Origin of the sequence: Polyangium mundeleinium (assembly GCF_028369105.1) — a bacterium.
In the GTDB taxonomy this organism is placed as follows: domain Bacteria; phylum Myxococcota_A; class Polyangia; order Polyangiales; family Polyangiaceae; genus Polyangium; species Polyangium mundeleinium.
Genome location: NZ_JAQNDO010000001.1, coordinates 6,232,501 through 6,290,171, shown reverse-complemented (window position 1 = coordinate 6,290,171; position 57,671 = coordinate 6,232,501). Strand labels below are relative to the sequence as shown.

The 57,671-nt window shown below is 69.5% G+C and carries 43 protein-coding genes (1 of these 43 running past the window's edge); 21 read left to right on the top strand and 22 right to left on the bottom strand.

What is annotated here, in order from left to right:
• Nucleotides 1-1,029: the 3' portion of a glutathionylspermidine synthase family protein gene (locus tag POL67_RS25045; RefSeq protein ID WP_271921337.1), read on the top strand. The gene continues 225 nt to the left of window position 1, outside the view; only the last 1,029 of its 1,254 coding nucleotides appear in the window; its start codon lies beyond the left edge, outside the window; it ends in the stop codon at nucleotides 1,027-1,029.
• Nucleotides 1,026-1,823 carry a hypothetical protein gene (locus POL67_RS25040; RefSeq protein WP_271921335.1) on the top strand — a complete coding sequence of 266 codons (798 nt, stop codon included), beginning with the start codon at nucleotides 1,026-1,028 and terminating at the stop codon, nucleotides 1,821-1,823. Before POL67_RS25045 ends, POL67_RS25040 begins: the two co-directional genes overlap by 4 nt.
• On the opposite strand, the gene POL67_RS25035 is transcribed toward POL67_RS25040, so the two are convergent.
• Nucleotides 1,820-3,340: an RCC1 domain-containing protein gene (locus POL67_RS25035; protein WP_271921333.1), complete on the bottom strand. Its 1,521-nt coding sequence runs from the start codon at nucleotides 3,338-3,340 to the stop codon at nucleotides 1,820-1,822. The genes POL67_RS25040 and POL67_RS25035 overlap by 4 nt on opposite strands.
• Before the next feature lie 255 nt (nucleotides 3,341-3,595).
• On the opposite strand from POL67_RS25035, the gene POL67_RS25030 reads away from it, so the two are divergent.
• The 6 genes from POL67_RS25030 to POL67_RS25005 all read left to right on the top strand — a co-directional run bounded on the left by POL67_RS25030 (nucleotide 3,596) and on the right by POL67_RS25005 (nucleotide 9,974).
• The gene (locus tag POL67_RS25030) at nucleotides 3,596-4,366 is read left to right on the top strand and encodes a sigma factor-like helix-turn-helix DNA-binding protein (RefSeq protein WP_271921331.1); all 771 of its coding nucleotides are present in this window, start codon (nucleotides 3,596-3,598) and stop codon (nucleotides 4,364-4,366) included.
• Between the two features lie 20 nt (nucleotides 4,367-4,386).
• On the top strand, nucleotides 4,387-5,832 hold the full coding sequence (locus tag POL67_RS25025; RefSeq protein ID WP_271921329.1) for a serine/threonine-protein kinase: 1,446 nt from the start codon (nucleotides 4,387-4,389) through the stop codon (nucleotides 5,830-5,832).
• 116 nt (nucleotides 5,833-5,948) lie between these two features.
• On the top strand, nucleotides 5,949-6,131 hold the full coding sequence (locus POL67_RS25020) for a hypothetical protein (protein WP_271921327.1): 183 nt from the start codon (nucleotides 5,949-5,951) through the stop codon (nucleotides 6,129-6,131).
• Nucleotides 6,132-6,232: 101 nt separating this feature from the next.
• Nucleotides 6,233-7,003 carry a hypothetical protein gene (locus tag POL67_RS25015; RefSeq protein WP_271921325.1) on the top strand — a complete coding sequence of 257 codons (771 nt, stop codon included), beginning with the start codon at nucleotides 6,233-6,235 and terminating at the stop codon, nucleotides 7,001-7,003.
• A 402-nt stretch (nucleotides 7,004-7,405) separates the two neighbouring features.
• A complete protein-coding gene (locus POL67_RS25010) occupies nucleotides 7,406-8,446 on the top strand; it encodes an STAS domain-containing protein (RefSeq protein ID WP_271921323.1) in 1,041 nt (346 codons plus the stop codon).
• A gap of 100 nt (nucleotides 8,447-8,546) precedes the next feature.
• Complete coding sequence (locus POL67_RS25005) at nucleotides 8,547-9,974, top strand: IS4 family transposase (protein ID WP_271920028.1); 1,428 nt, start codon at nucleotides 8,547-8,549, stop codon at nucleotides 9,972-9,974.
• A gap of 895 nt (nucleotides 9,975-10,869) precedes the next feature.
• Here the strand turns inward: POL67_RS25005 and POL67_RS25000 are convergent.
• Nucleotides 10,870-11,256, bottom strand: coding sequence for an MmcQ/YjbR family DNA-binding protein (locus POL67_RS25000; protein ID WP_271921321.1), 387 nt, complete (start codon nucleotides 11,254-11,256; stop codon nucleotides 10,870-10,872).
• A 149-nt stretch (nucleotides 11,257-11,405) separates the two neighbouring features.
• Here POL67_RS25000 and POL67_RS24995 point away from each other — a divergent pair, with 149 nt between their 5' ends.
• Nucleotides 11,406-11,846 (top strand): DUF2267 domain-containing protein, encoded by a 441-nt coding sequence (locus POL67_RS24995; RefSeq protein WP_271921318.1) that lies wholly within the window; start codon nucleotides 11,406-11,408, stop codon nucleotides 11,844-11,846.
• 13 nt (nucleotides 11,847-11,859) lie between these two features.
• On the opposite strand, the gene POL67_RS24990 is transcribed toward POL67_RS24995, so the two are convergent.
• Genes POL67_RS24990 through POL67_RS24980 form a run of 3 tightly spaced genes read right to left on the bottom strand, consistent with a single transcriptional unit; the run spans nucleotide 11,860 to nucleotide 16,248 of the window.
• A complete protein-coding gene (locus tag POL67_RS24990) occupies nucleotides 11,860-13,290 on the bottom strand; it encodes a hypothetical protein (RefSeq protein WP_271921316.1) in 1,431 nt (476 codons plus the stop codon).
• A gap of 57 nt (nucleotides 13,291-13,347) precedes the next feature.
• Entirely contained in the window at nucleotides 13,348-15,252 is a 1,905-nt protein-coding gene (locus POL67_RS24985) for a carboxypeptidase regulatory-like domain-containing protein (RefSeq protein ID WP_271921314.1), read from the bottom strand.
• 30 nt (nucleotides 15,253-15,282) lie between these two features.
• The gene (locus tag POL67_RS24980) at nucleotides 15,283-16,248 is read right to left on the bottom strand and encodes a D-2-hydroxyacid dehydrogenase family protein (protein ID WP_271921310.1); all 966 of its coding nucleotides are present in this window, start codon (nucleotides 16,246-16,248) and stop codon (nucleotides 15,283-15,285) included.
• Between the two features lie 96 nt (nucleotides 16,249-16,344).
• Here POL67_RS24980 and POL67_RS24975 point away from each other — a divergent pair, with 96 nt between their 5' ends.
• The 4 genes from POL67_RS24975 (at nucleotide 16,345) to POL67_RS24960 (ending at nucleotide 20,828) form a co-directional block, all read left to right on the top strand.
• Nucleotides 16,345-17,409, top strand: coding sequence for a hypothetical protein (locus tag POL67_RS24975; RefSeq protein WP_271921308.1), 1,065 nt, complete (start codon nucleotides 16,345-16,347; stop codon nucleotides 17,407-17,409).
• 58 nt (nucleotides 17,410-17,467) lie between these two features.
• The gene (locus tag POL67_RS24970) at nucleotides 17,468-18,043 is read left to right on the top strand and encodes an RNA polymerase sigma factor (RefSeq protein ID WP_271921305.1); all 576 of its coding nucleotides are present in this window, start codon (nucleotides 17,468-17,470) and stop codon (nucleotides 18,041-18,043) included.
• Entirely contained in the window at nucleotides 18,040-18,906 is an 867-nt protein-coding gene (bamD, locus tag POL67_RS24965) for an outer membrane protein assembly factor BamD (RefSeq protein WP_271921303.1), read from the top strand. The genes POL67_RS24970 and bamD overlap by 4 nt, the downstream gene beginning before the upstream one ends.
• Nucleotides 18,907-19,019: 113 nt before the next feature.
• Nucleotides 19,020-20,828, top strand: coding sequence for a hypothetical protein (locus tag POL67_RS24960; protein ID WP_271921301.1), 1,809 nt, complete (start codon nucleotides 19,020-19,022; stop codon nucleotides 20,826-20,828).
• A gap of 19 nt (nucleotides 20,829-20,847) precedes the next feature.
• Here the strand turns inward: POL67_RS24960 and POL67_RS24955 are convergent, their stop codons facing one another.
• From POL67_RS24955 to POL67_RS24930, 6 genes are all read right to left on the bottom strand, one after another.
• Nucleotides 20,848-23,601 carry a PAS domain S-box protein gene (locus POL67_RS24955; RefSeq protein WP_271921299.1) on the bottom strand — a complete coding sequence of 918 codons (2,754 nt, stop codon included), beginning with the start codon at nucleotides 23,599-23,601 and terminating at the stop codon, nucleotides 20,848-20,850.
• A gap of 175 nt (nucleotides 23,602-23,776) precedes the next feature.
• Nucleotides 23,777-26,014, bottom strand: coding sequence for a PAS domain-containing sensor histidine kinase (locus POL67_RS24950; RefSeq protein WP_271921296.1), 2,238 nt, complete (start codon nucleotides 26,012-26,014; stop codon nucleotides 23,777-23,779).
• Nucleotides 26,015-26,133: 119 nt separating this feature from the next.
• Nucleotides 26,134-26,868 (bottom strand): glutathione S-transferase, encoded by a 735-nt coding sequence (locus POL67_RS24945; RefSeq protein WP_271921293.1) that lies wholly within the window; start codon nucleotides 26,866-26,868, stop codon nucleotides 26,134-26,136.
• A 21-nt stretch (nucleotides 26,869-26,889) separates the two neighbouring features.
• The gene (locus tag POL67_RS24940; protein ID WP_271921290.1) at nucleotides 26,890-28,323 is read right to left on the bottom strand and encodes a glutamate synthase subunit beta; all 1,434 of its coding nucleotides are present in this window, start codon (nucleotides 28,321-28,323) and stop codon (nucleotides 26,890-26,892) included.
• Complete coding sequence (gene gltB / locus POL67_RS24935; protein WP_271921287.1) at nucleotides 28,316-32,929, bottom strand: glutamate synthase large subunit; 4,614 nt, start codon at nucleotides 32,927-32,929, stop codon at nucleotides 28,316-28,318. The genes POL67_RS24940 and gltB overlap by 8 nt, the downstream gene beginning before the upstream one ends.
• A gap of 128 nt (nucleotides 32,930-33,057) precedes the next feature.
• Nucleotides 33,058-33,654 (bottom strand): prolyl hydroxylase family protein, encoded by a 597-nt coding sequence (locus POL67_RS24930; protein WP_271921285.1) that lies wholly within the window; start codon nucleotides 33,652-33,654, stop codon nucleotides 33,058-33,060.
• An 80-nt stretch (nucleotides 33,655-33,734) separates the two neighbouring features.
• Here POL67_RS24930 and POL67_RS24925 point away from each other — a divergent pair, with 80 nt between their 5' ends.
• Nucleotides 33,735-34,697 (top strand): NmrA/HSCARG family protein, encoded by a 963-nt coding sequence (locus POL67_RS24925; protein ID WP_271921283.1) that lies wholly within the window; start codon nucleotides 33,735-33,737, stop codon nucleotides 34,695-34,697.
• A 9-nt stretch (nucleotides 34,698-34,706) separates the two neighbouring features.
• Here POL67_RS24925 and POL67_RS24920 read toward each other — a convergent pair whose 3' ends face one another.
• A complete protein-coding gene (locus tag POL67_RS24920) occupies nucleotides 34,707-35,312 on the bottom strand; it encodes a TetR/AcrR family transcriptional regulator (protein WP_271921280.1) in 606 nt (201 codons plus the stop codon).
• A gap of 158 nt (nucleotides 35,313-35,470) precedes the next feature.
• Between POL67_RS24920 and POL67_RS24915 the strand changes: the two genes are divergently transcribed.
• The 4 genes from POL67_RS24915 (at nucleotide 35,471) to POL67_RS24900 (ending at nucleotide 41,431) form a co-directional block, all read left to right on the top strand.
• Entirely contained in the window at nucleotides 35,471-36,766 is a 1,296-nt protein-coding gene (locus POL67_RS24915) for a glycosyltransferase (RefSeq protein WP_271921278.1), read from the top strand.
• Between the two features lie 4 nt (nucleotides 36,767-36,770).
• Nucleotides 36,771-38,510 carry an MDR family MFS transporter gene (locus POL67_RS24910; RefSeq protein ID WP_271921275.1) on the top strand — a complete coding sequence of 580 codons (1,740 nt, stop codon included), beginning with the start codon at nucleotides 36,771-36,773 and terminating at the stop codon, nucleotides 38,508-38,510.
• Between the two features lie 110 nt (nucleotides 38,511-38,620).
• Nucleotides 38,621-40,687, top strand: coding sequence for a DUF2169 family type VI secretion system accessory protein (locus POL67_RS24905; RefSeq protein WP_271921273.1), 2,067 nt, complete (start codon nucleotides 38,621-38,623; stop codon nucleotides 40,685-40,687).
• A gap of 6 nt (nucleotides 40,688-40,693) precedes the next feature.
• Nucleotides 40,694-41,431: a papain-like cysteine protease family protein gene (locus POL67_RS24900; RefSeq protein WP_271921271.1), complete on the top strand. Its 738-nt coding sequence runs from the start codon at nucleotides 40,694-40,696 to the stop codon at nucleotides 41,429-41,431.
• Between the two features lie 716 nt (nucleotides 41,432-42,147).
• On the opposite strand, the gene POL67_RS24895 is transcribed toward POL67_RS24900, so the two are convergent.
• From POL67_RS24895 to POL67_RS24860, 8 genes are all read right to left on the bottom strand, one after another.
• Nucleotides 42,148-42,993, bottom strand: a complete 846-nt coding sequence (locus tag POL67_RS24895) for a DUF4123 domain-containing protein (protein ID WP_271921269.1) — start codon at nucleotides 42,991-42,993, stop codon at nucleotides 42,148-42,150.
• Nucleotides 42,975-43,313 carry a PAAR domain-containing protein gene (locus POL67_RS24890; RefSeq protein WP_271921267.1) on the bottom strand — a complete coding sequence of 113 codons (339 nt, stop codon included), beginning with the start codon at nucleotides 43,311-43,313 and terminating at the stop codon, nucleotides 42,975-42,977. Before POL67_RS24890 ends, POL67_RS24895 begins: the two co-directional genes overlap by 19 nt.
• 16 nt (nucleotides 43,314-43,329) lie before the next feature.
• The gene (locus tag POL67_RS24885; RefSeq protein ID WP_271921264.1) at nucleotides 43,330-45,366 is read right to left on the bottom strand and encodes a type VI secretion system Vgr family protein; all 2,037 of its coding nucleotides are present in this window, start codon (nucleotides 45,364-45,366) and stop codon (nucleotides 43,330-43,332) included.
• 1 nt (nucleotide 45,367) lies between these two features.
• The gene (locus tag POL67_RS24880; protein WP_271921262.1) at nucleotides 45,368-46,096 is read right to left on the bottom strand and encodes a hypothetical protein; all 729 of its coding nucleotides are present in this window, start codon (nucleotides 46,094-46,096) and stop codon (nucleotides 45,368-45,370) included.
• A 9-nt stretch (nucleotides 46,097-46,105) separates the two neighbouring features.
• Nucleotides 46,106-46,876 carry a tetratricopeptide repeat protein gene (locus tag POL67_RS24875; RefSeq protein ID WP_271921259.1) on the bottom strand — a complete coding sequence of 257 codons (771 nt, stop codon included), beginning with the start codon at nucleotides 46,874-46,876 and terminating at the stop codon, nucleotides 46,106-46,108.
• A 13-nt stretch (nucleotides 46,877-46,889) separates the two neighbouring features.
• Nucleotides 46,890-48,209 (bottom strand): serine/threonine-protein kinase, encoded by a 1,320-nt coding sequence (locus POL67_RS24870; RefSeq protein ID WP_271921257.1) that lies wholly within the window; start codon nucleotides 48,207-48,209, stop codon nucleotides 46,890-46,892.
• Nucleotides 48,210-48,389: 180 nt separating this feature from the next.
• Nucleotides 48,390-50,270 carry a 4-alpha-glucanotransferase gene (locus POL67_RS24865; RefSeq protein ID WP_271921255.1) on the bottom strand — a complete coding sequence of 627 codons (1,881 nt, stop codon included), beginning with the start codon at nucleotides 50,268-50,270 and terminating at the stop codon, nucleotides 48,390-48,392.
• A 78-nt stretch (nucleotides 50,271-50,348) separates the two neighbouring features.
• Nucleotides 50,349-51,110 (bottom strand): hypothetical protein, encoded by a 762-nt coding sequence (locus POL67_RS24860; protein ID WP_271921253.1) that lies wholly within the window; start codon nucleotides 51,108-51,110, stop codon nucleotides 50,349-50,351.
• Nucleotides 51,111-51,409: 299 nt separating this feature from the next.
• Between POL67_RS24860 and POL67_RS24855 the strand changes: the two genes are divergently transcribed.
• Nucleotides 51,410-51,637 (top strand): hypothetical protein, encoded by a 228-nt coding sequence (locus POL67_RS24855; RefSeq protein ID WP_271921251.1) that lies wholly within the window; start codon nucleotides 51,410-51,412, stop codon nucleotides 51,635-51,637.
• A gap of 606 nt (nucleotides 51,638-52,243) precedes the next feature.
• A complete protein-coding gene (locus POL67_RS24850; protein ID WP_271921249.1) occupies nucleotides 52,244-53,137 on the top strand; it encodes a hypothetical protein in 894 nt (297 codons plus the stop codon).
• On the opposite strand, the gene POL67_RS24845 is transcribed toward POL67_RS24850, so the two are convergent.
• Both POL67_RS24845 and POL67_RS24840 read right to left on the bottom strand, forming a co-directional pair.
• Entirely contained in the window at nucleotides 53,134-54,852 is a 1,719-nt protein-coding gene (locus tag POL67_RS24845) for a serine/threonine-protein kinase (RefSeq protein WP_271921247.1), read from the bottom strand. The genes POL67_RS24850 and POL67_RS24845 overlap by 4 nt on opposite strands.
• 96 nt (nucleotides 54,853-54,948) lie before the next feature.
• Complete coding sequence (locus POL67_RS24840; protein WP_271921244.1) at nucleotides 54,949-56,481, bottom strand: RtcB family protein; 1,533 nt, start codon at nucleotides 56,479-56,481, stop codon at nucleotides 54,949-54,951.
• Between the two features lie 403 nt (nucleotides 56,482-56,884).
• On the opposite strand from POL67_RS24840, the gene POL67_RS24835 reads away from it, so the two are divergent.
• Nucleotides 56,885-57,250, top strand: coding sequence for a hypothetical protein (locus POL67_RS24835; RefSeq protein ID WP_271921242.1), 366 nt, complete (start codon nucleotides 56,885-56,887; stop codon nucleotides 57,248-57,250).
• The last annotated feature ends 421 nt before the right edge of the window (nucleotides 57,251-57,671 follow it).

Genomic DNA, 57,671 nt, shown 5'->3' with positions numbered 1-57,671 from the left:
GAGACGCTCGCGACCGAGCGGGAGCTCCTTCACCGCCCCGCGCTCCAGCGTCGGATCTCGCTTCCCCGCGCGCTCCAGCGCCTCTTTCGCCGTGGCGCGCCCCCCACGCCGGCTGCGGCGCGGGTGATGCGGTTCGATTTTCATTTCACCACGGAGGGCTGGCGCGTCTCCGAGGTCAACAGCGACGTGCCGGGCGGCTACACCGAGGCGACCCATTTGCCTGCCCTCATGGCCGGCTTTTTCCCGGGCACACGCGCGGCCGGTGATCCCACGAAACAGCTCGTCGATGCGCTCCTCCGCGCGGCTCCGGACCTGGGAACGCTCGCGCTCCTCTCGGCGCCCGGGTTCATGGAGGACCACCAGGTGATCGCCCACCTCGCGCGGAAGCTCCGCGATCGCGGGGCCGCGGCGGTTTGTGCCTCGCCGGATCACGTTCGTTTCCACGACGGGCGGGCGCACCTCGTATCGGCGCGGCAGGGCGGGCCCCTCGGGGCGGTCGTGCGGTTTTACCAGGCGGAGTGGCTCCCTCGCCTGCCGAGCGCCGTGGAATGGGCGCCGCTCTTCGTCGGCGGCCGGACGCCGGTGTGCAATCCGGGAATCGCGGCGCTCAGCGAGAGCAAGCGGCTCCCGCTCGTCTGGGACGAGCTCGGCGCGCGCCAGAACACCTGGCGCCGCTTGCTGCCCGAGACCCGGGATCCCCGGGACGCGCCCTGGGCGCGCGACGACGGATGGATCCTCAAATCGGCCTACTGCAACACCGGCGACACGGTATCCATGCGCCCGCACATGACGCCGCTGCAATGGGCAAGGCTCGCCTTCCGTGTCTCCCTCGCGCCGTCCGGCTGGGTGGCGCAACGCCGGTTCGTGACGGTCCCGCTCGAAACGCCGCTCGGCCCGCGGCTCCCGTGCATTGGCGTCTACACCGTCGACGGCCGCGCCGCGGGCGTGTATGGCCGGGTGACGGAAAAACCATTCATCGACGCTGCGGCGACCGACGTCGCCGTGCTCATCGCGGAGACCGACGCATGAAACGCGAGGACGTGCATCGATTGTGGGCGCCCGACGACGCGACCTTCGGCCCTTGGGTCAAGCCGGTCCTCTTCGCGCACCTCGACGAGGACAGGACGCCAGAGGCCCTGCCCTCGCCGCCCCCATGGATCGAGGAGCGTATCGTCGCGCCGCTCCACGCGCGCGCCGAGGCCGCGCCGGGCGGGGAGCATCCCTACCGCAGCGCGCCGCGATGGCAGGACACGGCCTTGATCCTGGATCTGCCCGGCGCCGCGGGGGTGCGGGTCGGCGCGGCGCTGGCCCGGCACGGCTTCCGGCCCATTCCTTTGTACAATGCCATTCCCGCGCCCGAGGGCGTCATCGCGTACGCCGAGGTCATGGGGGCCCTCGTGGACGCCGCGTCGAGCCTCGCGAAGCTCGCGAAAGACGCGCCGCCGGCGTTCCTGCTCGACCAGCGGCGCATGGGAAAAGGCGTACCGCTCGAACCGGGCAAGTACGACAATCGCTCGATCGTCTTCGCGAATGATTTCCCCTCGGTGAAGACCCTCGCCCGCGCGGGCATCCGGAGGGCCGCGCTCGTCCAGCGCGAGGCGGATCGCCCGGCCGACGATCTCGCGCCGATCCTCTTTTCCTGGCAGGAGCAGGGGATCGAGATCCTGCACGTGCGCACCGACGTGCCCGACCCGGCCGAGGTGCTCCGTGTCGCGCGCCCCGGGCTCTTCGAATCGGTCGGCCATTGGTTCGATCGAATGGGGCTCAGGCGCCAGCGCGACGGCACGTTCGGCGGCGTGATTCCCAGCCCGAGCGGAGGCTAGTCGGGTAGGCCCACGACGTCGACAGGAGCGGAGATCTTCTGCGAGATCGAGTTGTTGCCGACCTGGCCATTGCCGTTGGCTCCCCAGCACTTCACGTGGCCGGTGTTCAGCAAGGCGCACGTGTGAAAGCCACCCGCGGTGATGGCCGAAACCCCCGACGTGAGCCCCTCGACGGGGACCGGATAATTGATCTTCAGGTAAGCGTTCCCGAGCTGGCCGAACGAGTTGTCTCCCCAGCACTGTACCATGCCTCCGCTGGTGAGCGCGCACGTGTGGTGCGTGCCCGCCGCGATCTCCACGATATTGGAGGCGACGACAATGGAAGTAACGTCATTGTTCTGGTACGTGCCATCTCCGAGCTGCCCCAATGCATTGTATCCCAGGCACTTGACTTGCCCGTTGCTCAGCAGCGCGCAGAGGTGATGGTCGCTCGCGTTGCCTCCAACGGCGAGCGCCGCGACACCCGAAGCCAGAGAAGACTTGTCGACAGGGACGAGGTTGTTGTTCTGGTTCACCGGCCCCATGGAGTGCCCCCAGCATTTGACGCCCCCGGCATTGGTGAGCGCGCAGCTGAAGCCGGAGCTCGCGCCGATGGCCTTCACGCCCGAAGCGAGGCCTTGTACGTCGACGGGAACGGTGCTCTGGAGGGTCGAGTTGTTGCCGAGTTGTCCATAGGCATTGGTTCCCCAGCAGCGCACCCCGCCGGTGCTCGTGAGCAGGCACGCATGGTCCCCGCCGGGCGCGACCGCCGCGACCCCCGAGCCCTGGCTGTAGGCCTGCCCGAAGCTGTCCGCACCCCAGCACGCGAGGCTGCCGGCGCTCGAGACGGCACACGTGTTCCCTCCCCCCGCGGCGATCTCGGCTGCCGAAAAGCCGGCACCAAGAATCTGAACGTCGACAGGAACGGGGCTGTGCTGCGGGATCGCGTCGTTGCCGAGCTGTCCGGCATTGTTGGAGCCCCAGCATTTCATGCCGCCGCTGCTCAGCAGCGCACACGTGTGCTCGAACCCGGCGGTGATGGCAATCACGGACGGACAATCGCTGTCGCTCGCGCCGGTGCACCCAGCCGGGCAACAGCCGTCCCCCCCGACACAGGCGCTGATGGGCGCGAAGCTGCACGAGGCGCTGCAGCTCGCGGCGCTGCCCACGAGCGTGTCCGAGGTGCAGCTATTCCCATCCGAGCAAGCGGTAGGACAGGCGTCAGCCCCCATGGTGATCTCGCGGTCGCAGCTCTCTCCAGAATCGACTTTGCCATTTCCGCAGAGCGCGCCTCCGCCGACGCCCCCCGAGCCGCCACCGCCGACGCCACCGCCCCCCGAACCGCCACCGCCACCACCACCGCCCCCCGAACCGCCACCGCCACCACCACCGCCGCCGGCCGATGCGCTGCTCGACGCGGAATTGCCTCCGGGCTCGTTCGGTCGAGGCCCACACGAAGCGGATAGAAGTGCGAGCTGCAACCCCACGAACAGCGCGAGCCGGGCTCGCGGGGACGGCCATTGTGCATTCAATTTCATGAAGACCTCCAGCAAAGGAACGGAACGCTCATTGATTTCTGTCCAATGGTTACCCCTCCTGTCTGCGGATCGGTGTTGCGCGCCTTGCAGGCTGCCACTAGCTTCCCGTGACGGCGCCCGGCGCGGAGGACGAATGGATCGAACAGCAGACGTAGGGGGAGTGACATGGGACAGAAGTCCGGGGCTTTCCCTGTCTGTGGGGGGCAAGTCCCGGATGTCGCGCTCGGCCGATCTCTTTTTTGAAACATGCGCCCGATGAAGGACGCGCTCGATCGGGCCGCGGCCAGGTGGCCGGACCTTCCCCTACCCGATGCGGCGTTCGAAGCAGCGCTGTCCGCGCGCATTCTCGAGGGAGAAGGGCTCGATTCCCTTCACGTCGAGGACCTCTTTCTCGCCCACCACGCCGGCAGAGGAAACGCGGCGGCCGTCGCCGTCGTCATGAAGCTCGTCGATCCGCTCCGCGTCGAGCTACGGCGTACAGGCGCGGACGAGCAGCTCGTCCGCGACGTCCTTGCCGAGCTCCCCGCCGAGCTGATCGCGCCGCGCGCCGACGCGCCGCCTCGGATCCTCGGCTACACGGGCAAGGGCCCGCTCGGGGGGTGGCTCCGCGTGGTGGCCGTCCGCGCCGTGGTGGAGCGCCGGCGGCGTGCATCCGAGCGCCCCACCGAGGCGCTGGTCGTCGAGCAGGTCGCGGCCGAGCACGATCCCGAGCTCGACCTCCTGCGCCATCGCTACACGCGGGAGCTTCAGGCCGGCTTCGCCGAAGCCTTCGCCGCGCTCACCCCGGACCAGCGCCTGCTCCTTCGGCAGCACCATGTCGATGGTCTGTCGATCGATCGGCTCGCTGCGCTTCACGGTGTGCATCGCGCCACGGCGGCCCGGCGCGTCGCCGCCGCGCGCGAGGCCCTGTTCGAAGGGGTGCGGGCGGCGCTCGTCAAGGAGCTTGGCATCGGCAACGAGACCTTCGACAGCATCGTCCGGCTCGTCCGCAGCGAGGTCTCGATTCACCTGTCCCGGTATGTGTGAGGCTGTCCTGCGGAGGGGCGATGGTTGAGCCCAGCGCTTGTCTCGATCCAGATGAGCTCTCGGCCTGGGTCGAAGCGCGGCTGCGTGATACCGAGCGTGCACGCGTCCTTGCGCACGTGGCGAGCTGCGAGAGCTGCCGTGAAGCAGGCTCGACGCTCGCGCGGATGATGGAGACGCCGCCGGAGACGCTCTCGGAGTCGCCCGCGCGCTCCGGTGATCGAGCCGCGCCGGCGAAACGTGCGCCGCCGATCCTCGAGGCCGGAGAAAAGATCGGGCGGTTTCGCATCTTGAAGGTGCTCGGCAAAGGCGGGATGGGGATCGTGCTCCGGGCCCTCGACGAGCGGCTGGATCGTGAGGTCGCGCTCAAGCTGCTCCACCCCGAAGGGCAAAGCGGCGCTCCGTCGCCCAAGCTCCGAGAGCGGCTCGCCCGTGAGGCCCGCACGCTCGCGGCGCTGGAGCACGAGCATCTCGTCAAGGTGTTCGAGGCGGGTGAGGTCGACGGCTTTCCGTACCTCGTCATGGAGCTCGTCGACGGCCCAAACCTGCGAGGCTTCGTCGCCAGGGCTCGGCCGTCATGGCGTGAGGGCCTGGCCGCCTGCATGGGCGCCGGACGCGGGCTCGCAGCGCTCCACGCCGCCGGCTTCGTCCATCGCGACGTCAAACCGGACAACGTGCTCGTCGCTCCGGGCGGTCGCGTCGTCCTTTCCGACCTCGGGCTCGCCAAGCGCCTCGATGCGGGCCACGAGGCGGCGCCCGATCTTCTGACGCAGAGCGGCGCGATCGTGGGGACGCCGCGCTACCTGGCCCCGGAGCGTGTGGCCGGTCTGCCGGGCGGTGTACCCGCGGACATCTACGCATTCTCGGCGATGACGCTCGAGATCGTTCGCGCCTGCGAAGGCACGGTACCTCTGAAGGTCGAGGCGGTCCTCAAGCGCGGGCTGGATCCGGACGAGCAGCGGCGCTTCGCATCGATGGAGGTGATGTTCGCCGAGATCGAGGATGTGCTGCGCCCGTCGCGCGCTCCGTACGCGATCGGCGGTGTGGTGGTGGCGCTCGTCGCGGTGGGCGCGGCGATAGGGCTTGGCGGCTCGACGAGCCGCGACCCGCCCCGCGCCGCAGGGCCCGAAATGGGCGCCGTGCCGAGCAGCGCAGCAGGCGCGACCGCGCCGGAGCCGACCGTGTCGAAAGCTCCGGTTCAACCTTCGACGGTCGCCGAGGCGGCGACCGCGAGCGCCTCGGCGAAGGCTGGCTCCGCCGCGCCGGTCGATCCGCTCGCGCCGTGCCGATCGCTCGTCGCTCTGTATTGCAACCCCGAGCTGGCCGACGACATCCATTGCGCGGAGGCCGAGGTCAAGCTCCGCGCTGCGCAGAGCCGCGCCGTCGGCGAGCGCGCGCTGGACGGCAAGATTTGCCAGCGCAAGCTCGCCCGTGTCACCAAGGGGTCAAGGAACGACTCGATCGGCTGAACGGTCGACCGACGACGCACCTCGGAAAAGTCTCCGATGCATTCCTCGATGCCCATTTCCCTGGCTGCGCGTCCCTCCGCCGTACGAGCTGCTCGTATCCCGATGAGCACGCGCCGATGTGCCAGAACATCATCCACCAGATCGACCGAGCCGTGAACGACACTCCCGCCGAGCAGGACAAGCTCCGAATGTACTGCTCGCCCAACGCCTCGTGGGAGGGCGACGCCAAGCGCGACCTCGCCAAGCGTCGCGACGGGGGCGCGCCCTCTGCGATCGGGTCGCAACCGGGCGCGCCTTGATGTCGCGCGTGAGGCGACCCGGACAATCCCTCGCCGAAAGCGTCATCCTTCCAGCGTTCCGCGAATTCTGCTATGCGGGATCGATGCGTATCTCGGCTTCGATGGCAGTCGCCTCACGGTTTGGAATTCCCCTGCTCCTCGCGGCCCTCGCGGCCGGATGCAGCGAGCCGCCGGGCGGCACGGGCGCGGGCGGCAGCGGCGGCGCGGGCGGTGGAATGGGCGGCGCCGGGGGTGCGGGTGGAATGGGCGGCGCCGGCGGAATGGGCGGCGCCGGCGGAATGGGCGGCGCGGGGGGCGCCGGAGGCAGCGAACCGGCGGCCGTGTGTGGGAATGGCAATGTCGAAGCACCCGAGGCCTGCGACGATGGGAATACGGCTGCCGGTGATTATTGCGCGGCCGATTGCCTCACCGTGACGGGGGCGTGTGGGGATGGCGTGCTGCAATCAAACGAGGGGTGTGACGACGCCACCGTGGCGCTCGGGTGCGACGTCCTGGTGAACGGCGGGGATGGCGTGTGTGTCCCTGCGGGGACCTGCTCGAAAAACTTCGTGTATGTGCCCGGCAAGGGCTGCCAGCCGGAGCTCCTCACCGCCCACGTGCACGTCATGGTCGACAACACCTGCAAGATGACCGTCGACCCGTTGGCGTTTTCCGTGGCGGCCGGGCAGAAGCTCAAGATCAGCTACCACAACCACAGCGCGTTTTACCCCATCGACATCTGGATGATGTACGGCGGCGGCTACACCGAGCTCGCGCCGGGCGCGACGTGGAACGAGACGTACGAGCATTGCTTCGGCCCCATCGCCTCCGAGGGGTACGCCGACATCTCGACGGCCTGCTCGCAATTCAAGCTCCCCATTCACTGTCTCTGAGCCCGCCCCCGGGCTCCCCACGTGTCAGGCGCGCTCGCCGACCTCCCCTCCCGGGTGCCCCATGCGTCCGCCGCGTCCGCCGCGCTCCCGAGCCACCTTCCCCACGTGTCACCTCGCCGAGCCAACCTCGTCCCGGGACGGCCACGTGCGTCCGTGCCCGCACCCGACCTCCGCAGGCGACTGCACAGCGTGGCAGGACACGCGCGAGGACACGTTCGTCAAGTGACACGCGGATGGACCCGTTCCCCCGCTCGGCGCAGGAAGCTGCCACACGTGGTAGGTCCGGAATCCACGCGGAATCGTGAGCTGACACGTGTGGCCGGTGGGAAAAGTGCACGGATTGCGTTCTCGGACACGCGGGGGTGAGTTGATTCACGGCGACGGTTGGGGCAACTTGGCACGATGACCGACGTCCAAGCAGCGGCTTACGCGGCCGCAGTCGCGAAATTGCTCTATGCCCATGGTCCTTCGCCGCGCGAGCGGCTGCTCGCTGGATGCTTGGCGTTCGGACTTTCGGAGGAGCAAGCAAACGCGATCGTGGATCGTGGGCTCGAGCTCTCGTTGTACGTCGTCGATCCCGCGACCGGCAACTTGCGCGCGCCCCAGCTCTTGCGCCGCGAGCCCAACGCCTTCCTCGGCGACGGAACCATCGATGCCCGAAAGGATCCGGACGTGGCGCGGCGCCTGGCCCTCCTGCGCGTGCTCCTGTCGACGCTGCCGGTGGCAATGTGGGCCGTCGATCAGGCAGGCTACATCATTTATTACGAAGGCAAAGCTCTCGAGGGCTTGGGTCTCCAGGATGGGCACTTCGTCGGGCAGAACTTCCACGAGGTCTTCGGCGAGCACGCCTGCGCGCCTTTCGTCGCGCGCGCGTTCAACGGCGAGATCGTGCTGGGCTCCTGGGAGTACGGAGGCATCATCTGGCAGAACTGGTGTTTTCCGCTGAAAAACGCAGCCGGCGAGGTCGAGCTCGTCTCGCTCGTGTCGATGGACGTCACCGAGACCCGGCGCGCCGAGCAGGAGCTGCGCGATAGGTTCACGACGATCGAGCGTCAGCAACGCGTGATCAGCGAGCTGTCGACGCCGATCATCGAGGTCTGGGACAAGGTGCTGGCATTGCCGCTGCTCGGCGTCGTCGATTCGACACGCGCATCCATGGTGATGACGAACCTGCTCGGCGAGGTGGTGAACAAGGCGTCCCAGTTCGTGCTCCTGGATCTGACGGGCGTCGAAGCCGTGGACACAGCCACGGCAGGCTACATGCTCGACCTGCTCCGCGCGGTGCAGCTCCTCGGCGCAGAGGGCATCATCACGGGCATCCGCCCAAGCGTCGCGCAAACAATGGTGACACTCGGCGTGGACCTCGGCGGCATCGTGACGCACGCAACCCTGCGTCAAGGCCTCCAGCATTGCCTGCGCGGGCTCCGGCAGGGCAAAGCGTAGCGTAGCGCCGGGGCGCCGCCCCGGACCCCGCGAGGGGCTGAGCATTGGTTCCATCTTCCATCGGTACATTCGCCCCCTCTGACGACATTTAGAGGGGGAGATGTTGGATGCAGAGACAGCCTCGTCGGCGGAAGCGTGGGCGGCGGAGGAGTTTGGGCATGCGGACCTTGGAGACCCGCGCCGGACCCGGCGGCTTACGCGCATGGCCGCGCAGGCGGTGCTGTATCCGTCGGGAAAGGTGAGTGAAGTCTTCCAAGTCGATGCCCACAGGCAGGGAGCGTACGACTTCCTGGAGAGCCGACACATCGACGTAGGGGCCATCCTCGAGGCCACCGGTCTTGCCACCGCGCGCCGTTGCGCCAAGGAGATGTTCGTCTTCGTCGCCATCGATGCCACCAGCCTGACGCTCACGGATCACAACCGCAGCAAGGACTTCGGCGCGGTCGGCACGCATGGTCGAGGCACCCGCGGGCTGAAGGTCGTTTGCGGTCTCGCCGTCGACGCGCAGGGGGTGCCCTGCGGGTTGACGTCGATGCAGTGGTGGGCGCGAGAGCAGAAGCAGAAAGAAGACAGCGCCAAGCGCAAGCTGCACGAAAAGGAGCTCGGCCACTGGGCCAACGTGATCACCGAGACGTCCGAGCGGCTCGCCATGGCGGCGTCGGGTTGTTGTGCCTGGTACCAGCTCGACCGGGAGGCTGATGCCTGGCAGCTTTTGCTTCACCTCTCGACGAGCGGGCACTGGTTCACCGTGCGGGGCAAGGCAAACCGCCGGCTCATGTCGGAGACGGGCGCGAGCCGATACGTGTTCGACGAGTTGGCGCGCCCGAGCGCCCGAAAGGGCTCCTTTCCCCTTTGGATCTCGGCCGCACCGGGTCGCACGGAGCGAATGGCGCGGATGAGCGCGCATGTCGCGGCTGTCACGCTGTCGCTTCGAGACGGGTGGAACAAGCGTTGGCGCGCGTTGCCGCTGTATGCCGTGCGCGTCCTCGAGACCAGCAGCGTGCCCGCGGGCGAGCCTCGCATCGATTGGCTGCTGTACACCAACCACCCCGTGCAAACGCTCGAGGATGCGTTGCTGGTCGCCCATGGTTACAGCCAGCGCTGGCGCATCGAGGACTTTTTCCGGACGTGGAAGACGGGCCAGTGCAACGTCGAGTCCACGCAACTTCAAGGGACCCAACAAGTCAAAATCTGGGGCAGCATGCTCGCAGCCATCGCCACACGCACCGAACGTCTCAAGCACCTCGCGCGCACCCAACCGGACCTGCCAGCGACCGAAGAGCTCGCGACACACGAGGTCGAGGCCTTGGTGCTGCTCAAGCGGAAACGGAAGAAGAAGAACGAGCAGATCCCCGATGGGATCCCGCCCATCGCGCTCGCCGTGCAGTGGATCGCCGAGCTCGGCGGCTACACAGGCAAGTCTTCCGGAGGTCCCCCCGGCTCCGTCACCATCAGCCGCGGCCTGGAGCGCCTGGCCCCCGCAGCAGAGATGCTGCGGGTCCTCAGGGAGAATGGGCTCGTGAGATGAGACCAGTGCTCAGGCCAGGGGCTGGACCCAGGGTTGAAAAACTGCGCGGTGCGCAGTTTTTCAAACAGGCCGACGAAGAAGCCGGGGGGCCAGCAGAAGCCGCAGCGCGGCTGTCTTGGTGGGGAACGCCGCTGCCGGTCAAGACCAGGGATGACCCTGTCTACCAAAGGCCGCAGCGCTGACAGGTCGGCGGGTAACGTCTCGTCGCATGACGTCGTGTCGCGATGCGGTGGCCTCATGTTCCAAACAGCACGGCTCCGTCCCACCACGCGATGGGGCCGTAGGTTTTCGGCGATGAGCCCATGGTCTCCCGCATCGTGCCCATCTCTCGACGCCACGGGCCCGCCGCGCCTTCCATCGCCCCCGTCCCTCCAAAGCACGGCCTCGTACCTCCGGAGGCTCGACCGCACGCCCCAGAGACACGGCCTCGTACCTCCAAGGCACGGCCTCGTACCTCCAAGGCACGGCCTCGTCCCTCCAAGGCACGGCCTCGTACCTCCAAGGCACGGCCTCGTACCTCCAAGGCACGGCCTCGTACCTCCGGAGGCTCGACGTCGTCTCTTCAGACCATGCCCCCCATCTCTCGCACACACGTCCCCGTCGCCTTTTGGCTCGGCCCCCAAGCTTGAAGACACGGCCGCATCGATGAACTGCGCATCGCGCAGTTCATCGAACCGACGCCAGCGACCCCCCCATGGTCTTGCCACCGGCCCGCGGGAAGGCCGCGCGCCTGTCTCGGTTGGCAACGTCGCTGCCGGTCTTGACCGGGCCTGTTCGATGAGCTGCGCGAAGCGCAGTTCATCGACACTGGGTCCAGCCCCTGGCTGGTCCGGGGTGCAGGGGGCGGACAGCCCCCTGCTGGGGTGCGGGGCGACGCCCCGCTCTCGCGCATCGCTCAGCCGGCCTTCGCCTTTGCCTTCGCCTTCGTTGCTGCCGTCGGCTTCGCTGGTGCGTCGAATGCTTTGAGCAAGGCTTTCGGCGCCTTGAGGCGCCACGCCCGCTCGAGCCGCAGCCGGCACTCGGCCACCGTGAGCTTCGGGAGCCGCGCCAGCACGGCGGGCCAGCCGCGGTAATGGTCGGTGATGTAATAGATGTCGGGGCGGTTTTCGATCAAGAAGGCCTGCTCGTCGACGCTCTCCGTGAGGAATACGATCACGTCGCCTTCCTCGCGCAGCCGGCAAAAGCCTTTGCCGCGGACCTTCATCGCCGGCGTCCGGAACCAGATGTCCTCCTCGACCTCGGGCAGCTCGCGCGCGAGCTTGCTGACTTGCTCCCACTTCATGCGGCCATGGTACATCGGACGCGCTCCCGGTAAAACTGTCGGGGTTGTCGGGCAGGATTCTCCAAGCGGCCCGGCGCGCGGGTCTGCGGCGCCAGGCACCCCGTTTGCCCTTGTGCTGCCCCGACGTGCAGCGAGAAGGGAGGAGCCACATGGCAAACCAGGGAGCTCAGGGCGGCGCGCGGATCGATCCGGTGTCGCGGCGCATCGTCGAGCACATCGAGCAGGTTGGCGGGTTGCCGCAGAAGGTCCGCACGCCCGAGGCCGCCGCGGCCGTGCTCTGTGTCCTTTCGCGCAGGCTGAGCAAGGGCCAGGCGCAAGACTTTGCGCGCTCCCTGCCCGAGGCCCTGCAAACCCTCGTGCAGCCGTGCGCGGCGCACCGCGGGCTCTCGAGTGACGTCTTCGATCGCGGGGAGTTCTTGAACCTGCTCGCCGAGCACCTGCAGATCGACCCGGCCGAGGCCGAGCGGGTCGCGCGCGCGGTGTTGCAAGGCGTGCACGCCGTGCTGCCCCAGGGGGAGATCGAGCACATCCGCAGCCAGCTCCCGTCGGAGCTGTGGGAGCTGTGGGGGCCCCGCCGCGTGGCCGCTTGAAGCGGCCCCTCGGTTACTTGTGACGGCGCAGGAAGATCCGCGTCCCCTGCGAATACGGTGAGAGCGATTCATCGAGGTGGACGAGCGGCCCCTCGACGCCGACGATCACCCGCGCGCCGTCCTCGCTCCGCGCCATCGCGAGGGCGAGATCGTCCGCGGCGGCGCCGAACGTCGTGACGGTGTCCGCCGCGTCGTCCCATTCCAGGTGCACGTCGAAGCCGTCGAGCCCGCCGTTGGATCCGGCCATGGTCTTTCCGTGCAAGAGGAGCGTGTTCTCGAACCAACCAACGGCCCGGATGCCGCCGTTGTCGTCGGGGGCGACAGCGGCGACCATGGCGGCCGCGTCGCCGGTGACCGAGGCGCCGAGCACGGGCTCGCCATTCGAATCAATCCGGCCCACGAAGGCCGGGCTGTACGTGCCAATGCCGTTGAAGACGAGCTCCCCCTCCCCGCCAAAGACCACGCCGCCGTCGTCCGTCGTCGCCACGCTGCCCCCGAAACCGGCCAGAATGGACTCCGCGAAGAGCTTGCTCCAGACGATGTCGCCGTTCGGAGAGAACTTCTTCACATACAAGCCCTGCGGCTCCCCGGCGGCCTCCGGGATGCTGAGTTGCGTGTAGACGAGGACGGTGTCGCCGCCCGGCGTCACGTCGAGGCCCGCCGGGGATTCCAGGCTGTCGCCGCCATAGCTCTTGGCCCACGAGAGGTCCCCCTTCGTGTCGTAGCGGGCGACGAACACGTCGGGCTTGTAGTTTATGAAGGCGGGATCCCACGCCTGGGGCACGCTCGTCAACGTGACGCCGCCGAGATCGAGGTCGCCGACGAACCGGCCCGTGATCACGAAGTTGCCTTCGGCGTCGTACGCGACGCCCTCCACGACACGCGCGAAGCCGCCGCTGTAATCGACGTCGTCCGGCAGGTTTCCAGGGAGGCGGCGGCTCTCGACATGATTGCCGTCCGCGTCGAGCCAGAGCAAAAACGGGTGGTTCGCGCGGACGTATTCGCCGCCGAGCGGGCCCCCTCCCAGGTCGACGTCCGCGCGCAAGCTCCCGGCGAGGAGAATCGAGCCCTTGCCGTCCACCGCGAGGACGTCCTTCCCCTCGAACGTCGCCCCCAGCGGGAGCGCGCGGCTCCAGAGGTGTTTGCCCCGGGCGTCGAGCTTCGCCACGAACGCAAACGGCGCGTCCGTCGTGCCGACGAGGCCGCCGCCGAAATCGATCGGGCCTTGCGTCGTGCCGGCGAGGAGGATGTTGCAAGCGTCGTCGACGGCGACCGAGAGGCCCGTGATGTTCGTCCGTGATTCCGCCGTGCCGAACGTGAGGTCGAGCGGCTCGGCGCACGCGGAGGTCGGCCTGGGATCAGGCGGCGGCGGGGGTTCAGCGGCCGTTCCCCCACAGCCGAGGACGAAGAGCGGAGCGGCAAGGAAGATTCGAAGGTGCTTCATGCGCGCATCGTAGCGCACCTCTCGCCCGCAGATGTAGGAGCGTCGTTCCCATGAATGCTAGCTGCGAATGCGCGTACGCCGCACGGCGACGTCGGTGGCTTCGCCCGTGCCGCCGCGGCGCACGGAGAGCTTGACCAGGCTGCCTTCGGGGCCGCGGATGCGCTGGACGGCGCCGTCGAAGCCGAGTTCGACGATGGGGGCGCCGTCGATGGCGAGGATGGCGTCGCCCGGACCGAGCCCCGCATTGGCGGCGCCGCCGCCGGGGAGGACCTGGCCGATCACGAGGGCGTCGCCTTTGGGGGCAAGGACGGCGCCGATGCCGGTCAGCTCCATGCGGGGCTCTTCGCCTTCCTTCAGCTTGGCGAGGGAAATGGTGACGGGGCCGATTTCGCCGCCTTCGGCGACCACGAGGCCGGAGAGGATGCGGCCGTGGTGGGTGGGCGCGGTGGCCGCGATGGAGCGCGCGCCTTCGGCGAGGCCGACGAGGGAGAAGCGGCCGGAGGCGTCGGTGGTGACGTCGGCGACGACGGGGACGGGGCCGGCGCCCGCGCCGAGGAGGCCTTCGATGGTGATGCGCGCGCCTTCGATGGGCTCGTTCGTGCCGTCTTCGACGACGATGCCGTGGACGCGGCCGCCGGCGCGGAGGACGAGATCGGCGGTGGCTTCGCCGCCTGCGGGGACGGTGACGGTGACGGTCGTCGAGGGGGCGTGGCCGAGGGCGGCGGCGGTGACGGCGTAGGTGCCGGGGAGGAGGTCTCCGATCTCGTAGGCGCCGGTGGCGTCGAAGAACGAGGTCGAAGAGGCGTATTCGCGCTCGAGGGGGCCGCGGTGGCGCGCGGCGACGACCGAGAACGAGGCAACGGGGGCGGCGGGGCTGCCGCTGCGAACCGTGCCGCGGATGCGGCCGGCGGCGGCGAGGCGGAGGCCGATGCCCTCGGCGCCGGCCGCGACGCCCTCGGCGCGGGCGATGCGTGCGCCTTCGCGGGCCGTGAGCTCGTAGGTGCCCGGGTCGAGCCCCTCCAGCGTGAAGGCGCCGCGCTCGTCGGTGGTGGCCTCGGCTCCGGGGTGGAGGTCGTCGTCGCGTGCTGCGATCTCGCGGTGAAAGCGGGCGCTGACGCTGGCGAAGGGGACGGGCGCGCTGGCGGCGTCGACCACCACGCCGGTGATGGACGCGGATACGACGGCCTCGCCTTTGGGCCGGAGCCGGAGCGTCACGCGGCCGCTCGCTTGCGCGCCGAGGTCGAGGCGGGCGCGGGCGGGCGCGTGGTCCGGATGCGTCGCTTCGAGCAGGGCGTCGTCGGGGGCGCTGAAGGAGAACACGCCCTTGTCGTCGGCGACGAACCGCCCGCCGGCGCTCGCCTCGCCGCCCGGGGCTTCGAGGATCCGCACCTCGGCCTGGGGCGCGGGCTCGCCGGTCGGGGTGAGGACCACGCCTTGGTAACGTCGCTCGGGCTCCAGGGTGATGGTCAGGCCGCGGACGACCTCGCCGGCGCGGGCGAGGAGCGTGATGGGGCTCTCGCCCCAGGCTGGGGCGAATGGGTGAAACCCCTTGGCGGCCACCAGGGCGAGCGTGTAGACGCCCGGCGCGGGGGGCTCGAAGAGGAAGGCGCCGTCGGCGCCCGAGGTGACGGCGCGGGCGACGCCGTCGTGGTCGAAGGTGAGCGTGGCGCCTTCGATCGGCGCGCCGGTGCGGGCGGCGATCACGCGGCCGGCGAAGGCCCCGGCGCGGCGCGACGCGTCGACGGCGACCTCGCCGCCCGGCAGGCGCAGGGGGCCGGAGCGCTCGGCGACGACGGCGCGAGGCGCGCGGGCGCGCGGCGTGGGTGTGGCGCTCGTGCTCGAAGCTGGGGACGGCGCAGGCGGCTCGGCACCGCTGCCGCCGAGGCGCGAGAGCACGAGCGCCAGGAGCGCGATGACGACGAGGATCAGGGTCGGGCGCACGAGCCGGCTCGGCTGCGACATGCGCCTATCCTACGCGTTTGGCAGGTGGTGTCAGGTCAGGAGTCGGACGGGCGCGCCGCTGTGCCAGGCGAGGATGTCGTCCAGGGCGTCCTGGTAAAACACGGTGAAGTTTTCCCGCGTCACGTACCCGAGGTGCGGCGTCAGCACGACGTGGGGCAAGGCGCAGAGCGGGTGGTCCGCCGGCAAGGGTTCTTCCGGGAACACGTCGAGCCCGGCGCCGGCGAGGCGGCGCGCTTGCAGCGCGGCGAGCAGCGCGTCCATGTCCACGAGGCCCGCGCGCGAGGTGTTGACGAAAAACGCCGAGGGTTTCATGGCGGAGAGCGCGTCCACGCCGACGATCCCGCGCGTCCGCTCGCCGAGCACGAGGTGCAGGCTCACGACGTCCGAGGTCGCGAAGAGCTCGGTTTTGTCCACGCGCTTCGCCCCTGCGGCCGCGGCGCGCGTGTCGTCGAGGTTCTGGCTCCACGCCACGACCTCCATCCCGAACGCAAGTCCCACGCGCGCGACCTGGGTGCCTAGTTTTCCGAGTCCCACGAGGCCGAGGCGTTTGCCGGCGAGGCCCTCGGTCAGCCCCGTCTGCCAGGTGCCCGCGCGGAGGGCCCGGTCCTCCGCTGGGATGCGCTTCACGAGCGCCAGGATCAGGCCCCAGGTGAGCTCGGCCGTCGGCGTGCCGACCCCGCCCGTGCCCGAGACGGGGATGCTCCGCGCGCGGCAGGCCGCGAGGTCGATCGCCGCGTTGCGACCGCCCGTCGTGACCAAAAGCCGCAGGTTCGGGAGCGCTTCGATCACGGCGGCCGGGAACGGCGTCCGCTCCCGCATGAGGACGACGACGTCGAAGGGGCGCAGCGCGGCGAGCAGCGCGTCCCGATCGGGGAAGGGCCGATCGAACACGACGAGCTCGCTCCCGGGCGGCAGGCGACTCCAGTCGGCGAGGCCCTGCGAGACGCGCAGGTAGTCGTCGAGGATGGCGATCTTCAGCGGATCCCTCGCGGTCATGACGCGCAGGATAGGCCCCCTTTGCCTCCGCGCACAAAAATGCCCCGTCTCCGGATTCTTTGCGCGCGGGCTGACCTGTCGCGGATTTCGTCTACCATGGCGCCCGCCTTGGGCTCCGCCACGTCCCCCTCGCGCCGCTGCTCGCCTTCCCTGCCCCTGGCGTTCGCGCTCTTTGCAACGCTCGCGGCCGTCTCCCGGGCCTCCGCGGCTTCTTTGCCCCGCCTCGTGGTCGACCGTACGCCCGAAGCGGCCGATTGCCCCGATGCAGCCACCCTCGCCGCGGCCGTGGAGCGCCAGATGCAGCGCCCCGCGCTCGACCCGGCGGGCGAAGACCCGTCGGCCCCGGTCTACGAGGTGCGGGTTCTCCGCTCGGAGGACGGCTACGCCGCGACGCTCCAGGCCGGCGACCTCACGAGGCAGCTCTCCGACCCGGGCTCCACCTGCGCCGAGCTGGCCGACGCGCTCGCCCTGACCCTGGCCATCCTGCTCGACAGCGAGCCGGCGGCGGCGCCACCACCATCACCATCACCACCACCGCCGCCGCCGCCCCCACCGCCGCCGCCGCCGCCGCCGCCGCCACCGCCGCCGCCTCTGCCCCCGCTTCCGCCGCGTCCTGCCCCCTGGGACGTCTCTTTTGAGCTCGGCGTCGCCACAACGGCTGGATTCCTCACACCTGGTTCCCCGGCCGTCAGCGGCGAGGCCGCTCTTCGCCTCCGCGTCGCCTCCTTTGGCATCGGCGTCCTCGGCCTCCCCGGGACCACCCTCGACGTCGCGCCCGGTCAGGTCCACCTCTGGCTCGTCGTGGCCACCGCGCGGGGCTGCGGCGCCGTCCTGGGCCCGCGGGGCGGCGTGCGCCTCTCCTTGTGCGCCCAGTCTTTTCTCGGCGCCGTGCATGGCGAAGGTCGCGGCTTCGAGGTCAACCGCGAGGGCACCCGCCCCTGGATCGCCCTCGGCGGCACCGGGCTCGTCGAAGGACCCATCGTCGGCCGCCTCGGCTGGTCCGTCCGCCTCGGCGTGGCCGTCCCGGTCCTCTCGCAGTCGTTTACCGTCGATGTGCCCACCAGCGCGGGCTCCGCCGCCCCGACCACCCCCGTCACTGTCTTCCAGCCAGCGCTCGTGGGCGGGTTTTTCGGCGCCGGCCTCCGGTTCACGATTCCGTGATGGCAAACGGCCCCTGCCTCCACCCAGCCAGGGCCATGACCGCGGACGCGCTCCCTTCATGAACTTCCGGCAGCTCTACGACGAGCATTTTCCGTTCGTCTGGCGCTCCCTGCGCCGCCTCGGGATCCGCGAGAGCGACCTGCCCGACGCCGTGCAGGACGTGTTTCTCGTGGTGCATCGGCGGCTGCCGGAGTTCGAGGGACGATCGAAGGTGAGCACCTGGATCTTCGGCATCTGCTTCCGCATCGCCGGCGATCGGCGCAAGGCGGCCCGCGTCGCCGCCCGGCGCGACGGCGGCGACGCGCCCTTGCTCGACACGCCCGACGAGCGCGCCGACGTCGCCGCGGAGGCCGAGCGGCGGCAAGGGCTGGCGCAGCTCGAAGCGCTGCTCGACGAGCTGCCGCTCGATCAACGCGCGGTGTTCACGCTCTTCGAGCTCGAAGGGATGACGGGCGAGGACATCGCGCAGACCCTCGATCTGCCGCTGGGCACCGTATACTCGCGGCTCCGGCTCGCCCGCGAGGCGTTCCGGCGCGGAGCCGCGCGCACCCAGGCGCGGGACCGGTTTTACGTGACCCCCGCCCCGACGATCCCGGGCAGCGTTCTCACGACGCAGGCAGGAGGGAAGCGATGAGCGACCCCAAGCGATGGATGGAGGAAGGCGCCGACGCCGCGCCCCACGAGCGCGCGCTCCTTCGCGCCGGGCTCGACATGAAACCGCCGGCCGGCGCCGAGGACGCGATCTGGGCCGCGCTGAGCGCCCAGATCGGTCCGGGTGGAGGGGGCGGAGACGGCGGCGGAGGCGACGGCGGTTCTGCAGGGGGCACGGGCGCGCCCGTGGGCGCACCTGCCCCGGCGGCGACGGCGGGCGCGTCGACGGCGAGCGCGACGGGGGTGGTCGGCGCCACGAAAGCGATCGTCGTCGGGCTCCTGGGCACGACGATCGTCGCGGGCGCCATCGCCGTGATCGTCCCGGCGAAGGAGGCCCCGCCGGCTACGCCGAGGGCGAATCCGACGGCGGAAGCCGCGATCGAGGCGCCCCGCGCGCCGGAGCCAGACGTTCCGCCGGCCGAAGCCGCGCCGACGCCGGCGCCCGTCGCCGTGGACGAGGCGCCGAAGAGCGCCGCGCCGCGCCGCGCCGCGAGCGCCCTCCCCGCGGCGAGTGTGTCCCCGAAAGCGTCTCCGGCCCCTTCGGCGAGCGTCGAGCCGGAGGCCACGCGCGCCGAGCGGGCCAGCCGTCTCCGCGAGGAGCGCACGGCGCTCGGCGATGCGCGCGCGGCGCTCCGGGCCGGCGACACGGCCGGCGCCTTCCAGAAGCTCGAAGCCGTGGGCGACCGTTTCCCGAGCGGCACCCTCGCGCAGGAGCGCGAGGCGCTGGCGATCGAGGCCCTCGCCCGGGCCGGTCAGAGCGCCGCCGCTTCGGAGCGCGCCGCCGCGTTCCTGCGCGCCCACCCGACGAGCCCCCACGCCACGAAGATTCGTGGCTTCCTCCGATAAAAACCACAAGGCGCGTCTTTTTTGAAATGGCGCCCGGCGCCGCGCGCCACCCACCTCGCAACGAACCTGGTGCCGGCCGGTGTCCGGCGGCGCCGCGTGCAAAGGAGAATGCAATGAGCCAGCGATCTGCGATGGCGTGGGTTTCGTGTGTCCTCGGCCTCGGCGCGACGGTCGTCGCGTGCCAAGGCGTCGTCAACGTGGGCGGCAGCGGCGGCGACGGCGGCAGCGGCGGCGACGGGAACAACGGGCCGCTCCTCAAAGCGGACAAACTCGACATTCTGCTTGTCGTGGACAACTCGCGGTCCATGGCCGACAAGCAGGAGATCCTCTCGCGCGCGACGCAGGACCTCGTGCAATCGCTGGCGAACCCGCCCTGCGTCGACGCGAACGGCGTCCTCGGAACGACGCCGTCGAGCCCGCTCGATCCCTGCCCTGCGGGCCTCGTGCGCCGGCACGTGCCCGTCACCGACATCCACATCGGCGTGATCAGCTCGAGCCTCGGCGGCCACGGCTCCGACGCTTGCCCGGACGTCGTCAACAGCGAGGCGACCTGCGCCCCGAACCCCAACGTGACGAACAACGACAAGGGCCACCTGCTCACGCGCATCGATCAATGCGGCGGCATGGATGCGCCGACCTATGAGGACAGGGGCTTCCTCGCCTGGGATCCCACGGGCGCGCTCTCGCCGCCGGGGACGAGTGATCCGAACGAGCTCGCGCAAAACCTCTCGGATCTGATCCTCGGCGCCGGGCAGATCGGCTGCGGATACGAGTCGCAGCTCGAGAGCTGGTATCGGTTCCTCGTCGACCCCGAGCCTTACCAGACGATCAGCGTCATCGACGGGGAGGCCACGCCCCAGGGCGTCGACGTGGCGTTGCTCGCGCAGCGCCGCGATTTCCTCCGACCCGATTCGATGCTCGTGATCCTGACGCTCACCGACGAGAACGACTGCTCCATCCAGGAGGGGGGCTCGTACTACCTCGCCGCGCAGCAACGCATGGCGGGCGGGATCGCGCTGCGTATGCCGCGGCCGCGCAGCGAATGCGCGACCGACCCGAACGACGTGTGCTGCAAGTCGTGCGGCCAGGATCCCGGCGATTGCCCCGTGGATCCGACCTGCTTCGATCCCTCGGGGCAGGTCGCCCTGCTGAACCAGGTGGACGACCAGCCCAACCTGCGTTGCTTCGACCAGAAGCGCCGCTTCGGGATCGATTTCCTTTACCCGGTGGATCGATACATCAACGCCCTGACCCAGCCCACGGTCACGACGCGCGCGGGCGACGTCGTCCCGAATCCCATCTTCTCCGACCTCGATCCGAGCGACGAAATCACGACCGTCCGCGATCCGGGGCTCGTCTTCGTGGCCGGCATCGTCGGCGTGCCCTGGCAGGACCTCGCGCGGGATCCGTCGAACCCCGCGGCCGGCTACAAGAACGCGGCGGAGCTCGCGCAGAGCGGGACCTGGGACGCCCTCCTCGGCAATCCCGCGACGAACACGGCGCCGACGAACCCGTACATGATCGAGTCCTTCGAGAAGCGCGCGGGCGTCCCGGCCGGCAACGCCATCAACGGGGGCGACCGCACCATCGGGGACCAGGACGACCTGCAATTCGCCTGCACCTTCCCCCTGCCCACGCCGCGCGATTGCAGCGATCAATCGCTGTTCGCGTGTGATTGCAGCGACCCGGCCAACGACAGCCCCCTCTGCGCGCCGAACCCGAGCAACGGCGGCGCGCGGACGATGCAGGTCGCGGCCAAGGCCTATCCGAGCCCCCGCACGATGCGCGTCATCGAGGGCGTGGGCGACCAGGGCGTGCTCACCTCGATCTGCCCGACCCAGATCGTGGACCCGACCGCGCCGGATTACGCGTATCGGCCCGTCGTCCAGGCGCTCGTCGAGCGAATGGCCACCCGGCTCTGAACCTCCGCGGCCGCGCCCGTCAGTCTGCCTCCGCGCCCTCGGGCCGCATCACGACGGGCAAGGAAAACGAGAACGTCGTGATCTCGCCGGGCACGCTCTCGGCGACGACCCGCCCTCCGTGCGCCTCCACGAGGCCCCGCACGATGTAAAGCCCGAGCCCGAGCCCCTTGATCGCGCCGCCGCGCGCGCGCCCCCGCTGGAACCGCTCGAACAAGGCCCGCAAGTCCTCGGCGGTGATCCCCGGCCCCTGATTGCGCACCATCACCACGACCTCCCCGCCGCGCGCTTGCGCGACGATCTCGATCGGCGTCTCGGGCGCGCCGTATTTGAACGCATTCGAGAGGAGGTTTTCCACGACCTGCTCGATCCGCTGCGCATCGATGGAGACCACGGGCAGCTCGCCGCGGATCACGAGCGTGACGCGCTCGCGGGCCTCGTTCGCCTCGATGACGTGCGCGAGCAGCGCCGAGACATCCGTCGGCGCGCGCACGAGCGAAAGCCGGCGGGCCTCGATCCGTGAGAGATCGAGCAGATCGCCGATCATCCGCCCGAGCCGCTCCGCGCTGTCGACAATCCGTGTGGCGCGGTAGCGCGCCGTGGGGTCGGCCGAGGAGCGCGTGACCATCCCCGCGAGGGTCTTGATGGTCGTGACGGGGTGGCACAGGTCGTGGGCCACCATGCTCGTCCATTCCTGCTGCAATCGTTCGAGCTCCTTCAGAGACGTGATGTCCTCGTAGGTCACGACGGCCCCGAGCGTTTGGCCCCCCTCGCCGCGAATGGGAGACGCGCTCGTCAAAATCGGCACGTCGGGTTTGCCCGGGACCCGGAGGAGCAGCTCCCGTCCGGTCACCATCTGGCCACGCAGGCCCCGCTCGATCGAGAGATCCTCGTGAGGCACCTTCGAGCCGTCCGGCAGGTGGACCCGCTGCCGCATCAGGCCGAGCACGTCCTCGATCGGCTCGGTCACGCCGAGCAGCTCCTCGGCCCTCCGGTTCATCACGAACCGCGCCCCCTTTTCCAGCTCGCAGAGCACGATCCCGATGGGCGAGCTGTCGATCACGGTCTGGAGCCAGCGTCGCTCGGTCGAGAGGGCATCCACGAGCTGTTCGCGCTCCGCCTCGAGCCGCCGCTGCTCGGTCACGTCGTCGTTGATGACGAACGCCCCGAGGATACGTCCCTCCGGATCACGCACCGGCGCCGCCGAGTTCAGGACGAGCCTGTGGCGGCCGTCGAAGGCCTCGATTTCGACGAGATCGTTCAGCGCGGCCTCGCCGCTCCGGAGCGCGCGGCTGAGCGCCCATTCGTCGGGCTTGACCTCCTCGCCCGTCGCGACCCACCACGCCTTGTATTCGTCGAACTGCTCCGGCCCGACGAGCCGTGCCCCGCCCCAGATGCGTCGTCCGGCGGGGTTGACCAGGACGAGCTGGCCGCGTTCGTCGGAGACCCAGACCCCGACCGGCAAGGTCTCGATCACCTGCCGGAAGAGGAGCTCGCTTTTCTGGAGCGCCATCTCCGCGCGGCGCTGCTCGGTCACGTCCCGCACGGTCGCGCAGAGCCGGCTCGGGTGCCCCGCTTCGTCGCGGATGACGTCGCCCTCCGCGTGCACGATTTGCTCCCGCCCGTCGTGCGCGAGGGTGCGGTGATAGATCGAAAACGAGAGCGACCCGCCGAGGGCGCGTCGGACGGCCTCGTCCACCTCCGCGTGATCGTCCGGGTGCACGAACGAGAAGAACTGCTCGTAGGTCATCTTGCCCGCGCCGGGGGGCAGGCCAAAGAGACGGTCGCATTCGTCCGACCAGGCGACCTCGTTCGTGTCGATGTCCCATTCCCAGCTCCCGATGTGGGCGATCCGCTGGGCACGGGCGAGGCGCTCCTCGCTCCGGCGAAGCGCCTCCTCGGATTGCTTGCGCGCCGTGACGTCCCGGAGGATCCCCATGTGCCTGCCCGGAAGGAAATGGGCCTGCGCGGTGACCTCCCCGACGAACGTCGTGCCGTCGGCGCGCCGGAACGGTCCCTCGGCGTTGCAGCGCCCTGTCGTGAGGAATTGGGACCAGTTCGCCCGGACCTGGGACGCGAGCTCGGGGGGCTTGAGATCCAACCAGGTCCGCCGCAAGAGCTCGTCCCGCGACGCGCGGAGCAGCTCGCACGTGCGCGGATTGACGTCGACCAGGCGCCCTTCGTCGTCCGTGACGATGATGCCGTCGAGCGCGTGCTCGAAGAGCTTCCGGTACCTCCGATCGTGCTCCAGGGTCGCCTGGGTCGCGGCCGAAAGCGAGGCCGCGATCAAGCCGGTGAGCGCCGAGAGCATGGGCAAGGCTCGATCCCGGCCGCTTTCGGCCCGCGGCGTGAAGCAAACCAGCACGCCGAGCAGACGCTCTGCGGAGACGAGCGGCGCGGCCAGGGCTCGCTGGCCGCAGCCGAGCTCGGCGGCCACGCGGAGGTCCACGAGGACGTCCTTGGCTGCGATATCGACGTCCGCGGCCTTCCGCGCGCGCGCCACCCGGGCTGCCAGGCTCGCCGATTCGAGCGGGAGCGAGCCGATGCGAGCGAGCAGCGCTTCGGAGGCGCCGCGATGCGCCGAGACGGCGAGCATGCGCTCATCCCCGCTGAGGCCATAGACGAGCGTCACGTCTGCGCCGAGCGCCGATGCCACGAGCTCGACCGTGAGCCGGTGCGCGTCCCGTGGCTCGATCTCGCTGCTCAGAAGGCCCGCCGCGAGTTTCGAAAATGCACCTGCGTGATCGGAAAAGACGACCTCGTTGGCCCCCACCATATTTTCCCCAATGCGCCCTGCCGCGCGCGGATGAGCGCCTGAATCCCACGCAGTAAGACATGCCCACGGCAGTCTGTCACGTTGACAATGCCATTCGAATGGGATGGCTCGCCCCACGTCGCGACCTCCCGGCTCGCTTGGCTGCCGCTCGATCCCGGAGACGAGGACGCGCGATTCAGTCCGCCTGCGCGCCCTCGGGTCTCTCGGTGATGGGCAGGGAAAACGAAAAGGTCGTGGTTTCTCCGGGCACGCTCTCGGCCTCGACCCGCCCCCCGTGTGCCTCCACGAGGCCCCGCACGATGTAAAGCCCGAGCCCGAGCCCTTTGATCGTGCTGCCGCGCGCGTGCCCCCGCTGGAACCGCTCGAACAAGGCCCGCATGTCCTCGGTGGTGATCCCGGGCCCCTGATTGCGCACCGTCACCACGATCTCGTTGCCACGCACTTCCGCGACGACCTCGATCGGCGTCCCGGGCGCGCCATATTTGAGCGCGTTCGACAGGAGGTTTTCCGCCACCTGCTCGATCCGCTGCGCATCCACGGATACGGCGGGCAGCTCGCCGCAGATCGAGAGCGTCACGCGCTCGCAGGCCTCGCTCGCCTCGATGACGTGCGTGAGCAGCGCCGGGACATCGGTCGGCGCGCGCACGAGCGTGAGCCGGTGGGCCTCGATCCGCGAGAGATCGAGCAGATCGCCGATCATCCGTTCGAGCCGCTCCGTGCTCGCGACGATCCGCTCGGCGCGGCGGCGCGCCGTGGGATCGGGCAGGCGCGCGAGCATCGACGCGAGGGTCATGATGGTCGTGACCGGCTGGCGCAGGTCATGCGCCACCACGCTCGTCCATTCCTGCCGCAATCGCTCGAGCTCCTTCAGCGGGCCGATGTCCTCGTAGGTCACGACGGCGCCGAGCATCTGGCCCTCCTCGCTACGAATGGGCGATGCATTCGTCAAGATCGGCACGTCGGGTTTGTCGGGGATCCGGACCAAAAGCTCCCGACCGGTCACCACGTCGCCGCGCATACACCGCTCGACGGACAGATCCCCGTGCGGCACGCGCGAGCCGTCCGGGTGGTAGAGCCGCTCCCGCAACAGGCCGAGCACGTCCTCGATGGGCCCGGTCACGCCGAAGAGCTCCTCGGCCCTCCGGTTCAGGATGAACCGCGGCTCCTCGGTCAGCTCGCAGAGCACGATGCCGATCGGCGAACCGTCGATCACCGTCCGGAGCCAGCGCCGCTCGGTTGCGAAAGCGCGGACGAGCGCCTCGCGCTCCGCTTCGAGCCGCCGCTGCTCGGTCACGTCGTCGTTGATGGCGAAGGCCCCGAGGATGCGCCCCTCTGCATCACGCACCGGCGCCGCCGAATTCAGGACGAGCCTGCGGCGGCCGTCGAAGGTCTCGATCTCGACGAGCTCGTTCTGCGAGGTCTCCCCCGCCCGCACCGCGCGGAGGAGCGCCCATTCATCGGGCTTCACCTTCTTGCCCGTTGCGACCCACCACGCCTTGTATTCGCCGAGCCGTTCGGGCCCGACGAGCCCGCCCCAGATACGCCTCGCCGCGGGGTTCGCCAGGACGGACTGGCCGTGCTCGTCGGAGACCCACACCCCGACCGGCAAGGTCTCGAGCACCTGCCGGAAGAGAAGCTCGCTCTTCTGCAGCGCCATGTCCGCCCTCCGCTGCGCAGTCACGTCCTGCATCGTCCCGGTCATGCTGCGCATGCGCCCCGCCTCGTCGCGGACCACGTCCCCTTCCGCGTGCACGATCCGCTCGACCCCGTCGGCGGCGGAGATGCGGTAATCGATCGAATAGGTCGCGAGCCCGCGGAGGGCTCGTTGCACCGCTTCGTCCACGCGCGCGCGGTCGAGCGGGTGCACGAATGCGAGGAACTCCCCGTAGGCTTTTTTTTCATCCGAGGGGGGGAGGCCGAAGAGACGGAACACCTCGTCCGACCACGTCGTCTCGTCCGTCGCGGCCACCCACTCCCAGCTCCCGATCTTTGCGATCCGCTGGGCGCGGGCGAGGCGCTGTTCGCTCAGGCGCAGCGCCTCCTCGGATTGCTTTCGTGCGCTGACGTCGCGGAGGGTCGACAGGTGTCTGCCCGGTATGAAATGGGTCTGCGCCGCGAACTCACCGATGAACGTGGTCCCGTCGGCGCGTTGGAACGGCCCCTCGGCCTTGAAGCGTCCGGCTTCGAGGAACGCCGGCCACGCCTCCCGGAGCTCGGCCGCGAGCTCGGGGGGCCGGAGATCGAACACGGTCCATCGCAAGAGCTCGTCGCGAGGGGCGCGCAAAAGCTCACAGGCGCGCGGGTTCACGTCGAGGAGGCGCCCCTCGTCGTCCGCGACGAGGATCCCGTCGAACGCGTGCTCGAAGATGCTTCGGTAGAGCCGCTCGAACTCCGTGGCCATCCCTCCCGTCATGCCCCCGCTGCTCACCCCAAGGCTTCTCGCTCGGCTCCTCGCCGCCCCAGCCGTCTTCTAGCCCACCACCGGTCGGCCGGCAAAACAAGCGCTGTCATCGGCGCTCGCTCGCGCACGCCTCACCGCTTCGCGTCGAGCTCCGGGTAATGACGGAAAATGTCCTCTTCGCTCCAGGGCAGCCGCCGCCGGGACGCGAGATACGCGGCGATCCGGGGACGCGTGGCCACAGCGCCCGCGAGCTCCGTGAGCCTCGGCGTGTGCCGCTCGGCACGCGCCATCGCATTCGGGAATGCGTACCGCAGGCCCTCGATCACCTGGAAGATCGAGAGGTCGACGTACGAGATCGATGCGCCAACGAAGTGCGCGCCGCCGCTCCTGGCAAGCGCCTGCTCGAAATAACCCAGGAACTTGGGCAGCCGCTCCTTGCGGAAGAGGGCCGCTCGTTTCTTCGCGGCGGATCGTTGGTCCTCGTAATAGAGGCTCGACGCGATCGGGTGGTGCGTGTCGTGGATCTCGGCGACGAAATCAGTGACCGAGAGCTGGAGTTGATGCGCGGAAAGGCGGCTCGCCTCGTCGTCGGGGACGAGCCCGAGCCGCGGGCCGAGGTAGAGCAGGATGTTCGCCGTGTGCCCGAGCAAGACGTCTCCGACCTTGAGGAACGGCGGCGCGAACGGCGCGAGCGTGGGCCCCGCGCCTTCGAGAAGTTTCATCATCGCGCGGACGCCTCCGCCCTGCTTCACGGGCAGGCGGGCGACGTCGACGTACGAAACGCCCGCCTCCTCGAACGCGAGCCGGACGAACTCCCCGCGCCCCTGGATCGACGGCCAGTAATACAGCTCGTAACGCGCCTTCATTCGGCGCAAGGTATCACGGCCTCACGACCCGTTCGAATGGCCTCGCAAATGGGCATCCACCGCCCGCGCCGCGTCGCGCCCCTCGCGGATCGCCCACACGACCAGCGATTGACCACGACGCATGTCCCCCGCGGCAAACACCTTCGGGTTCGAGGTCCGGTAACTCCGCGGATCGGCCTTCACGTTGCCGCGCCCGTCGAGGGCCACGCCGAGCTCCTCCAGCATCCCCTTGCGTACCGGGTGCACGTATCCGAGCGCGAGCAGCACCAGATCCGCCGGGACGTCGAACGCCGAGCCCGGGATCTCCTCAGCCCGGAGGGCGCCGCTCGTGTCCTTGTTCCAGCCGAGCCGCACGGCGTGGAGCACCCCGACCTTGCCGTTCGTGCCGGAAAACCCCTTCGTCGCGATGGCGAAATCGCGCGTGCAGCCCTCCGCGTGCGAGCTCGACGTGCGCAGCTTCATCGGCCAGTACGGCCACGTGAGCGGCTTGTCCTCGTGGGCCGGCGGCTCGGGCATGAGCTCGAAGTTCGTGACGGATCGCGCGCCCTGCCGCACCGCGGTGCCAATACAATCCGACCCGGTGTCGCCACCGCCCAGCACGACCACGTGTTTGTCCGTCGCCACGATCTGCGCGTGCACCTCGTCCCCGGCGATGCGCTTGTTCTGCTGCGTCAGGTACTCCATCGCGTAATGGATCCCGTCGAAGTCGCGCCCCGGCACCTCGAGCGGCCGCGGCGCTTCCGAGCCGCCCGCGAGCACGACCGCGTCGAATCCGTCGAGGAGCTCCTTCGCCGGCAGGCTCACGCCCACGTGCGCGCCCGTCCGGAACACCACGCCTTCGGCCCGCATCTGATCGAGCCTGCGATCGACGTGCCGCTTCTCCAGCTTGAAATCGGGGATCCCGTACCGGAGCAATCCCCCGATCCGATCGTTCTTCTCGAACACCGTGACCTCGTGCCCCGCGCGCGCGAGCTCCTGCGCGCACGCGAGCCCCGCCGGCCCCGAGCCCACCACCGCGACACGCTTGCCCGACTTGCGTGCGGCGGGCTGCGGCACGATCCAGCCCTCTTCCCAGCCCCGATCGACGATCGATTGCTCGATCGTCTTGATGGTGACGGGCTGATCGTTGATGTTCAGCGTGCAGGCCGCCTCGCACGGCGCGGGACACACGCGCCCCGTGAACTCGGGGAAATTGTTCGTCGAATGCAACACGTCGAGCGCGTGCCGCCACTTTCCGCGGTAGACGAGGTCGTTCCAGTCGGGGATGACGTTGTTCACGGGACACCCGTTGTGGCAAAACGGGATGCCGCAATCCATGCAACGCGCGCCCTGCCGGCTCACCTCGACGGGCGCCATCGGCAGGACGAGCTCCTCATACCGCTGGATACGCGCGGGCACCGGCACGAGCTCCGGGTCCTTGCGCTGGATTTCCAGGAAGCCTTTCACCTTACCCATGGGCCACGACCTCCGTCACCACCGCGGGAGCGGCCTTCGCGGCCTCCTCGGCCGCGTGCTCGGCGAGCGCGCGGCGGTATTCGTGCGGCATCACCTTCACGAAATGGGACCGGTATGCGGGAAAATCGTCCAGGATCGCCCGTGCCCGCGCGCTGCCCGTGTAGAAAAAGTGTTTTTCGAGCAGGCCCTGGACGATCTCCGCGTCCGCGCGCCCGAGGTGCCGGACGCCGCCCGGCGGCATGTGCTCGGCGCCTTGCACCGGCTCCAGGGCCACCATCGAGAGGTTGCACCGCAATCGGAAATCCCCGGTCATGTCGAGCACGTACGCCACGCCGCCGCTCATGCCGGCCCCGAAGTTGCGCCCGGTCTTGCCGAGCACGACCACGGTGCCGCCGGTCATGTATTCACACCCGTGATCGCCGATCCCCTCGACGACCGCCGTCGCGCCGGAGTTCCGCACGGCGAACCGCTCGCCCGCGACGCCGCGGAAATACACCTCGCCGCAGATCGCGCCGTAAAGCACGGTATTGCCGACGATGATGTTCTCCTCCGGCACGATGGGGCAATCGCGCGGCGGATAGGCGATGATCCGGCCGCCCGACAGGCCTTTTCCGACGTAATCGTTCGCCTGCCCTTCGAGCTCCAGCGTGATCCCCTTCGCGAGGAACGCGCCGAAGCTGCCGCCGGCCGTCCCGCGGGCGCGGATCCGGATCGTGTCGTCCGCGAGCCCCGCGTGCCCGTACCGCCGCGCGACCTCGCCGGAGAGCATCGCCCCGGCCGCGCGGTGGATGTTGCGGATCGGCACGTCGAACGCGACGGGCACCTGGTTGACGAGCGCCGGCTGCGCCTCGTCGATGAGCCGATGATCCAGCACGTGCTCGAGGCTGTGATCCTGCCGCTCCGTCCAGCGGATCGAGACGCCCGCCGGCGCCTCGGGCCGATAGAACACGCGCGAAAAATCGAGCCCCTTCGCTTTCCAGTGCGCGATCCCGCGCCGCGTGTCGAGCTTGTCCGCGCGGCCGACCATCTCCGCGAAGGTGCGGAAGCCCATCCGGGCCATGTACCCGCGCACCTCCTCGGCCACGAAAAAGAAATAATTGACCACGTGCTCGGGCTGCCCCGCGAATCGCTTTACAAGCTCCGGATCCTGCGTCGCGATGCCGACGGGGCACGTGTTGAGGTGGCATTTGCGCATCATGATGCAGCCCTCCACCACGAGCGGCGCCGTCGCGAAGCCCATCTCGTCCGCGCCGAGCAGGGCCGCAATCACCACGTCTCGGCCCGTCTTCATCTGCCCGTCGGCCTGCACGGCGATGCGGCCGCGCAACCGGTTCAGGACGAGCGTCTGCTGCGTCTCGGCGAGCCCGAGCTCCCACGGCCCGCCCGCGTGCTTGACCGACGAGAGCGGCGAGGCGCCCGTGCCGCCGTCGTGCCCCGAGATCGTCACGTGATCCGCGTGCGCCTTGGCCACGCCCGCGGCCACCGTGCCGACGCCGATCTCCGACACGAGCTTCACGCTGATGCGCGCCCGCGGATTCACATTCTTGAGGTCGTGAATGAGCTGGGCGAGATCCTCAATCGAGTAGATGTCGTGGTGCGGAGGCGGCGAGATCAGGCCGACGCCGGGCACCGAGTGCCGGATCTGCGCGATGTACTTCGAGACCTTGTGCCCCGGGAGCTGCCCGCCTTCGCCGGGTTTGGCGCCCTGGGCCATCTTGATCTGGATGTCGTCGGCGTTGACGAGGTACTCGGTCGTCACGCCAAAGCGACCCGCCGCCACTTGCTTGATCGCCGAGCGCATCGAGTCGCCGTTCGGCAAGGGCACGTACCGCGCGGGATCCTCGCCGCCCTCGCCGGTGTTCGACTTGCCGCCGATGCGGTTCATCGCGATCGCCAGCGTCGTGTGCGCCGCCTGCGAGATCGACCCGAGCGACATCGCGCCCGTGGAAAAACGCTTCACGATCTCGGCCGCAGGCTCCACCTCGTCGAGCGGGATCGGCGGATCCGCTTCTTTGATCTCGAAGAGTCCGCGGAGCGTCATCAGCCGCTCGCTCTGGTCGTTCACGAGCCGCGCGTATTCCTCGTATGTCGCCGGGTTTTTCGTGCGCGTCGCGTGCTGGAGCTTGGCGACCGCGTCCGGCGTCCACATGTGGGCCTCGCCGCGGATGCGGTAGGCGTAGTCGCCGCCAGCGTCGAGCGTGTTCCCGTAGGGCGGCGTATCGCCGAACGCGAGCCGGTGCAGCCGCACGGTCTCCTCGGCGATCTCCTGCAAACCGACGCCCTCGATGACCGTCGCCGTCCCCGTGAAATAGCGGTCCACGAAGGCCGAGGCGAGCCCGACCGCCTCGAAGATCTGCGCGCCGCAATAGGACTGGTAGGTCGAGATGCCCATCTTGGACATGACCTTCAGCAGCCCCTTCGCGATCGCCTTGATGTACTTCGCGCAGGCATCCTGGTGGGACATCCCATGCGGCAAGAGATCGCCGAGCGTCGCCAGCGTGGCGAACGCGAGGTTCGGGTGGATCGCCTCGGCGCCGTAGCCCGCGAGCAGCGCGAAATGGTGCACTTCGCGCGCCGATCCGGTCTCGACCACGAGCCCCGTCCGCGTCCGCAGGCCCGCGCGCACGAGGTGCTGGTGCACGTCGCTCACCGCGAGCAGCGCCGGGATCGCGATGTGATCCGGCCCGATGTCCCGATCCGACAGGATCAGGATGTTCACGCCGCCGCCCCGCACCACGTCCTCGGCGTCCGCGCAGAGCTTCCCGAGGGCCGCCTCCATCCCGTCGGCGCCCCACGCGGCCGGGTAACAGATCGACAGCACCACCGACCGGAAATGCCCCTTCGTGAGCTCCTCGGCGCGGTGCAGCTTCTCCATGTCCTCGAACGTGAGAATGGGCAGGTGCACTTCGAGCCGCATGTTCGGCCCGCTCTCGTCGAGGGCGAGGATGTTCGGCCGCGGCCCGATGAACGAGACGAGCGACATCACGGTCTCTTCGCGGATCGGATCGATCGGCGGGTTCGTCACCTGCGCGAAGAGCTGCCGGAAATAACCGAAGAGCGGCTTCGGCCGATCGGAGAGCACGGCGAGCGGCGTGTCGTCGCCCATCGAGCCGATGGCCTCCTCGCCGGTCGCCGCCATCGGCGCCATCACGAGCCGGAGATCCTCCTGCGTGTAGCCGAACGCCTGCTGCCGATCGAGCAGCTTGTCGCTGTCGGGCACGGGCACGTAGTCCGGCATCGGGATGTTCTCCAGCCGGAGCTGCGTGCGATCGAGCCACTTCTGGTAGGGCCGGTGCTTCGCGAGCTTCGTCTTCAGCTCTTGATCGTCGATGATGCGCCCCTCGGCGAGGTCGATGAGCAGCATCTTCCCCGGCTGCAGCCGCCATTTCTTGACGATCTTGCGCTCCGGGATGTCGAGCACGCCCGCCTCGGAGGCGAGGATCACGTAGTCGTCGTCCGTGAGCAGGTACCGCGCGGGCCGCAGGCCGTTCCGATCGAGCGTGGCTCCGATCTGCCGCCCGTCCGTGAACGCGATCGCCGCGGGCCCGTCCCACGGCTCCATGAGCGCCGCGTGGTACTCGTAGAACGCGCGCCGACGCTCGTCCATCAGCGGGTTCGTGGCCCACGCCTCGGGGATCATCAGCATCATCGCGTGCGCCAGCGAATACCCGCCGAAGTAGAGCAGCTCGAGCGCGTTGTCGAACGAGGCCGAGTCCGACTGGCCGTCGTAGATGAGCGGCCAGATCTTCTGCAAGCCGTCGCCGAGCAGCTTCGAGGCGATGTTCTGCTGGCGCGCGCGGATCCAGTTCACGTTGCCGCGCAGCGTGTTGATCTCGCCGTTGTGCGCGATGAGCCGGAACGGATGCGCGAGATCCCACGAGGGGAACGTGTTCGTCGAGAAGCGCTGGTGCACCATCGCGAGCGCGGACTCGACCGCCTTGTCCTTCAGGTCCACGTAGAACTCGCCGACCTGGTGCGCGAGCAGCATGCCCTTGTACACGATCGTCCGCGCTGAAAACGAAGGCACGTAGAACTGCCCCGCGCGCGAGATCCGGAGCGCGCGGATCGCGTGACCGGCGCGCTTGCGGATGATGTAGAGCTTGCGCTCGAAGGCCTCGACGTCCGGCGTGGAAAGACCACGCGCGACGAAGACCTGCCGGATGACGGGCTCGCTCGCTTTGACGCCTTCGCCGAGGCCGTGGTTGTTCACCGGCACGTCGCGCCATCCGAGGACCTCCTGCCCTTCGGCGACGATGGCGCGCACCACCTCGTGCTCGCAGGCCGCGCGCGCGCCGGGATCCTGCGGCAGGAACATCATGCCCACGCCGTACTCGCCGGGCTCGGGCAACGTGATGCCGGCGAGCGCGCACTCGCGCACGAAGAAGGCGTGCGGGATCTGCAGCAGGATGCCCGCGCCGTCGCCTTGCAAAGGGTCTGCGCCGGTGGCGCCGCGGTGGGTCAGGTTCTTCAGGATCTCGAGGCCTTGCGCGACGATCGCGTGGCTCTTCTTGTCCTTGATGTGGGCGATGAACCCGAGCCCGCACGCGTCGTGCTCGTTGCGCGGGTCGTAGAGGCCCTGGCGGGGAGGCGGCGCCTGATGCTTCACAGCCTACGATCGTACGGCGATCGACGTCCGAAGCACAGTCCATCGTGCTGCGATGCAGCAATTTCTTTCTTGTCCTGGTGCGACGCGCTACGGCGTCGACCCGGTGCGGCATTTCGTCCGCACCCGACTCAAGAGGCGGGCCGGTAGAGGACGTCGGAGCGCAGGACGTATTTCGTGCCGTCCGTGACGGGTTTGCCCGCGTGGAGGAGCATGTGCTGGAAGAGCAGCGCGTCGCCGGTCTTCGGGACGATGGTGCGCTCCTGCTCGGGGAATTCGGTCGCGCCGCCGGCAAACCCCTCGTTCAGATACACCATCAGCGTGAGCAGGCTCCGCGTCCCGCCCTCGCCCGTGTACGATTGATCCTGGTGCAGGCCGAAATGCTGGCCCACCTCGTACCGGTAGATCCGGAGCGGCAGAAAGATCCCCGCGAGGTGCATGGCGACGCGGCCGCGCGCGCCCATCTCGGTGGTCATGCACTCGGGCACGTGGGGTTTCACCCGGCGAAAGAGTTCGTCCGCGAGCGCGGGATCACGCAGGACCGCCGTGGTGCTCGAACGAATGCGGGTATCGACGACCCGCCCCTCCTCGGCGTTGACCGTCGCTGGCAGCCAGGCCCCGCCCTGCGCGCCGTCGAGGATCGACGCGCATTCCTCCGGGGCAAACAGCGCGGGGACCGTCCACAACAGTTGCGCGGTGAAATCGAAATGGCCGACGTAAAGGCCCATACGAAGAGCGTACCACGCCGAAGACTTCCGAGGCAGGACGAAGCGTGCCAGAGTGCGCGCCGAGGAAAGAGGAGGGAGTCTTGAGCTCTACGAAACGCGTCATCGCCGTCGTCGGCGCCACGGGCGCGCAGGGCGGAGGTCTGGTCCGCGCCATCACCGCCCACCCGAGTGGCGCCTTTCGCGCCCGCGCCCTCACGCGGAACGTCGATTCGCCCGCGGCCAAGGAGCTTCGCGCCCTCGGCGCCGAGGTCGTGGCCGCGGACCTCGACGACGAGGCGAGCCTGCGCCGCGCGTTCGAGGGCGCGCACGGCGCGTACTGCGTCACGTTCTTTTGGGACCACGCTTCCCCGGAAAAAGAGACCGAACAAGCGCGCGCGATGGCCCGGGCGGCGCGGCACGCGCGGGTCGAGCACGTGATCTGGTCGACGATCGAGGACACGCGCAGGTGGGTGCCGCTCGCGGACGGCCGCATCCCGACGCTGCGCGGAAAATACAAGGTCCCGCACATGGACGCGAAGGGCGAGGCCGACACGACCTTCCTCGATCTCGGCGTCCCCACGACGTTCTTCCACACCGCGTTTTACTGGGAAAACTTCATTTACCTCGGCATGGGCCCGCAGCGCGGCGAGGACGGCCGCCTCTCCCTCACCCTGCCCCTCGGCACGGCCAGGCTGCCGGGCATCGCGACGGAGGACATCGGGCGCGTGGCGTACCGCATCTTCGAGCGCGGCGCCGACTTCATCGGGCAACGCCTCGGCGTCGCGAGCGACCACCTCACCGGGAGTGAGCTCGCCGCCGCGTTCTCGGCCATCGCCGGCGAGGAGGTGCGCTACCACGCGATCGATCTGGACGTCTACCGCCGCCTCGATATCCCCGGCGTTGACGACCTCGCGAACATGTTCCAGTTCAAGCGCGATTTCGAGGCCGATTATTGCGGCCTCCGGGACGTCGCGCGCACGCGCGTGCTGAACCCGAACCTCCGCTCCTTCGCCGCGTGGCTCGCGGACAACCAGCGCCGCATCACCCTCCCGCCGCCCGCCTGAGCCGCGCGTCTACGCCCGTTTGTCCGGGGCGAGGGCGCCGACGAGCAAGAGCTCGACGAGCCCTGCGAGAAACCCCTCGTCGATCGGCCGGCGTTCGAGCCCGAGCCGGTGGTGAATGGTCGCCGCGAGCGAGCGAAAAATCAGGGTCGCGTCGATGCCGGGGGCGAGCTCGCCTCGCGCCTCGGCCGCTTCGATCACCGGGCGCGGCAGGGCCTCCATCGATTCGTGGATCGACTGGGCGATGGCCACGAGGTCGGCATCCCGGTCCTCCGCGAAGAGCAACCGCCGCAGCCCCAAGAGCTCGGGCGAGCTCGCCTGCGTGGCGATGTGCCGCGCGATCACGATCAGATCGCCGCGCAGCGAGCCCGTGTCCGGCGTGACGGCACGATCGACCGTGATCGATCGGAACGCCGCGCGAACCAGGTCCTGCTTCGTCGGCCATCGCCGATAGACCGTCGTCTTGTTCACTCCGGCGCGCGTGGCCACGTCCTCGATCCGCAGCGCCTCGTAGCCGACCTCGGCCAGCTCCTCCAGCGTCGCCGCGAGCACCCCTCGCACGACCGGCTCTCCCCGCACCAGCGCCCGCCGCTCGGACGCGCTCGGCTTCTCCTTCATGACCTGTCCACGCGGCGCCGATCCCATCACACGCGCCCAGTGAAGCCAACTTCCCGGGCTTGTCGACCCCAATCGCAACTCCCAGTTGCCATGGTGATGTGGGCTGCTACATCATCGCAACTGCAAGTTGCGGTTACGCCGCGGGGAGGAGCAGGGCGATGTTCGACGATGCACCGAGGACCGGGACGTTTTTGCTGACCAGCTCGACCGCGTCGGGCCATTTGCTGCGTGTCCTCGACCTGGCCGAGCAGCTCACCTCGCGTGGCCATCGGGTGCTCTTCAAGACGAAGGCCGACCGGGCGGCCGAGGTGAAGGCGGCCGGCGCCGAGCTCGTCCCGTACGAGCAAATCGTCGATTTGCAGGATTTCACCGCGCACACGCCGCACCTCGGCTTGCCTGCGTGGATGCCGCGGCTCTTGCAGTTCCCGTTCATGCGAGGTTTTTTCCAGGCGAGGAACGTCCTGCTCGCGCAGGAGCTCGAGCCCGTGCTGCGCCGCGAGCGCGTCGATTGCGTCGTGTACGACTTCTTCGATTACGGCGCGGCCTTCGCCGCCGAGCGCGCGGGCATTCCCTGGGCGAGCGCCGGCAACATGGGCACGGTCCTCACGCGGGACGAATTGCCCTTGGTGTTCCAGGCGTCGTCGAAGTTGCGCCCCCTCGGCAAGCTCCCCGCCGTGCCGCATGCCCTCTTGAACCGCCTCGTCTCCCTCCGTGCCGACCGCGAAAAGCTCGGCCTTCCCCCGTATGCCCGCGGCGCTTCGGACCTCGTCTCCGCCATGGCCTCGCCGCACCTGCACATCATCATGGCGCACCGCGGCCTCGCCGGCGACGTCGCGCTCCGCGACCACCAGAGCTTCGTCGGCCCCACGACGTTCAACGTAGCCTCGGGATCTCGCAAGGAAGCGCCGCGCGTCGAGCCCGGCACGGTCGTCGTCAGCACCACGACCACGGGCCAGGACAACGGCCTCTTCCGGCGCGTGCTCGAAGCCGTCGCGCCGCTCCACGTCCCCGTCCTCGGCACGGCGGCGAGCGCGGCCGACGTCCCCGAGGGTCTCGGCAACCACATTCGCATCGAGCGCTACGTCCCGCACGACGTGGTGTTCCCGGAGGCGCGCGCGCTCGTCACGCACGGCGGCTGGGGCACGGTGGGGCGTGCTTTGCTGCATGGATTGCCCATGCTGGTCATCCCGCTCTTCGGCGATCAGATCCTCAATGCGTCGCTCGTCGAGCGCGCGGGGCTCGGCCGTCATTTGCCCCTCGACAAGGCCACGCCCGAGACGATCCGCAAAGAGCTCGTGGCGCTGCTCGCGGACGAATCGCGTTGCGCCCGCGCCCGCCGTGTCTCGGCCGAGATCCAGAAGCTCAAACAAGACAAGGTCGCGGCCCGCGCGCTCGAAGCGCTCGCGTTCCAAGGCGACCTCGGCGGCGTGACCTCGGTCATCCGCGCTGCGTGACGCCATGGCCCTTTCTGCTACCACCACGCCCCCCATGCCTGTTGGCGAGCGCATCGATTACGCGAGCACCCTCGCGCCCCGCACGAAGGCCCTCGTGCTCGCGGGCGTGATGATGGCGCTCTTCCTCGCGGCGCTCGATCAAACCATCGTCGCGACGGCCTTGCCGCGTATCGTCGGCGAGCTCCAGGGCATGGAGTATTATGCCTGGACCTCGACGGCCTACCTGCTCGCCAGCACCACGATGGTGCCCATTTACGGCAAGCTCTCGGACAGCCTGGGCCGCAAGACGGTCCTTCTCACCGGGATTGCCATCTTCCTCGTGGGCTCGGTCCTTTGTGGCCTCTCGCCCTCCATGCTCGCGCTCGTCGTCTCCCGGGGCGTTCAGGGCCTCGGGGCCGCGGCGATCACCTCCACGGCGTTCGCGGTCCCGGCCGACATCTTCGCCCCCGCGGACAGGCCGCGATATCAGGGCATCTTCGGCGCCGTCTTCGCGCTCGCCAGCATCATCGGCCCCGTCCTCGGCGGCGCGCTCACCGACGGCGTCGGCTGGCGCTGGGTCTTTTTCATCAACCTGCCGCTCGGCGCCCTGGCCGTCACGTTCATCCTCGCCAAGATGCCGCGCCTGCACAGCGGCCTCGAAAGCAAGGTCGACTGGCTCGGCGCGCTTTTCCTGGTCGTCGCCACGGTCCCGCTCCTGCTCACGCTGCGCGGGGATCGGCCGCTCGCGGCCTGGCTCGCGCCCGAGGTGCTCGGGATGCTCGGCCTCTCGCTCGTGGGCCTCGTCCTGTTCATCCTCGTCGAGCGGAAAGACCCCCACGCGATCATCCCGTTCGCGCTCTTCCGCAATCGCATTTTCGTCCTCGTGACGCTCACCTCGATGTGCATCGGCGCCGCGTTCTTCGCGGCCCTCTTGTTCATCTCCGTGCTCGCCGTCAATTCGCTCGGCGCGACGGCGCGGGCCGCGGGCATGGCCATGCTGCCGCTCACGGCCGCCGTCGTCTCGACCTCCGTCTTGACCGCGCGTTTCGTCCACCGCACCGGCCGCTACAAGATCGTGATCGTGTGCGGCCTCGTGCTCACGTGCGTCGGCCTCTTCCTCCTGCGCACGCTCAGCGCGGACAGCACGCTCCGGACCATTGGCCTCTGCGTCTTCGTCTTCGGCTGCGGCATGGGCCCGGTGATGCCGATGCTCACGTTGTCGATCCAGAACGCCGTCCCCTTCAATCACGTCGGCACGGCCACCGCGGGGCGGCAGTTTTTCCAGCAGCTCGGGCAGGTCGTGGGCAGCGCGATTTTTGGCATCGTCCTCGCGACCACACTCGCGCACGGGCTCGCCGACACGCTCGGCCCGGTGCGCGCGGACGTGCCGGCCGCGGTGCGTCCCCAGTTCGACGCCGTCTTCGACGCGGATCGCCTGCGCAAAGGCGGCGTGGTCGAGGAGGGCGCCGGCGAGGTCCCCCGGTCCGCGCAGGATCGCTTCGCGGACGAGGTCCATACGAAGTACGACGCCCTCCGGCGCGATCCCTCCGCCGACGCCGCGGCCCTCGCGCGCGAGGAGGCGCGGGCCCTCGATCTCGGCCGCGCGGGAGATCGCGCCGTGCGCGTCTCGTTCGCGCGGGCCGTCACGCGTGTCTTCGACGGAGCGTTCCCGCTCGGGCTCATCGCGCTCGTCCTCGCGATCTTCACCCGCGAGATCCCGCTCCGCAAGGCGGGCCCGAAGCCGCCGGCCGTCGCGAGCGAATAACCCCAAAACGTTTCACGCGGATACCCCCTGCCCGGGACGCAATTCGCATTTTGCGGTCTTGCGGTCCTGCGGCCGGGGGCGGCGCGCGTGTCTTCGTGATACGCTCGTTCATGCTTGTTGATGGGGTGGCCGCCATTTCGCCCCTCCCGGGCGCCGAGGCGGGTGTCGTTGCATTTCGTACGGGCGGCGTCTTGCACGCCACCGTGATTACCAAGGCGACCTTCGCCTTCGCGCCCGACGCGCCCATGCCGCGCGTCCCGCCTCAGCCCCTCCTGCGGGACGAAGTCCACCACGGCGAAAACCCCGCGCGCAGCGTGCGTTTCACGAGTGATCTCGTCCCCTACCTGGCGCGCGCCGACGTCCTCTTCACGGGGCACGGCCATGCAACGGCCGCGCGGCTCCAGGTCCACGCGGGCGAGCGCGTGCTGCTCGACAAGACGCTCCTCCTGAAGGATTCACGGGGCGTCCAGCGGATCCCCATCGTCTACGAGCGCGCGTATGGCGGTTCGGATGTCTCGGACAACCCCCTCGGGACGGGCGCGAGATTCGACGAGGGCGAACCGACGATCTTGACCCCGGGCGATCCGCGGCGCCCCGCGGGCTTCGGGCCCATCGCGCGCGCCTGGCCCGCGCGCAAGCGTTTGCTCGGGGCGACGCCACGGAGCGCGCTCGAAGGCCGGATCGCCGAGATCCCGCCGGGCTTCGACGGCGCCTATTTCCAGGCCGCGCCCCTCGACCAGCAGATCGAACTTCTCCGGGGCGACGAGCACATCGTCCTCGAAGGCCTCCACCCTACCCTGCCCCGGCTCGTGACGCGATTGCCCGGCCTGCGCGGACTCGCGCGGTTGCATGGCCTCGCGGCCTTTGGGATCCCGGACGGCCAGCCCATGGACCTCTGCCTGGATACGCTGCGCATCGACGGCGACGAGCAGCAGTGCACGGTGGTTTGCCGGCGCTGGATCAAACTCCCGCACGAACGTGCCCTCGAAGCATTGCGCGTCGTGGCCGGCGTGGAAGTGGCGGGCGAGCCGCTCGCCTGGTTCGACCCGCCGTGGCGCGCGGCAGGCCCGCCGCCCTCCTCGGGCAAACGCGGGCCGCTCCCCACCTCGACGCTGGCCCTCCCGCCCGACGTGCAGGAAGCGCCTCCGCCGCGGCCCGCGCTCCCCTTCCGCACGGGATTCCTGTCCGCGCAGCAGCCCGAAGTCGCGGCCCCGCCGCCCTCGCCCGTTGCGCCGCCGCCTTCGCCCGTTGCGCCGCCGCCCGTCCCTCCTCGGTTGCCCCTCACCCCGCCGAGCGCGCTCTTCGCCTCGAATGCCGCAGCCGATCTCGAACCGGTGCCCGAGATGCAGATGGCGACCCCCGCGCAAACCCAGCGGCCCGTGCCCGCACGGGTCTTCGATTTGTTGTGGTTTGATCCGCGGAGCTTGCCGCGCATCCGCAAGCAACCCGCGTGGCGGGCGATCCTGGAGGCGCTCGCGGACGAACCCCTCGATCCCGACATCGACGATCCGGAGCTCGGCTTCGAGCCCGCCGACGTGGAAGAGCGGCGCGAGGTATTCGAGGTCCTCGCGCACGGAGCAGCGCTGGGCGAGGAGGCAATCCGAGCGGCAGTGCGGGGCGCCATTCGCAAGGACGGCCGGTTCGTCGCGCCACTCGTCCTCGTCGAGGGAGATGTTTCCCTTCTGTTCGACGAGATCGAATCGCTGCAGGCGCTCGTGGCGGTGGTAGCGCCGCTCGCGGGCGGGGACGATCGCTCGAAGGAGGCGGTCGCGGCCGCGCGTGACTACCTGAGCGCCGCGGATTCGCTTCGGGATCCGGTGGCGGCGCGGGAGCTCGGGGCGGCCATCGAGACCGCGTACGCGCAGGCGAAGAAGCGCGTCGTGTCGCCGGCGGAGGTCTCCGTGCGGATGGAGCGGGTCCTCCTCGAGCACCGTCGTTATCAGCGGCAGGCCGTCTTCGGAGGGACGCATTTGCGCGGCGTCGTGCAGCTCCCGGGGGGAGAACGCGAAATGCCCGTGTACTTCCCGGAGGCGCTCGTGGAGGTCTTGCCAATGTCCGCGAAGTTCTCCGCGCGATTGGTGGCAGAGGCGCACCTCGCAGCGGATGCGCAGGCGGCGTGTCCGGTGGCGCTGCGAGGCGTGGGGATCACGCGAATCGCGACCACGGACGGATGGTGACGGCCCATGTCGATCCTTTACGACATCCCGACGGTCGCAGCGCAGAAGGGGCCCACGTGCTGGTATTACGCAGCCAAGATGATGCTCCGCTTCCACGAGCTCATCGGAGCCGCCGAGCGTCTCGAACACGAGTGGCGCGCGCTGCACCTCGCAAGGCAGGTCATCACCCAGCTCGCCGCAGAGCGAAAACGCTACGACAACCCCGCCGTCGTCGACCGACTGACGCAAATGATGCAACGCGAGCCAGACGGGCACCAGCGGGCACTCCTGCGCGAAGCCCGCGCCAAGATCCAGAGCAGCCCGTCAAGCCATCGCTTCGACATCCTCGACACGTTCTTCCGTGACGTCGTGCGCCCGCTGCCACTCGGCAACCACGCCTACGACCTCTCGTTCGTCGCCACAATGCTGGCCGACCACGGGCCCTTGTACGCGTCGATCTACCGGCTGGGGGATACGCTGGAGAACGATTACGTGCAGGATCCCCTGACGAACAACCGGTACGTCTACAAGATCGAGGCCAAATGCCGCGTCGGCGGCGTGCACGCCATCGTCATCACAGGCGTGGACGATGCCACGAACCAAGTCTATTACCGCGACCCAAACGCCCCCCACCGCGACACGATGGTCGCGTGGTCGACCCTCGAATCAAAGCTGAACTCACCAGGAGGCTCCGCAGGCGACAGCCTGTTCGGCGCAATCCAGTGCCAAGGCTGCACCCACCGGGCAAGTCGGCGCATGGTCTGACGCGAGCGCGGGGGCGCGGAGCTGGGGCGCGCCCTCCGGCGCTGCAGGGTGGAGCTCGCAGAGCGCGCTCGGGGACCGGCGGCGCCGTCGAAGAGGAGACGGCCTCGCGGAGGGAGGTTTGCCGCGCCGCAAGTCGGCGACGCCAGGGCGGGGTTTTCGAGCTGCAGCGCCGCCTTTCGGGTGCGGGTGAGCGCGGATGGCCTCCTGCAGCACCGCAGGACGAAGGACGCGCCCGAGGAGCGGCGGCTCACGACGCCGAACGTCGGCGGGCGCGCGGACGGGGACCGGGTTGTGGCACGGCAAGAGGCCATCCGCGGGGAGGGATCGCGATCTTGCGCGGATGCAGGGCATTCGGCGAGGACCCGGACGCGCCGCGCTGGGGCGTTGCCCCAGGCCCCACCAGGGGTTGTCCACCCCTGGACCCGGACCAGCGAGGCGCTGGACCCAGGACGATGAACTGCGCGCCGCGCAGTTCATCGAACAGCCAGGTTCAAGACCAGCGACGACCCTGCCAACCAAGGCCGCAGCGCCGCAGGTTCAACCGGCAGCGCTCCCGTCGCCAGCTTGGAACCCACCTCCATGGTCTTGCCACCGGCCCGTTGGAAGAACTGCGCACCGCGCAGTTCTTCCACCTTCGGTCCAGGCCGTGCCTGGTCCGGGTCGAGGGGCGGACAGCCCCCGCGGGGTCCGGGGCAGCGCCCCGGCGCCACGCCCCATCATGGCACCACGGGGGCGTGGGAGGCGCGGAGGACTTCCCCTTGCTCTCCCTCCATCACGAAGGCTTCGAGGATCTCGCCGAACATTTCTGCTCGCTGGCGCAGGTTGCTCATGACCAGGAATCGCCGGAGCACCCGTGGGTCCTGAAACCGGAAATAGAGCCGCTTTGCCTCGCCTTCTGCGTCCACCATCGAGAGCCGCCGTAGATGGCGCCGCACGTCCGGGAGTGGACGCTCGCTCGTCAGATAGACGCCCCAGCTTCGCCCCCATCCTTCGTCGACGAGCTTTTCGAAGAGATCGCTCTCCGGGGACAGGCGTACGAGATAGGGCGCCACCTCGCCGAGCGCGTCGCCTTGCACGCCCTCGTAGAGCGATCGGTGCTCGTCGATGGATTCTCGCAGGAGCTCTCGGATTCGCGGATCTCGCGCCCCGTCGAGGAGTGCGAACAGCGGCGTCGTTTCTGCGAGCAGCGCGTCGCGTGCTTTCTCCTTGATGGAGGCCACCTCCGGCGCGTCCGCTGGGCGCGGGTGCGAGGTCGCCCTCTCGAAGAAGACCATGAAGACCGTATCTCCTGCGCGGATCCACGACGTGTTCCGCGCCTCCCCCTCGCGCACTGCCTGCCCGTCGAGCCAGGTCCCTGTGTCGCTCCCGAGGTCCCGCACGAGACAACGCGCCCCGTCCCACGACACCTCGAAATGCACCCCTGACATCTGCCGATCGTGGGTGATCATGAGATCGGAAAACTCTGTCCGCCCGACGCGCAGCGATTCGCCGGGCTTGAGTACGGCCCGTTGCGACGCGAGCTTCCCCCATTGTACTTCGAGGATCACGCGCATGGCTCGCATAACGGCGTCCCCTCCTGCGCCGCGCGTTCGAGCGTCCGCGCCTGCGCGGTCGATCCGATCAGCACGTTCGGACAGCCTATCGTGATCACCCCTCCGAGCGCGGTCGGATCCCCGAGCCGCGCCGCCGGCCGATACCCGATCAGCACCGTCTTTTCTCCTCCGACGATCACATCCGACCCTGCGCACATCGCCGCGTCGCCCATACGCGCCGCGGGCATGTACCCGATGAGCACCCGCGGCTCACAGGGCGGGAGGATGGGCCCCCCGGTGGGCATGACAGGACATACGTGCAGATCGGTCAAACGCGCTGCCGGCGGCATCGTCCCCCTCCTCGATTCATGGCGCGCCCGCGCCGGGCAGCTCCGCTACGGCCTCGATGGCGTCTTCGGGGGCGTCCGGGCGTGCCCCGCTCCCTGCGCCGGGCGCGCCCCCGCTGTTGATTCGCACCAGGTTGCCCACGATGGACACTCCGCTCGGATCGATTCGAATGAACCCCCCGGGCCCCTTCAGCGTGAGATCCAGCGCGCCCTCGATCACGACCGACGTCCCGGCCGCGAGGTGAATCTCTTGTCCGGCCTCCAGGGCGTGGCTCCGCTGCACCTTTTCGTGACGGCTCCCGCCCACCGTGATCGACGCTTTGCCGTCCACCTGCCGCCGCTCGTCCCCGCCCACGTGCAGATCACTCCGCCCGACGACGAGCTCCTTTTTCTCCGCCTTGATCACGATGTCCTGCCGCTTGCCGACCAGCATCCGATGATCGCCCTGGATCTGCTCCTGCTCGTCCCCGAGCACCCTCGCGTGCAGGTCGCGCTGCGCTTGCACGTACACGAGCTCCTTTCCCCGCGCGTCCTCGAACAGAAGCTCGTTCGAGCCGCCCCCGCCGGGCGACGATGCGCTCTTCAGCGTGCTCCGCGTCTTGTGCTCGGGGAGCTTGTGCGGCACGAGGTTTTTCCCATTGAAGACCCGCCCGACCACGACCGGCTGGTCCGGATCGCCGCCGAGGAATCCCACCAGGACCTCCTGCCCCACGCGTGGAATCGTGATCGATCCCATGCCCGTCCCCGCCCAGCCCTGGCTCACGCGGATCCAGCACGAGCTGTCGTCGTCGTGTTTCCCCTCCCGATCCCAGGGAAACTGCACGCGGATTCGACCGAATTCGTCGGTATGAATCTCCTGGCCCCGCGGCCCCACCACCACCGCGCTCTCCATCCCGAGCGCCCGCGGCTTGGGTGTCACCAACGGCGGCCGGTACGGATCGGCCGCGAACGCGGCCCGTCCGCTCATCTCCCACTCCGCCACGACGCTGCCCGAGAGGCAAAGCTCCGTCACGAGCAGCCGCTGCTGGGCGAGGCCCTGGTGCGGGTGGTCCTGAATCGCGAAAATCACCCCGGGCGCGAGGATCATCGAGTTCGTCGTATACGTGACGACCCGCTTTTCATGGCGCTCCGCCTGCAGGCTCTGCGTCGCGCGCGTGACGCCAAACGCCTCGTCGCGCCGCGCCATCCCCTTGTCGTCGGCCACGGGCGTGGCGCCGGCGCCTTTGGTGGTCTCGACGAGCAACGCGCCCGGACGGTAATGGTACTGCTCGTACCGATGCTCCGGATCGAGCGCCTTCGGGGCCTCGCCCTGGCTCGGAAAATCGGGCCGGCGGAAGTCGTGGTCGCGCACCACGTACGCGCCGGGCCGCACGCGATGGCTCATGTGCACGGCCGTCACGTATTCCTTCGGCGCGGTGCGGTTCGGCGCGTCGTCGAACGTGAGCGGCGAGTGCGGGTGCGGCTTGCCCGCGGCGAGCGCGTCGGAGAACTGGAGCATGGTGCCAGCGCCGTCCTCGTCGGGGAACGTATAAGCAATGCCCGCCTCCTCCAGCAGGCGCGACAGGAACGCGAGCTCGCTCTCCCCGTGCTGGACCCGGTATTCGAGCCGCGGATACGCGCCCCGATCGATGGCCCACTTGTGCTGGATTTTCCATTCCCCGAGCAGCTTGTCCACGATGTCCGGGATGGAGAGGTGCTGAAACACCCGGTAGCCGAGCCGTTGCCCGAGCAACCACACCTTGGGCAGGATGGTCAGTGTGTAGGTGGATTCGCCGGTCTCCGAATCCTCGACGCGGATCTGCTCGATGTGCGTGCAGATGCCCTCCCAGCGACGCCGGGCCTGACCGATGGAAAAATGCTCGCCGCGGTCCATGAGGAAGGCGGCCGGTTTGCCCACGATGGCTTCGAGATCGATGCTGGCGTCGTGGGAGCGCGCCAGGATCGAGACCTCGAACGGCTCGGAGATCGCCTCGCGCACCGAAAACGTGCGCACGGACAGCTCCTCCCGCGGGGATTTCGGCTGGAACGATTCGAAGATCAAGCGTAAGCCGCGCATATCACTCCTCCGAGGCGGTCGGGGCCCACGGACACACGAGCGAGAGCTCCGCGCAGCCGAGGCCCAGCGCATCGACGAGCAATCCCGAGCGCCCCTGGATCGCCCGCGCGACCTGGTTCTCGGGACAATAAATGGGGTCGAAGGTGTCGCCCTTGTCGTCCGCGCCACCCAGGGAGGGCGTGCTCGTCGTCTCTCCGAGCGAGAGCGACGGCGCTCCGGACAGGCTCTCCACGACAAGGGGCGCGCAGACGAGCGAGACGCGCCAGAAAATCGGCCGGGGATTGTTGGAATCGTACAGGAAGGTGCTCCCGCCGAACCCGACGACCATTTCGTTCGGGGGGCAAAGCCGCGATTCCGCTTCCTCCGAGGACATCACCCCCCGCACGGTCGGCATGGCCTCGCCGGGCGTGACGGTGATCTCGACCGGGGACGTCTCCGAGAGCCGCACCGCCCCGCAAATGCCGCTGATCCCGGAGAGGACCAGACCATTGACGCCGCCCCGCAGGCCCACGAGCACCTCGCCCTCCGGGCATGCGTCGTGGAACGCGCTCCCCCCGTCGCTGCCGTGCTCTTCCGTCACGGTCAGGTCCGAAAAGCCCGTCGCGCACGGATCGAATGACAACGCGTCGACCCCTGTGATCGTATTGCACCCGAGCGCTCCCTGGAGCCCGATCACCCCGAGGAGAGCGCCGAGGCCCCGGCGCGCCTCTGCCGTTGAAAACACGTGCATGGACGTTCCTCAATAACGAAACTCGAAATCCGCCCGGCCGATCCCCACGGACACGCGGGGATCCTTCACGGCGCCCATGGTGGCGCGCGCCTTGCCCGCCGGACGGAGGACGATCAAAAGCACGCCGGCCGCCGCCGCGACGCCGCCCACGACGAAGGCCGCGGTGGAGACCGTGCCGAGGGTCCGGGCCTGATCGGCCGTGGTGCGATCGGCCGGGGCGCAATGGTCGCCCTGGCATCGGCTGCGAAGGTCGGACACCTTCACCATGGACATCGCTCCGGTCACGACCCCGACCCCGAGGCCCATCGCGGACGCTCCCAGCGCAATGGCGCCGGGGAGGATGGATCCCTGGAATGGCACGGGCGCGGGGCGCACGGCGGTTGTCTCGTCCGTGGCGAGCTTGGCCTGCATCTCGGCGAGCTCGCTCTCGGCATTGTGGTGCGCCTCCACGAACGGGGGCGGCGCGTTGTCGGGCAAGCGCTGCGCGAGCACCTCTCCATAAAGCGCCTTCGCCTCGACGACGTTGCCGAGCCTGCGCTGGCAACGCGCCATGTGCACGAGCAAGGTGGGCGCGGGGAAAAGCGCCTGGGCCTCGCGGAAATGCTCGTAGGCCTCCTCGAAACGACCAGCGCGGTACGCGTCGAGCCCCTGGTGCGCATGTTCGAGGGCGAGGGCGCGTTTGTCCGGAGCGCTCGAAGGCCGTGGGTCCGCGGCGCGGGCCGGGGGCACGAGCGTGAGGAAAAGGGCGGGGACGAAGGGAACGAGCCAACGAAGGCGCATGCAATCTCCCGATTCAAAAGCCGAAGGTCGGGTCGCGCGTGGGCACGGGCGGCGCGGGCGAAGGGCGCTTCGACGTCGCGCGGGGCGCGGGGGCCCTGCGCGACGTCCGGGGCGCGTCCGGCGACGGCACGGCGGAGGGCGCCGCATGCGGAAGCGTGATCGTCTCCGGAGGCGCGACCGTCACGGACGCGCTCGGCGTGGGCGCGGGGATTTCGGGCGGAGGTGTCGCGAGAGGCTCCGCCGGCGCCGCCACCACCGGTTCGAGCGGCGCCTCGGGCGACGACAAACGATACGCGGCGAGCGCGCCGAGGCCGAGGACGACCGGGACGACGATTCCGAGCGCGAGCTTGGCGGCCCGCGGGCGGCTCCTGCCTATCGTGGTGGCGACGCCGGGCGCCGTGGGCGTGTACGCGGGCGGCGGCGTCTGGGACAGGGACACCTCGGGCGCCGCGGGATCTCGCTCCATTCCGCTGGACGGCCCGAGCGTGAGGTTCGGCATCCCGGAGCGGAGCAAAGTGAGGGCCTCGGCGAAGGCCTCCGCGTTCTGGAATCTCTCGTCCGGGTTTCGCGCGAGCGCCCGCGCGAAAAAAGGATCCACGACGGCCGGGAGATCGGGCATGAGCGTCGTGGGCGGCGGGATCGGCTCGGTGCAAAGCTCGAGGAGCAGCTCGCCGAGCGCCTGAGAACCAAACGGCGTCCGACCGGTCAGGCATTCGTAGAGGACGACGGCGAGCGACCAGAGATCGCTGCGCGCATCCACGCGCCGTCCGCGGGCCTGTTCGGGGCTCATGTAGCTCGGGGATCCGAGCAAGACCCCCGTGTGCGTGGTCTGGCCGGACAGATCGTGCGTGATCCTCGCGACGCCAAAATCGAGGATCTTCACGACCACGTCCTCGCCTTGGCGCGCGAGGAACACGTTGCTCGGCTTGATGTCCCGGTGAATGATCCCGAGCTCGTGGGCGCGCCGGAGCCCTTTGCAGACGGGCAAGGTCACGGCAATGGCGGCGGGGAGCGAGAGGCGCCCCTCCCGCGTGAGGCAACTTTGCAGGTCCTCGCCCTGGAGCAGCTCCATCACGAGGAACGGCACATCGTCCGCGACGCCATAATCGTGAACGGCCACGACGTGCGGGTGTTGGATCTGCGCGCAGGCCCTCGCTTCGCGTTGAAATCTGTCACGCGCGAAGAAGGTATCGGCGTGCTCGGGCGCCATGACCTTGAGGGCGACGCGCACATCGAGCTCGACGTGCCGCGCCACCCACACCGCCCCCATCCCGCCTTTCGCCAGCGGGCGCTCGAGGACGTATCTCGAGGCGATGATGTCCCCGCTGTTCAAGGCAATGCCCCCTCCCGCCCGGCAATCCGCGACAGGGTACGATCCGAGAGGGAGCCGGCAAGCTCATTCCACCTTATGTTCCTGCTGCGAAATGGGGCGCTGAGGGCGTGACAGCCCGCCCTCCCGAGCAGGCGTCCGACCTGACACGTGCGGGACGTCGGTTCCGAGCTCAGGCGCCGTTCATGGCAAGGCCGAGAGCCGCGCCGCCAGCGTGTCGAGGTCGCCCGTCGCCCCGGCCGCCCGCGCCCGAAGCGCGAGCGCGAGCGCCCGCCGCAGATCGAGCGCCTCGCCCCGGCGTCGCGCCTCGAAGTAGCCCGTCTCCCAGCCCTCGGGCACGCGCAGCGACCAGTTGTCGTCGCGGATCGTGCCAGGCACGTTGTACCGCTCCTGCAACCCGAACAGGTCCGCGAAGAAGATCATCGCGCTCCGGGCACGGCTGGCCAGAGCGTCGGCGAGTTTCGCCGCGACCAGCAGGCCCGGCGCGCGCAGGACGTCGGCCTCCAGCGCCGGCGCGCCGAGCCGCCGCGCGAGGTACACGGCCTGCGCCGCGAGTTTTCCCTCGGCCCGCCACGACGCCGCGAGCTCCCACATCGACGGCGTGTCGTGCGTGCCCATCATGATCCAGTCGGCAGGCTCGGCATTTTCGCTGCGGTAGACGTCGCCCGGGTCGTCGAGGTTCGCCTTTTGCGTGACGCGGAACCGCCCGAGCCCATGCCGCGCGAGCACCGCCGCGACCGGCGCGGGCAGCGTGCTCAAGACCTCGCAAAACAACGTGTCGGTGGCGTGTCCCCTCGCCTGCGCGGCTTCGACCAACGCGTCGAAGAGGTTTCCGTACGCATCCCCCTGGGCCGCGTCGAGCGCCCGCGCCCAGCCGTCGGCGTATCGAGGGAGGTCACGATCGATCTGCGAGGGTCGCGGAATGGCAAACGCAGCGAGGCGTGGGTGATCGGAAAGGTCCGGCGAGGAGCGGAGGCGCGCGCCGCGCTGGACGGCCGCGAGCGGGTCTTCCGCAGCGGCGTCGTACACCCAGGGGTCGACGAGGCCGTGCGGATGATCGATGCGCACGCCGTCGTAGGCCTCGAACATGGCCGTCATGCGAGCGCGGAGGAAATCGCGCGCGTCGCCGGACCACGCGGCGGGGTCGAGGACGGGATAGCCCCACGGCTGTCCCTCGGGGTTCGTGCGGCTCGGCGGCGCGCCCATGCGGTAGCCCGAGAGGAGGATCGCGAGGTTCGACCATTCATCCTGCGGGGCGAGGCCAATGGCGAGGTCGCCGTAGAGGACGAGGTCGAGCGAATGGAGCTCCATGCGCAAGGCCGCGTGTTGCTCTCGCGCGAGGAGCTGGCGGAACGCGTGGGCCTCGATGGTTTCCGTGGAGCGTGACCGAAGGGCTGCGAGGCGCGCAGCCGCCACGGCCTCGTCGCCGGGCGCGGGTGCGAAGAGGCGCGCGTCCAGGGCGGGCCAGTCCTTGAAATGGCCGCTGCCGTGTTCCCTCGCGAGGCGCTCGTACAGCGCGTCCCGCTCGATCCAGCCGATGTTCCGCGCGCGCCACGGTTCGAGTCGCTCGGCGAACGAGGCGAGCGCGGGCGGTAAGGTGCCGCGCCGACGGTTTTCCTGGAACACCACAAACGCCTCGTCGAGCGCGCGGCGCACGGCCGCGGAGGCGTAGCGGTGGTGCGCGCGGCCAGCCGGGCCGAGGGGGCGATCGGCGACGAGGGACGCGAGCGTTTCCGGGCGGAGGAGGCCCCCCCAGGCGGGATCCTGGGCGAGCGGCGCGAGCGCGATGGAGACGGTGGCCCGCGAAAAGCAAGCGCCATCGTACGGCGAGGCGTTGTCGGCGGAGAGATCACCTTGCGGGCCGAGGAGAATCGCGCTGAAGCCGAGGTCCCGGGCGAAACGGAAGAATCGAGCCGCGCCGCGGCCGTACGGCGATCCACGGCCGATGTCCTCATCGGGATCGGCGGGGAAGCTCGGGTCGTGGAGGGCGAGCGCAAGGCGATCGACGTCGAGGAGGCGCAGGGCCTCGCGGGTGAGCTCACGTTCCTCGGCGCGTGTGGTCATGTGGGCGCGGAGCGTACCGCACGGCAGGCCGGCGTCACGCGGGCAGAATGGATGGGGCCGGCCGGCGCGCGCGGGCCTTCAATCCCCCTGTCCTTGCCGGCGAACCCAGTACATCTGCTTGTGTCCGCGGGCGTCGAACGCGGCGCACGCGCGCACAGCCCGCGAATACGAGAGGAACGTGGACATTTCGTAACGCTGCCCATTGTCGTCCTGGCGCCAGAGCGACCAGCGCGGCAACTGCGCGTGGTCGATTTGCGGTTCCATCCATTCGACCTCCGGCGTGTCCAGCGCCAGGGATTCCACGAGATCCTGCGCCGCCTCGGTGGGATCCGTCCCGCGGGCCACGCGAATCTCCGTGCAGCCCGCGCGTTCGAAAGGCGCCACCGCCCAGAACCCGCGCCCCGTGGCCGCCGAGACGAAGCGCGCATGGTCGAGCCAGCCGAGCCCTTCGAGGAAGAACCGAACCGTGGTCCCACGCATCTCCGTCGCGAGCGTGTCGATCGAACGAAAGACGCAGGCGAGCGGACGCGGGGCGATGACGTCGCGCTCGCCCCGCGTGGTCAGCCACTCGACGTAGACAGCCACGTCCTCGCGACGCACCAGAAAATCGTCGCCGTAGCGTTGCTCGATATCTTCGAGGGACGAGAACACTTCGTGCGCGCCGGGGTGATCGTGGAACACCCGCCCCCTCGTCCCCTCGTCTCGCCACCCCGTGCCCATCCAGCGCGCGATCTCCGCGCGATCCTTCCGCCCTTCGAGGAACGCGCAGAGGACATCCACGAGCTCGCGGACGTGCGCAGCCTGGGTGAATTGTTCTTCGGGGGAGAGGCGGCGGCGCATCGGTGGGTGTGTAGGCGCGGAGAGGCGGGGGGACAAGACCTCGCGTCCTGACGTCGGGCCGCCCGAGAGCGCCCCTCAGGTGGACATTCAATGTCCCAACGGCCCCCCGATTTCCCTCCATTTCGAGGCCCCTTGCGATAAAGTGTGCGCCGGTCGACGGACGATGACCGTGCCGCTCTTTTCGAGCGGCGGTGACCATCGGACGGACATCGAGGGGGGCTCGAAGATCGGCGCAGAGAGCGCCGCGGGCCGCCCGTTTCGGGTCCGTCCCTTTCGCGGAGGTGTTCGTGACGCTCGAGATGAATCATGTCGATGGCGTTCGAATTCGTATGCCGATGGCGACGGCGATCGTCGCTGCAATCGTACTCGTCGGTGTCGTCCTGCTCGCGCTCGCCTCGTGGATCGTCGAGACGAACGGAGCTTCTGCGCCGGAAGGCGCGCGGACGTCGCGCGTGATGGCGCCCTCGGATGCGCCAGATTCGGCGCGGCTGCTCGAAGATCGCGGGCGGCCCGGGCGTAGGTTCTAATCGGACAGACCTCGCCCTTCAACGCTTCCTTGACGCTTCCTTACCCCCCTCTCCGAAGGCGCAGAGCTGGGGCTTTGCCCCAGGCCCCACCGGGGCTATCCGCCCCTGGACCCGGACCAGCGCAAGCGCTGGACGCGGGGTCGATGAACTGCGCGGTGCGCAGTTCATCGAACAGGCCAGGTCAAGACTGGCGACGATCCTGCCAACCAAGGCCGCAGCGTTGCAGGTTCAACGGGCAACGTGCCCGTCGCCCGCTTGACACCCGCCTCCATGGTCTTGCCACCGGCCCGTTGGAAGAACTGCGCACCGCGCAGTTCTTCCAGCCTCGGTCCAGGCCGTGCCTGGTCCGGGTCGAGGGGCGGATAGCCCCCGCGGGGTCCGGGGCAGCGCCCCGGCGCGACGCCACGAAAATGGCGGTGTGACGATCCTGTGCTGCCGCTCGGCACGGAACGGTTGACGCGCTAGAGAGCGCGGATGCTCTTCCCAACGATCCGTTCTGCTTGGCTTCCCCTGGTTGCGCTTTTGCTTTCGTGTAGCGGGGACGACCCCGCGACGCCGGCCCCTCCTCCTTCGCCGCCTGCGCTCGACGCCCGTGTCGCTGACTGCTTGCGCATCAATGCTTGTGAGGCCGAGGGCGGCGAGCCGCTCGGCATGCAGGCCTGCCTCGGCCACGTCCTCGACGAGCCCTGGAACTGGGCGGCCACGGGCCAGCTCCGCTTCGAGATCGCGAGCATGGAATGCAAGCTCGCCGCGAAGGATTGCGCGGCTGTCCGCGCGTGCACGCCGCCCAAGGACACCTTCTCGGCTGCGTGCGCGGCGAACCCCGCCGATGGCATCTGCGAGGGCCAGACGTGGGTGCTCTGCGATCCCGAGGGCAAGCCGACCGCCGCGATGGACTGCGCGGCTGCGGGGCTCTCCTGCAACAAGGGCCACTGGGCTGGCTGCGGCGCTGAGCCCTGCACATTCGGCACGACGAAGACGACCTGCGCCGCTGATGATCCGGACGTGCTCGTCCAATGCGGCGCGGATGGGTTCCTCCAGCGGATCGATTGCCGCACGCAGTACAACATGGTGCACATCAACGGGCAGGAGAAGGAGGAGAGGATCACGATCGCCGGGGAGACCTGCGGCTTCGATCCTCAACGCAACGACCTCGGCTGCATTGGAAAGGGCGAGGATTGCACCTTCTTCTCGCAGGCGTGTAACGGCGACGTGCTCGAGACGTGCGCGGGCGGCAAGATCGGCCGTCGTGACTGCGCCGCGCTGGACCCCGAGGGCCAGAGCTGCGGCTTCGTGCAAAGCGGCGCGTTCGCCGGGGGCGCGGCGTGCGGGTTCGTCGAGCCGAGCTGCGATCTCGGGGCGGCCGAGGCGTGCGAGGGCGGCATGGTCGCGTTCTGCAACCTGGGGACGCCCGCGAAGGTCGACTGCAAGGCGCAGGGCTTCAGCGGGTGCGAGACGGCGATGCTCGGCGGCAGGACCGTCGCGTACTGCGCGCCCTAGGGCATCGGGTCTGCCTCGTCGGTCGTCGCGGACGCGTCGGCCTCGGCCTCCAGCTCGATCACAGACTCCTCGGGCGCGGGCATGCCGCCCGCCGCGGGGCGCATGTCCGCGCCGCGCACCGCGCCTTCCGCGACGTTCTTTTCGCCCCCCGTGGTGAAGGCCATGATGAGCGCGACGACGATGAACACGGCCGTCGTCGCGCTCGCCAAAAACGCCACCGGTTTCGCGCCACGAGGCGCGGACGTGGCCGGCGCGTAGTCCCAGGGCGCCATGCTGTTTCCGATGGGCTCACCGGCGCTCGGCACGCGGAAGCTCGGGAGCGACGTGCGCACCGAGGGAGGCGGGGGCGCAGGGAAGCTCGGCAGCCGCGGCGGGGCGAGCGCGGTCGCCTCGTCGATCGTCTCGTCGAGGTTCATCGCGCCGAGCACCCCGGCCGGGTCGGGCGGGGGCGCGGGCATGGTGGGTTGCGAGCCCTGGGGCGGCCGACCGCAGTCCATCTCGCGGGCCTTGCGAAGATCGGTGCTCCCCATCGGGACGGTGCCGCCGCCTGCGCAGGAGAACTCGGGATCGCGGGGCATGTCGACGGGCGGCTCGGCCGGCGCGGCGGCGAGCGCCTTCGGCTCGGCGGCCTCGTCCCGCTTCTTGAGGAACGGATCCGAGACGTTCCTTCGCCCCTTCGCCCGCGCGGCGCGGCGGCCCGCGTCCTTGCCGATGCAGCCGAGCAGAATGGCGTCGATGTTCTTGGGGATCGGGCGCGAGCTGTTCGAGCCCCGCGTCGACGAGCGCGGATCGTCGACGAGCGAGGTCCGCTCGTCCTCGGCCCAGCCTTCGCGGCGCTCGCTGTAGGGCGAGAGCGCGGCCTTGAGGTCGAGGGCGCGCGGGAAGCGCGAATCGACGTCCTTGCTGAGGCACCGCATGATGACGGCTTCGAGCCCGGACGGGATCCCGCCGTGGAGCGACGACGGCAGCGGCGCCATCTCGCTGCCGAGGACGGCCATGCAGATCTCGGGCGTCGTGGCCCGCTGGAACGGCGCGCGCCCCGTGACGAGCTTGTACAGGATGGCGCCGAGGGCCCAGATGTCGGCCCGCGCGTCGACTTCGCGGGCCGCGCGCATCTGCTCGGGCGCCATGTACAGCGGCGAGCCCATGATGTCGCCGTTGCTCGTCATCTCCAGCTCGGCCGCCTCGCCCTCCTCGGGCACGTGCTTGGAGACGCCGAAGTCGAGGACTTTGATGCAGGGCGAGCCGTCCTCGCGGTGCGTGAGGAACAGGTTCGCCGGCTTGAGATCACGGTGGACGATCCCGCGCCCGTGGGCCTCGGCGAGCGCGTCGCAGGCCTGCATGACGTAGAGGACGGCTTCGTGAACCGGCAGTGTGCCCCGTTTCTTGAGCAGCGCCGAGAGGTCGTCGCCGTGGAGCAGCTCCATGACCATGAACGGGGCGCCCGTCGGGAGCCGGCCGATGTCGTAGACCTGGGCGACGTGCTCGCTCCGGAGCTTCACGACGACGCGCGCCTCGCGCAGGAAACGCTCGATGATCTGCGGGTGCGTGAGCTCCGAGCGGACCAGCTTGATGGCCCGCTCGTCCCGGAGCTCGAGGTGCGTGACGGCGACGACGACGCCCATGCCGCCCATGCCGAGGGTACGCTCGACGCGATACTTCCCGGCGAGGATCTCGCCCACCGCGACCTGGCTCTGGACAGCTTCGTTTCCCATATCGCGCCCTTCGCATGCTACGAAGGCCGCCCACGCGGGCCAACAAACTGAGCGGTCGGGGCAGGAATCCCGCTCCGGGCGTGCGCCGTACGGGGCTCATCCTTTCACCGTCGCAATCGGCGCGAGACGCACGACACGCCGCGCCACGGAGGCCTCCTCGACGGATCGCACGACCGGCGTGATGGCCTTGTACGCATACGGCGCCTCCTCCTTCATCCGGCGGTGGTACTTCTCCAGGATGTCACGCCGCCCGCGCAAGGACGGCGCATCCGGATCGATCGGGGTCACCACCTCGAGCTTGCCCGTCGAGGCCCGGTACACCGCGTCGCTCACGTGGCTCGCCTGCCCGCGCGTCAGGCTGCGGCCCGCGCCGTGGCAGGCGCTCGCGAGCAGCGCCTCGTTCCCGAGCCCCGCGAGCACCCAGCTCGCGTCGCCCATCGAGCCCGGGATGATCACCGGATGCCCGGTGTACTGGAAGGGGCTGTCGAACGGATCGGGCCCCGGCGCGGGCGTCGCGCCTTTGCGATGGAGGAAGCGCCCTGCCTTGCCCTCCGGCTCCCAGATGAGGTTGTGCGGCGCATCGTAGACGAGCCGCGTCTCCACCGTTCGCCCGAGGACCTCGCTCATCGCGCGTGCCGCCATCAGCACGAGGAAGAGGCGGTTTCCAAAGGCGAAGTTCGCCGCGTTGCGCATGGCGGACAGGTACGCGGCCGCCTCCGCGGCGAGCGGCCCCCACGTCGGCATCACGTAAAAGCCGTGCGCCGGGTGGGGCAGGCCTTTCGGGTAGAGCTCGTGGGCGCGGGCCATGAAATGGCCGCCCACCACGTGCCCGAGCCCGACGGAGCCCGAATGCGCCATGATCGTCACGGCCCCGCGTGCGAGGCCGAACGCGTGCGCCGCGTGGCCGTCGACGACCTCGTCGACGCGCTGCAGTTCGACGAAATGGTTGCCGCCGCCGACGGAGCCGATCTGGATGTCCCGGCCGTCGGTCTTGCCCGAGGCGCGGATGAAGCTCGCGAACGCGAACGTGTCGTCGGTGGGCAGGGCGCCGTTGAAATGGACCCGCTCGAGATCACGCATCTCCCGGGCGGGGTCGTAATACCGCCAGATCCCCGTGCCCTGGTTGTCGGCCACGGTCTCGGTGAGCCCCCATAACCCGTCCCGGAGGAGCGCCTCGCGCTGGCGGGGAGACATGGGGATGTTGCGCTGGCCCTGAAAAAAGATCGCCCGCAGGCGCTTCTTCAAGGCGGCCATGTGCGGCAAGAGCTCGTCCTGGGTCACGTCGGTGACCACGAGCCGCATGCCGCAGCAGACGTCATTGCCCACGGCGCGCGGGACGACGAACCCCCGCGCGTCGGCCACGGTGCCCACGGGGATGCCGGATCCTTTGTGGAAATCGGGCGTGAGCACGACAGCCGCGAGGCTGCCTGGCCCATCCCCCCAGAAGGGCGTGATGCGGCCTTTGCGCTCTTCTTCCCAGAGGGAGAGGAGCGTGTCCTGGATCGAAACGAATTCGAGGAGCTCCGCGATGCCCTCTGCCTCGACGGAGACATCGGGCCGCGCGATGAGCGTGATCGGAACACCAAAACGACTTTCGATGCGGGCGAGCGCGCTGTCTTGCCGGCGCACGACCGCATCCAACCTGAGATTGCCCATGGCTGCTTTCCCAGACGCGCGCACGTTCTGCCGTGCGGGCGCCTTGCGAACGAACGAACCCTATCGCGCAGGTCGTACGTCGCCGCGGCGCCGAGCGCGGGAGCGCATCCTCATTCAGAGGACACACGTCTCCGCACGCTCGCACGCCAGCGTTCCGTCGCCGACCCGCGATCCTTCCCCGGTTCGTCTGAACTCCGAAGCGCGCCCGAGGAAAGCGCACTTCGCAGCAGCCGCGGCCACGATATGCGAGCGCTCTCCATTTGTCAAGGTAGAGCTCGCGTGCATTCCGGTGCCGGCATATCGAATGCACGTTGCCCCCCCGGGCGCGCAGCGATGCGCAGGCCGGGTGCACCCTGTGTGCACGGTGGAGGACGAGATGGTGCGCGACGACGAAACGAACAATCCTCTCACGCAGGGGAAAGGCCGCACGGACGAGGTCGATCAATCGAAGGGAATTTACCCATTCGGCACCCCGCACCCGCCCGACGCGGAGATGCGCTCGCCTGGTTCGCTCGGCGGCGGCTCCTATGAAGAGTCGGGCCGCGGGGGCGTGGGCTTCTCGACGGAGCCAGCAACCTCGGGCGCTGGATCCGCCAGCGCGGCGAGCGCGAAGCAGAACGTGGAGCAGGGGCTCGGGTCGGCGGACGAGGCCTCGGAGCGCGCCCCCGAGCCGGCGCCGAAGGGCGTGCTGCCGCGACATGAAGAGAGCAAGCCACGTGGATCCGGATCGTCGGGCGGTTGACGCTTCGACGGAGGCGGTTAGGTTGCCCCCTCGTCGAGAGAAGAAGAGAGGGCGCCACGAGGTGCCGTCCTCGGGGAGGGTCCCCGGGCCCACAGGATGTGAAATATTCTCGGCCCTCGGACGATCGATTGTTGACACGGCGAACGACGCGGCTTAAAGAGCCGCCCCTCGCCGAGAGAAACAGGCGCCGCAAGGCGTCGTCTTCGGAGAGGTCCGCAGACCCGAGAATGTGAAAATATTCTCGGCCCTCGGATGAAGGTTGTTGACACGGCGAACGACGCGGCTTAAAGAGCCGCCCCTCGCCGAGAGACAAAGGCGCCGCAAGGCGTCGTCCTCGGAGAGGTCGCCGGTCCCGAGAATGTGAAAATATTCTCGGCCCTCGGATGAAGGTTGTTGACACGGCGAACGACGCGGCTTAAAG

Excerpts from the sequence above, each read along its gene's own strand:
- POL67_RS25040 (WP_271921335.1), top strand. The coding sequence starts at position 1,026 with ATGAAACGCGAGGACGTGCATCGATTGTGGGCGCCCGACGACGCGACC.
- POL67_RS25035 (WP_271921333.1), bottom strand. The coding sequence starts at position 3,340 with ATGAAATTGAATGCACAATGGCCGTCCCCGCGAGCCCGGCTCGCGCTG.
- POL67_RS25030 (WP_271921331.1), top strand. The coding sequence starts at position 3,596 with ATGAAGGACGCGCTCGATCGGGCCGCGGCCAGGTGGCCGGACCTTCCC.
- POL67_RS25025 (WP_271921329.1), top strand. The coding sequence starts at position 4,387 with ATGGTTGAGCCCAGCGCTTGTCTCGATCCAGATGAGCTCTCGGCCTGG.
- POL67_RS25020 (WP_271921327.1), top strand. The coding sequence starts at position 5,949 with ATGTGCCAGAACATCATCCACCAGATCGACCGAGCCGTGAACGACACT.
- POL67_RS25015 (WP_271921325.1), top strand. The coding sequence starts at position 6,233 with ATGGCAGTCGCCTCACGGTTTGGAATTCCCCTGCTCCTCGCGGCCCTC.
- POL67_RS25010 (WP_271921323.1), top strand. The coding sequence starts at position 7,406 with ATGACCGACGTCCAAGCAGCGGCTTACGCGGCCGCAGTCGCGAAATTG.
- POL67_RS25005 (WP_271920028.1), top strand. The coding sequence starts at position 8,547 with ATGTTGGATGCAGAGACAGCCTCGTCGGCGGAAGCGTGGGCGGCGGAG.
- POL67_RS25000 (WP_271921321.1), bottom strand. The coding sequence starts at position 11,256 with ATGAAGTGGGAGCAAGTCAGCAAGCTCGCGCGCGAGCTGCCCGAGGTC.
- POL67_RS24995 (WP_271921318.1), top strand. The coding sequence starts at position 11,406 with ATGGCAAACCAGGGAGCTCAGGGCGGCGCGCGGATCGATCCGGTGTCG.
- POL67_RS24990 (WP_271921316.1), bottom strand. The coding sequence starts at position 13,290 with ATGAAGCACCTTCGAATCTTCCTTGCCGCTCCGCTCTTCGTCCTCGGC.
- POL67_RS24985 (WP_271921314.1), bottom strand. The coding sequence starts at position 15,252 with ATGTCGCAGCCGAGCCGGCTCGTGCGCCCGACCCTGATCCTCGTCGTC.
- POL67_RS24980 (WP_271921310.1), bottom strand. The coding sequence starts at position 16,248 with ATGACCGCGAGGGATCCGCTGAAGATCGCCATCCTCGACGACTACCTG.
- POL67_RS24975 (WP_271921308.1), top strand. The coding sequence starts at position 16,345 with ATGGCGCCCGCCTTGGGCTCCGCCACGTCCCCCTCGCGCCGCTGCTCG.
- POL67_RS24970 (WP_271921305.1), top strand. The coding sequence starts at position 17,468 with ATGAACTTCCGGCAGCTCTACGACGAGCATTTTCCGTTCGTCTGGCGC.
- bamD (WP_271921303.1), top strand. The coding sequence starts at position 18,040 with ATGAGCGACCCCAAGCGATGGATGGAGGAAGGCGCCGACGCCGCGCCC.
- POL67_RS24960 (WP_271921301.1), top strand. The coding sequence starts at position 19,020 with ATGAGCCAGCGATCTGCGATGGCGTGGGTTTCGTGTGTCCTCGGCCTC.
- POL67_RS24955 (WP_271921299.1), bottom strand. The coding sequence starts at position 23,601 with ATGGTGGGGGCCAACGAGGTCGTCTTTTCCGATCACGCAGGTGCATTT.
- POL67_RS24950 (WP_271921296.1), bottom strand. The coding sequence starts at position 26,014 with ATGACGGGAGGGATGGCCACGGAGTTCGAGCGGCTCTACCGAAGCATC.
- POL67_RS24945 (WP_271921293.1), bottom strand. The coding sequence starts at position 26,868 with ATGAAGGCGCGTTACGAGCTGTATTACTGGCCGTCGATCCAGGGGCGC.
- POL67_RS24940 (WP_271921290.1), bottom strand. The coding sequence starts at position 28,323 with ATGGGTAAGGTGAAAGGCTTCCTGGAAATCCAGCGCAAGGACCCGGAG.
- POL67_RS24930 (WP_271921285.1), bottom strand. The coding sequence starts at position 33,654 with ATGGGCCTTTACGTCGGCCATTTCGATTTCACCGCGCAACTGTTGTGG.
- POL67_RS24920 (WP_271921280.1), bottom strand. The coding sequence starts at position 35,312 with ATGAAGGAGAAGCCGAGCGCGTCCGAGCGGCGGGCGCTGGTGCGGGGA.
- POL67_RS24915 (WP_271921278.1), top strand. The coding sequence starts at position 35,471 with ATGTTCGACGATGCACCGAGGACCGGGACGTTTTTGCTGACCAGCTCG.
- POL67_RS24910 (WP_271921275.1), top strand. The coding sequence starts at position 36,771 with ATGGCCCTTTCTGCTACCACCACGCCCCCCATGCCTGTTGGCGAGCGC.
- POL67_RS24905 (WP_271921273.1), top strand. The coding sequence starts at position 38,621 with ATGCTTGTTGATGGGGTGGCCGCCATTTCGCCCCTCCCGGGCGCCGAG.
- POL67_RS24900 (WP_271921271.1), top strand. The coding sequence starts at position 40,694 with ATGTCGATCCTTTACGACATCCCGACGGTCGCAGCGCAGAAGGGGCCC.
- POL67_RS24895 (WP_271921269.1), bottom strand. The coding sequence starts at position 42,993 with ATGCGAGCCATGCGCGTGATCCTCGAAGTACAATGGGGGAAGCTCGCG.
- POL67_RS24890 (WP_271921267.1), bottom strand. The coding sequence starts at position 43,313 with ATGCCGCCGGCAGCGCGTTTGACCGATCTGCACGTATGTCCTGTCATG.
- POL67_RS24885 (WP_271921264.1), bottom strand. The coding sequence starts at position 45,366 with ATGCGCGGCTTACGCTTGATCTTCGAATCGTTCCAGCCGAAATCCCCG.
- POL67_RS24880 (WP_271921262.1), bottom strand. The coding sequence starts at position 46,096 with ATGCACGTGTTTTCAACGGCAGAGGCGCGCCGGGGCCTCGGCGCTCTC.
- POL67_RS24875 (WP_271921259.1), bottom strand. The coding sequence starts at position 46,876 with ATGCGCCTTCGTTGGCTCGTTCCCTTCGTCCCCGCCCTTTTCCTCACG.
- POL67_RS24865 (WP_271921255.1), bottom strand. The coding sequence starts at position 50,270 with ATGACCACACGCGCCGAGGAACGTGAGCTCACCCGCGAGGCCCTGCGC.
- POL67_RS24860 (WP_271921253.1), bottom strand. The coding sequence starts at position 51,110 with ATGCGCCGCCGCCTCTCCCCCGAAGAACAATTCACCCAGGCTGCGCAC.
- POL67_RS24855 (WP_271921251.1), top strand. The coding sequence starts at position 51,410 with ATGAATCATGTCGATGGCGTTCGAATTCGTATGCCGATGGCGACGGCG.
- POL67_RS24845 (WP_271921247.1), bottom strand. The coding sequence starts at position 54,852 with ATGGGAAACGAAGCTGTCCAGAGCCAGGTCGCGGTGGGCGAGATCCTC.
- POL67_RS24835 (WP_271921242.1), top strand. The coding sequence starts at position 56,885 with ATGGTGCGCGACGACGAAACGAACAATCCTCTCACGCAGGGGAAAGGC.